55 protein-coding genes, 1 tRNA gene and 1 riboswitch (2 of these 57 only partly in view) are annotated in these 56230 nt (G+C 71.1%); of the genes, 32 read left to right on the top strand and 24 right to left on the bottom strand.

Translation table 11 applies throughout. From position 1 onward, the window contains the following. Nucleotides 1-540: the 5' portion of a carboxyl transferase domain-containing protein gene (locus D0T12_RS33360; protein ID WP_117404878.1), read on the bottom strand. 1074 nt of this gene lie to the left of the window's left edge; the window shows 540 of its 1614 coding nt (coding positions 1-540); the start codon lies at nt 538-540; the stop codon falls past the left edge of the window. Nucleotides 541-616: 76 nt separating this feature from the next. On the opposite strand from D0T12_RS33360, the gene D0T12_RS33355 reads away from it, so the two are divergent. Next, entirely contained in the window at nt 617-1249 is a 633-nt protein-coding gene (locus D0T12_RS33355) for an SACE_7040 family transcriptional regulator (RefSeq protein ID WP_233526441.1), read from the top strand. On the opposite strand, the gene D0T12_RS33350 is transcribed toward D0T12_RS33355, so the two are convergent. Further along, the gene (locus D0T12_RS33350; RefSeq protein ID WP_117404875.1) at nt 1224-2588 is read right to left on the bottom strand and encodes a DUF2079 domain-containing protein; all 1365 of its coding nucleotides are present in this window, start codon (nt 2586-2588) and stop codon (nt 1224-1226) included. The two genes, D0T12_RS33355 and D0T12_RS33350, sit on opposite strands and share 26 nt — an antisense overlap. 94 nt (nt 2589-2682) lie before the next feature. Between D0T12_RS33350 and D0T12_RS33345 the strand changes: the two genes are divergently transcribed. From D0T12_RS33345 to D0T12_RS33330, 4 genes are all read left to right on the top strand, one after another. Continuing rightward, nucleotides 2683-3360 (top strand): response regulator, encoded by a 678-nt coding sequence (locus D0T12_RS33345; protein ID WP_117404874.1) that lies wholly within the window; start codon nt 2683-2685, stop codon nt 3358-3360. After that, a complete protein-coding gene (locus D0T12_RS33340; RefSeq protein ID WP_199487854.1) occupies nt 3353-4807 on the top strand; it encodes a sensor histidine kinase in 1455 nt (484 codons plus the stop codon). The genes D0T12_RS33345 and D0T12_RS33340 overlap by 8 nt, the downstream gene beginning before the upstream one ends. A 292-nt stretch (nt 4808-5099) precedes the next feature. After that, nucleotides 5100-6326: an AMP-binding protein gene (locus tag D0T12_RS33335; RefSeq protein ID WP_117404873.1), complete on the top strand. Its 1227-nt coding sequence runs from the start codon at nt 5100-5102 to the stop codon at nt 6324-6326. Nucleotides 6327-6419: 93 nt separating this feature from the next. After that, the gene (locus tag D0T12_RS33330; RefSeq protein ID WP_117404872.1) at nt 6420-7592 is read left to right on the top strand and encodes a hypothetical protein; all 1173 of its coding nucleotides are present in this window, start codon (nt 6420-6422) and stop codon (nt 7590-7592) included. 106 nt (nt 7593-7698) lie between these two features. Here D0T12_RS33330 and D0T12_RS33325 read toward each other — a convergent pair whose 3' ends face one another. The 4 genes from D0T12_RS33325 to D0T12_RS33310 are packed head-to-tail and all read right to left on the bottom strand — an operon-like array spanning nt 7699 to nt 11135. Then, a complete protein-coding gene (locus D0T12_RS33325; RefSeq protein ID WP_325050862.1) occupies nt 7699-8394 on the bottom strand; it encodes an adenosylcobinamide amidohydrolase in 696 nt (231 codons plus the stop codon). Beyond that, entirely contained in the window at nt 8391-9161 is a 771-nt protein-coding gene (locus tag D0T12_RS33320) for an ABC transporter ATP-binding protein (protein WP_117404871.1), read from the bottom strand. The genes D0T12_RS33325 and D0T12_RS33320 overlap by 4 nt, the downstream gene beginning before the upstream one ends. After that, nucleotides 9158-10198, bottom strand: a complete 1041-nt coding sequence (locus tag D0T12_RS33315) for a FecCD family ABC transporter permease (RefSeq protein WP_199487853.1) — start codon at nt 10196-10198, stop codon at nt 9158-9160. Before D0T12_RS33315 ends, D0T12_RS33320 begins: the two co-directional genes overlap by 4 nt. Before the next feature lie 25 nt (nt 10199-10223). After that, nucleotides 10224-11135: an ABC transporter substrate-binding protein gene (locus D0T12_RS33310; RefSeq protein ID WP_117404869.1), complete on the bottom strand. Its 912-nt coding sequence runs from the start codon at nt 11133-11135 to the stop codon at nt 10224-10226. Between the two features lie 261 nt (nt 11136-11396). On the opposite strand from D0T12_RS33310, the gene D0T12_RS33305 reads away from it, so the two are divergent. Then, nucleotides 11397-12047, top strand: a complete 651-nt coding sequence (locus D0T12_RS33305) for a TetR/AcrR family transcriptional regulator (RefSeq protein WP_233526440.1) — start codon at nt 11397-11399, stop codon at nt 12045-12047. Next, nucleotides 12044-12421 carry a VOC family protein gene (locus D0T12_RS33300; RefSeq protein ID WP_117404865.1) on the top strand — a complete coding sequence of 126 codons (378 nt, stop codon included), beginning with the start codon at nt 12044-12046 and terminating at the stop codon, nt 12419-12421. Before D0T12_RS33305 ends, D0T12_RS33300 begins: the two co-directional genes overlap by 4 nt. 539 nt (nt 12422-12960) lie before the next feature. Here the strand turns inward: D0T12_RS33300 and D0T12_RS33295 are convergent. Next, on the bottom strand, nt 12961-13581 hold the full coding sequence (locus D0T12_RS33295) for a hypothetical protein (protein WP_117404863.1): 621 nt from the start codon (nt 13579-13581) through the stop codon (nt 12961-12963). Between the two features lie 45 nt (nt 13582-13626). Continuing rightward, on the bottom strand, nt 13627-13923 hold the full coding sequence (locus D0T12_RS33290) for a hypothetical protein (RefSeq protein ID WP_117404862.1): 297 nt from the start codon (nt 13921-13923) through the stop codon (nt 13627-13629). Between the two features lie 251 nt (nt 13924-14174). On the opposite strand from D0T12_RS33290, the gene D0T12_RS33285 reads away from it, so the two are divergent. Next, on the top strand, nt 14175-15092 hold the full coding sequence (locus D0T12_RS33285; protein WP_147339739.1) for a hypothetical protein: 918 nt from the start codon (nt 14175-14177) through the stop codon (nt 15090-15092). 372 nt (nt 15093-15464) lie between these two features. Then, on the top strand, nt 15465-16613 hold the full coding sequence (locus D0T12_RS33280) for a hypothetical protein (protein WP_117404860.1): 1149 nt from the start codon (nt 15465-15467) through the stop codon (nt 16611-16613). Nucleotides 16614-17183: 570 nt separating this feature from the next. On the opposite strand, the gene D0T12_RS33275 is transcribed toward D0T12_RS33280, so the two are convergent. The 3 genes from D0T12_RS33275 to D0T12_RS33265 all read right to left on the bottom strand — a co-directional run bounded on the left by D0T12_RS33275 (nt 17184) and on the right by D0T12_RS33265 (nt 19858). Then, complete coding sequence (locus D0T12_RS33275) at nt 17184-17375, bottom strand: hypothetical protein (protein ID WP_117404859.1); 192 nt, start codon at nt 17373-17375, stop codon at nt 17184-17186. Nucleotides 17376-17659: 284 nt separating this feature from the next. Further along, complete coding sequence (locus tag D0T12_RS33270; RefSeq protein WP_117404858.1) at nt 17660-18016, bottom strand: MmcQ/YjbR family DNA-binding protein; 357 nt, start codon at nt 18014-18016, stop codon at nt 17660-17662. A 375-nt stretch (nt 18017-18391) separates the two neighbouring features. Continuing rightward, on the bottom strand, nt 18392-19858 hold the full coding sequence (locus D0T12_RS33265) for a carboxylesterase/lipase family protein (protein ID WP_117404857.1): 1467 nt from the start codon (nt 19856-19858) through the stop codon (nt 18392-18394). Nucleotides 19859-20050: 192 nt separating this feature from the next. Between D0T12_RS33265 and D0T12_RS33260 the strand changes: the two genes are divergently transcribed. Beyond that, entirely contained in the window at nt 20051-20572 is a 522-nt protein-coding gene (locus D0T12_RS33260; RefSeq protein WP_117404856.1) for an HU family DNA-binding protein, read from the top strand. A gap of 24 nt (nt 20573-20596) precedes the next feature. Here the strand turns inward: D0T12_RS33260 and D0T12_RS33255 are convergent, their stop codons facing one another. Beyond that, a complete protein-coding gene (locus tag D0T12_RS33255) occupies nt 20597-21196 on the bottom strand; it encodes a CBS domain-containing protein (protein WP_117404854.1) in 600 nt (199 codons plus the stop codon). Between the two features lie 83 nt (nt 21197-21279). Next, entirely contained in the window at nt 21280-22122 is an 843-nt protein-coding gene (locus tag D0T12_RS33250; RefSeq protein ID WP_117404852.1) for a DUF72 domain-containing protein, read from the bottom strand. 82 nt (nt 22123-22204) lie between these two features. Between D0T12_RS33250 and D0T12_RS33245 the strand changes: the two genes are divergently transcribed. After that, nucleotides 22205-23302: a S1 family peptidase gene (locus D0T12_RS33245; RefSeq protein WP_117404850.1), complete on the top strand. Its 1098-nt coding sequence runs from the start codon at nt 22205-22207 to the stop codon at nt 23300-23302. A gap of 623 nt (nt 23303-23925) precedes the next feature. On the opposite strand, the gene D0T12_RS33240 is transcribed toward D0T12_RS33245, so the two are convergent. After that, on the bottom strand, nt 23926-24354 hold the full coding sequence (locus D0T12_RS33240; RefSeq protein ID WP_147339738.1) for a hypothetical protein: 429 nt from the start codon (nt 24352-24354) through the stop codon (nt 23926-23928). A 479-nt stretch (nt 24355-24833) separates the two neighbouring features. Here D0T12_RS33240 and D0T12_RS33235 point away from each other — a divergent pair, with 479 nt between their 5' ends. Together D0T12_RS33235 and D0T12_RS33230 are read left to right on the top strand one after the other, a co-directional pair. Further along, nucleotides 24834-25403, top strand: coding sequence for a TetR/AcrR family transcriptional regulator (locus D0T12_RS33235; protein WP_117404846.1), 570 nt, complete (start codon nt 24834-24836; stop codon nt 25401-25403). Next, entirely contained in the window at nt 25400-25819 is a 420-nt protein-coding gene (locus tag D0T12_RS33230; RefSeq protein WP_117404844.1) for a DUF6463 family protein, read from the top strand. The genes D0T12_RS33235 and D0T12_RS33230 overlap by 4 nt, the downstream gene beginning before the upstream one ends. Nucleotides 25820-25851: 32 nt before the next feature. On the opposite strand, the gene D0T12_RS33225 is transcribed toward D0T12_RS33230, so the two are convergent. Then, entirely contained in the window at nt 25852-26163 is a 312-nt protein-coding gene (locus D0T12_RS33225) for a hypothetical protein (RefSeq protein ID WP_117404842.1), read from the bottom strand. A 69-nt stretch (nt 26164-26232) separates the two neighbouring features. Here D0T12_RS33225 and D0T12_RS33220 point away from each other — a divergent pair, with 69 nt between their 5' ends. Both D0T12_RS33220 and D0T12_RS33215 read left to right on the top strand, forming a co-directional pair. Beyond that, entirely contained in the window at nt 26233-26874 is a 642-nt protein-coding gene (locus tag D0T12_RS33220) for a TetR/AcrR family transcriptional regulator (protein WP_117404840.1), read from the top strand. A gap of 11 nt (nt 26875-26885) precedes the next feature. Next, the gene (locus D0T12_RS33215; protein ID WP_117404838.1) at nt 26886-28043 is read left to right on the top strand and encodes a macrolide family glycosyltransferase; all 1158 of its coding nucleotides are present in this window, start codon (nt 26886-26888) and stop codon (nt 28041-28043) included. A 224-nt stretch (nt 28044-28267) separates the two neighbouring features. Here D0T12_RS33215 and D0T12_RS33210 read toward each other — a convergent pair whose 3' ends face one another. Continuing rightward, a complete protein-coding gene (locus D0T12_RS33210) occupies nt 28268-28657 on the bottom strand; it encodes a winged helix-turn-helix transcriptional regulator (protein ID WP_117404836.1) in 390 nt (129 codons plus the stop codon). 184 nt (nt 28658-28841) lie between these two features. Between D0T12_RS33210 and D0T12_RS33205 the strand changes: the two genes are divergently transcribed. Both D0T12_RS33205 and D0T12_RS36100 read left to right on the top strand, forming a co-directional pair. Beyond that, the gene (locus tag D0T12_RS33205) at nt 28842-29381 is read left to right on the top strand and encodes an SDR family NAD(P)-dependent oxidoreductase (protein WP_199487852.1); all 540 of its coding nucleotides are present in this window, start codon (nt 28842-28844) and stop codon (nt 29379-29381) included. After that, complete coding sequence (locus D0T12_RS36100; RefSeq protein WP_199487851.1) at nt 29378-29578, top strand: hypothetical protein; 201 nt, start codon at nt 29378-29380, stop codon at nt 29576-29578. The genes D0T12_RS33205 and D0T12_RS36100 overlap by 4 nt, the downstream gene beginning before the upstream one ends. Before the next feature lie 223 nt (nt 29579-29801). On the opposite strand, the gene D0T12_RS33200 is transcribed toward D0T12_RS36100, so the two are convergent. Then, entirely contained in the window at nt 29802-30350 is a 549-nt protein-coding gene (locus D0T12_RS33200; protein ID WP_117404834.1) for a GNAT family N-acetyltransferase, read from the bottom strand. A gap of 3 nt (nt 30351-30353) precedes the next feature. Beyond that, the gene (locus D0T12_RS33195; protein WP_147339737.1) at nt 30354-31649 is read right to left on the bottom strand and encodes a helix-turn-helix domain-containing protein; all 1296 of its coding nucleotides are present in this window, start codon (nt 31647-31649) and stop codon (nt 30354-30356) included. Between the two features lie 198 nt (nt 31650-31847). Between D0T12_RS33195 and D0T12_RS33190 the strand changes: the two genes are divergently transcribed. The 6 genes from D0T12_RS33190 (at nt 31848) to D0T12_RS33165 (ending at nt 34077) form a co-directional block, all read left to right on the top strand. Continuing rightward, entirely contained in the window at nt 31848-32378 is a 531-nt protein-coding gene (locus D0T12_RS33190) for a hypothetical protein (RefSeq protein WP_117404829.1), read from the top strand. Next, the gene (locus tag D0T12_RS33185; protein WP_147339736.1) at nt 32375-32590 is read left to right on the top strand and encodes a hypothetical protein; all 216 of its coding nucleotides are present in this window, start codon (nt 32375-32377) and stop codon (nt 32588-32590) included. The genes D0T12_RS33190 and D0T12_RS33185 overlap by 4 nt, the downstream gene beginning before the upstream one ends. After that, on the top strand, nt 32587-32820 hold the full coding sequence (locus D0T12_RS33180) for a hypothetical protein (protein ID WP_117404826.1): 234 nt from the start codon (nt 32587-32589) through the stop codon (nt 32818-32820). Before D0T12_RS33185 ends, D0T12_RS33180 begins: the two co-directional genes overlap by 4 nt. After that, nucleotides 32813-33118, top strand: coding sequence for a hypothetical protein (locus D0T12_RS33175; RefSeq protein WP_117404824.1), 306 nt, complete (start codon nt 32813-32815; stop codon nt 33116-33118). Before D0T12_RS33180 ends, D0T12_RS33175 begins: the two co-directional genes overlap by 8 nt. Continuing rightward, the gene (locus D0T12_RS33170) at nt 33115-33327 is read left to right on the top strand and encodes a hypothetical protein (protein ID WP_117404822.1); all 213 of its coding nucleotides are present in this window, start codon (nt 33115-33117) and stop codon (nt 33325-33327) included. The genes D0T12_RS33175 and D0T12_RS33170 overlap by 4 nt, the downstream gene beginning before the upstream one ends. A 78-nt stretch (nt 33328-33405) precedes the next feature. Beyond that, complete coding sequence (locus D0T12_RS33165) at nt 33406-34077, top strand: site-specific integrase (RefSeq protein ID WP_117404820.1); 672 nt, start codon at nt 33406-33408, stop codon at nt 34075-34077. A gap of 197 nt (nt 34078-34274) precedes the next feature. Here D0T12_RS33165 and D0T12_RS33160 read toward each other — a convergent pair. Then, a tRNA-Pro gene (locus tag D0T12_RS33160) sits at nt 34275-34348 on the bottom strand. 275 nt (nt 34349-34623) lie between these two features. Between D0T12_RS33160 and D0T12_RS33155 the strand changes: the two genes are divergently transcribed. The 9 genes from D0T12_RS33155 to D0T12_RS33115 all read left to right on the top strand — a co-directional run bounded on the left by D0T12_RS33155 (nt 34624) and on the right by D0T12_RS33115 (nt 50831). Then, entirely contained in the window at nt 34624-36510 is a 1887-nt protein-coding gene (locus tag D0T12_RS33155) for a PP2C family protein-serine/threonine phosphatase (protein WP_117404819.1), read from the top strand. Between the two features lie 437 nt (nt 36511-36947). Beyond that, nucleotides 36948-37080: riboswitch (cyclic di-AMP (ydaO/yuaA leader) on the top strand. A gap of 12 nt (nt 37081-37092) precedes the next feature. After that, nucleotides 37093-37854, top strand: a complete 762-nt coding sequence (locus tag D0T12_RS33150) for a CHAP domain-containing protein (RefSeq protein ID WP_233526439.1) — start codon at nt 37093-37095, stop codon at nt 37852-37854. Between the two features lie 195 nt (nt 37855-38049). Then, a complete protein-coding gene (locus tag D0T12_RS33145) occupies nt 38050-40956 on the top strand; it encodes a bifunctional glycosyltransferase/CDP-glycerol:glycerophosphate glycerophosphotransferase (protein WP_117404816.1) in 2907 nt (968 codons plus the stop codon). Beyond that, on the top strand, nt 40940-42193 hold the full coding sequence (locus D0T12_RS33140) for a glycosyltransferase (protein WP_117404814.1): 1254 nt from the start codon (nt 40940-40942) through the stop codon (nt 42191-42193). Before D0T12_RS33145 ends, D0T12_RS33140 begins: the two co-directional genes overlap by 17 nt. 68 nt (nt 42194-42261) lie before the next feature. Continuing rightward, entirely contained in the window at nt 42262-43110 is an 849-nt protein-coding gene (locus D0T12_RS33135) for a helix-turn-helix transcriptional regulator (RefSeq protein ID WP_117404812.1), read from the top strand. Nucleotides 43111-43202: 92 nt separating this feature from the next. After that, nucleotides 43203-43985 carry a glucose 1-dehydrogenase gene (locus tag D0T12_RS33130; protein ID WP_117404810.1) on the top strand — a complete coding sequence of 261 codons (783 nt, stop codon included), beginning with the start codon at nt 43203-43205 and terminating at the stop codon, nt 43983-43985. A gap of 29 nt (nt 43986-44014) precedes the next feature. After that, nucleotides 44015-45025, top strand: a complete 1011-nt coding sequence (locus tag D0T12_RS33125) for an aldo/keto reductase (protein ID WP_117404808.1) — start codon at nt 44015-44017, stop codon at nt 45023-45025. A 254-nt stretch (nt 45026-45279) separates the two neighbouring features. Beyond that, entirely contained in the window at nt 45280-49248 is a 3969-nt protein-coding gene (gene hrpA / locus D0T12_RS33120; protein WP_117404806.1) for an ATP-dependent RNA helicase HrpA, read from the top strand. A gap of 92 nt (nt 49249-49340) precedes the next feature. Next, nucleotides 49341-50831 (top strand): coiled-coil domain-containing protein, encoded by a 1491-nt coding sequence (locus D0T12_RS33115; RefSeq protein ID WP_117404804.1) that lies wholly within the window; start codon nt 49341-49343, stop codon nt 50829-50831. Nucleotides 50832-50848: 17 nt separating this feature from the next. Here the strand turns inward: D0T12_RS33115 and D0T12_RS33110 are convergent, their stop codons facing one another. From D0T12_RS33110 to D0T12_RS33090, 5 genes are all read right to left on the bottom strand, one after another. Continuing rightward, the gene (locus D0T12_RS33110) at nt 50849-51541 is read right to left on the bottom strand and encodes a hypothetical protein (RefSeq protein ID WP_117404802.1); all 693 of its coding nucleotides are present in this window, start codon (nt 51539-51541) and stop codon (nt 50849-50851) included. Nucleotides 51542-51724: 183 nt separating this feature from the next. Continuing rightward, the gene (locus D0T12_RS33105) at nt 51725-52240 is read right to left on the bottom strand and encodes a hypothetical protein (RefSeq protein WP_117404801.1); all 516 of its coding nucleotides are present in this window, start codon (nt 52238-52240) and stop codon (nt 51725-51727) included. Between the two features lie 76 nt (nt 52241-52316). After that, nucleotides 52317-53684, bottom strand: a complete 1368-nt coding sequence (locus D0T12_RS33100; RefSeq protein WP_233526438.1) for an AAA family ATPase — start codon at nt 53682-53684, stop codon at nt 52317-52319. Further along, a complete protein-coding gene (locus D0T12_RS33095; RefSeq protein WP_117404800.1) occupies nt 53681-55153 on the bottom strand; it encodes a hypothetical protein in 1473 nt (490 codons plus the stop codon). Before D0T12_RS33095 ends, D0T12_RS33100 begins: the two co-directional genes overlap by 4 nt. Nucleotides 55154-55160: 7 nt before the next feature. Next, nucleotides 55161-56230, bottom strand: partial view of a hypothetical protein gene (locus tag D0T12_RS33090; RefSeq protein WP_117404799.1) — the 3' portion only. The gene runs 25 nt beyond the window's last position; the window shows 1070 of its 1095 coding nt (coding positions 26-1095); its start codon lies beyond the right edge, outside the window — the gene reads right to left on this strand; the stop codon is at nt 55161-55163.

Genomic DNA, 56230 nt, shown 5'->3' with positions numbered 1-56230 from the left:
GACGCCGCGCGCCGACATCGTCGCCTGGTTGTAGAAGATCCGGCCGAAGTGCTCGCGGTCGGGGAACACGTCGTCCTGCCGGGGGAGGAACGCGCCGCCGGAGTCGACGAGGTAGACGCACGGCAGCCGGTTGTGCAGCGCCACCTCCTGCGCCCGCAGATGCTTCTTCACCGTGAGCGGGTAGTAGGTGCCGCCCTTGACCGTCGCGTCGTTGGCGACGACGACGCACTCGCGGCCGGAGATCCGCCCGACCCCCGTGATGATCCCGGCGCCGGGCGCCTCGTCGTCGTACAGGCCGTTCGCGGCCAGCGGCGACAGTTCCAGGAACGCCGAGCCCGGATCGAGGAGCGTGTCGACCCGGTCGCGGGGGAGGAGCTTGCCGCGGGCGAGATGCCGTTCGCGGGCCCGCTCGGGGCCGCCGCGCCCGGCGCGGTCGACGCGTTCACGCAGCTCGGCGACGAGGGCCTCGTTGTGGGCGGTGTTCGCCTTGAACGCCTCGGCCGCCGTGTCGGCGCGGGAGCCGATCGCGGGTCCGCTCATGGCCGTCCTCCGGTTAACGATCGTTAACAATGCCGATGTTAATGCCCGTTAACAACTCTAGTCTAGACTGGCGGGCATGACGTCCCGCCCCGCCGAGCCGATGGTCGGCCCGCAGAACCCGCGCCGGGCGGAGATCCTCGGCGCCGCGGCCGAGCTGTTCGCGCGGCGCGGCTACCACGGGGCGTCCATCGGCGATCTCGGACGGGCCGTCGGCCTCACCGGACCGGCCCTCTACCGGCATTTCAGCGGCAAGGAGGCCGTGCTCGCCGAGATGCTCCTCGACATCAGCGAACGGCTGCTCGCCGAGGGCGTCCGCCGGGCCGCGGACCCCGACCCGGGACGGGCCCTCGACGCGCTGCTGCGCTGGCACATCGCCTTCGCCCTCGACAACCCGGCGCTGATCACCGTCCACGAGCGGGAACTGGACAACGTGCCGGAACCGCAACGGCACCGCATCCGCCGGCTCCAGCGCGCCTACGTGGAGGAATGGGTCGCCGTCCTGCGCCGCCTGCGCCCGGCCCTCCCGGACGACCGGACCCGCGCCGCCGTCCACGCCGCCTTCGGCCTCCTCAACTCGACCCCGCGCAGCGCCACCGGCCTCGACCGCACCACGATGAGCGCGCTCCTGCACTCCATGGCCCGCTCCGCCCTCGAAAGCGTGGTGTCTCCAGGAGTGGAGGACGTCAGTTCCGCAGACGGAAAAGGCTGATCCCGCCCCCGCGTGCCACGGGCCGGTAGCCCCACGCCGCGAGCTCTTGAGCGGTCACGCCCTCGCCCGACCCCGCCACGGCCGGATCGAGGTCCGCGGACACCGCCCACTCCGGGCGCAGCGCCAGCGCGGCCGGGGCGAGCTTGAAGACGCGGCAGCGGCCGGTGAGCTGCGGGGCGAGGTGGTTGGACGCGGCGACGTCCGCTCCGTCCGGAATGGTCGTCAGTATCGTCCTCGCGGCGTCGACCCGGGACGGCACGCGGCCGTACGACGGGTCCAGGAGCCGCCCGAGGGGCTGGGCCCCGATCACGGTGGGAACCAGCGCGGCGGTGACGATCGCGATGGGCGCGACCCTCGTGATGCCGTGGGTGAGCCGGTCCGGGAGGCCGCTCGTCCGCACGCGCCGGAGCCCGTCGAAGGCGGCGACGAACACGATGGGCATCAGCACCGCGCTGTAGTGGAACTCGGTGCCCCAGAGGAACGGATTGGACGCCCAGAACCGTGCGAGGAGTGTCGGTAGGAGGAGCAGCGTAAGCGGCGACCGCAGGCCGAGAAAGAGCGTCGGCGCCAGGAGGGCGAGGACGGTCGGTCCCTTCGTGGCCATCGGCGTGACGAGCCTGAGAAGCGGATTATCGGAGTCCGGCTCGGTCACCCCGAAGTACTTGTAGGAGTCGTCCGGGTTGAAAGCCGGAATGACGACGAGGGTCGCCGCCGCCGCGACCGTGACCGCGAGGAGGACCAGCAACGCGCCGATCCCGCGTTCCCCCCTGCGGAACAGGAGGGCGCCGACGGCGGCGACGATGAGCGCCTGGTCCTCCTTGACCAGCAGCAGCGGGACCGCCCAGGCCGCCGCGGCGCGGTCACGGCCCCGGGCGAGGAGCACGACGCAGCGGGCAACCAGCGGAACGGCGAACGCGATCTCGTGGAAGTCGAAGACCGCCGCCTGCTGCACTCCCCACGCCAGGCCGTAGCCGAGCCCGACACACGTCCCCGCGCGCACACCGTGCCGGTCGGCCCACAGCCGGGTCACCGGGACCGCCGAAAGGGCGAGCAGCGCGGACTGGACGACCAGCAGCGTGACCGGACTGGGAAACAGCCGGTACAGCGGCGCGATCACGGCGATCACCGGGTGGAAATGGTCGCCGAGCAGGTTGAACCCCGGTCCCTTCAGTTCGGCCACGGGCGCGCGGAAATGCGCGTAGCCGCGGACGCCCTGCTCGAATATCCCCAAATCGTATCCGGTGCTCTCCATGCGGCGATGCCGGTGGACCGAGAGCGTGGAATAGGCGGTGAGAAGGGTGCCAGCGACGACCCAGGAAACGCTGCGCGGTGTGATCATCCCGCCGAGAATGGCCGCCCGCGGCTGAGCCGCCGCTGAATCAAGCTGAAGAGCCTTTCAGCTTGATTCGGCGGCCCGCGTGCATACTGAGCCGATGCGCCTGCTGTTGATCGAGGACGAGGAACGGCTCGCCACCGCGCTGAGCCACGGACTCCGCGGGGAGGGGTACGCGGTCGACGTCGCCCACGACGGGCGCGAGGGGCTCGACCTCGCCCGCACCCACCCGTACTCGGCGCTGATCCTGGACATCATGCTGCCGGGCCTCAACGGATACGCCGTCTGCGCGAACCTGCGCGGGGCGGGCAGCACGGTACCGATGCTCATGCTCACCGCGAAGAACGGCGAGTACGACGAGGCGGAGGCGCTGGACACCGGCGCCGACGACTATCTGAGCAAGCCCTTCTCCTTCGTCGTGCTCCTCGCGCGGCTGCGTGCCCTGCTGCGCCGCGGCGGCGCCGTGCGCTCCCCGGTGCTGAGGGTCGGCGACCTGTGGCTCGACCCGGCCGCCCGGCGATGCCGCCGCGGGGACGTGGAGGTCCGGCTCACCGCCAAGGAGTTCGCGGTCCTGGAGTGCCTCGCCCGCCGTCCGGACGAGGCGATCGCCAAGATCGACATCATCGACGAGGTGTGGGACCAGGCGTTCGACGGCGACGTCAACATCGTCGAGGTGTACGTCAGGGCGCTGCGCCGCAAGCTCGACGTCCCGTTCGGACGTTCGACGATCCAGACCGTGCGGGGAGCCGGCTACCGGCTGGCGGCCCGCGATGCGTGAGCGCTGGGCGCGGCTGTGGTCGGTTCGGGTCAGGGCCGCCTGCGGCGCGATGGTCGCGACCGCCTTCGTCTGCGCCCTCGGCACGATCGTGGCCCGAACCGTCGTCGAGGACCAGTGGAGCGAGGACGCCCGTGACCACGCGACCGACGTCGCGTTCCAGGTGACCTTCGCGCTGGAAACCGGACGCTCCCCGGTCGGCCTCCACGACCACTACGTCGTGGTCTCGGCCGACGGACGGTACGCCAGGACGGTCGGCTTCCCCACGCCACCCCGCGGCGACGGTCGGAGCCGGACCGGCGACCTCGAACTCGAACGACCGGGACCGGGGTTCGTTCCCGCGGTCGGCTGGGGACTTCGGAAGATCCGGACGCGCTCCGCCGTGGACGGTGAGGGAACCGTCCAGACGTATGTGGTGGGGACCACGGATCCGCTGCCTCCGGCCCGGTTCCGCGAGGCCACCGGGCTGGACACGCGCTCCGCCCAGCGCCTGACCGTGTACACGCTCGTCGCCTCGGAGCGGGCGCGGACGGCCGTCACGACGCTCGACCGCCTGGTCCGCTGGGGAATGCCGGGCGCGGCGGTGTTCGTCGGGCTGACCGCGTGGCTGGTCACCGGCTGGGCCCTGCGGCCCGTCGAGGCCATCCGCGCCAAGATGGCCGGCATCACCGCGGGCGACCTGGACCAGCGCGTCCCCGTCCCGCCGACGGCGGACGTGGTCGCGGGACTCGCGCGGACCACCAACGAGACGCTCGACCGGCTCGAACAGGCCCACCTGCGCCAGCGGAGCTTCGTCGCGGACGCCTCCCACGAGCTGCGCTCACCGCTCGCCGCGCTGCGCGGCACCCTGGAGATTCCCCTCGCGCGGCCACAGCGCGCCGACTGGCCCGCGGTGGTGGCGGCCGCGCTCGCCGACACCGTCCGCCTCCAGCGCCTCACCGACGACCTGCTCCTGCTGTCCGCGGAGGAACACCGTCCGCGCGAAGGCGCCGCCGTTGATCTGGCCGACCTCGTGGAGGAGCAGATCGCCGAACGCGCCTACTCCGGTACCGCGTCCGATACCGCGTCCGGTGCCGCGCCGGCGTTCGGCTGTGATGTCGAACGTCCCGCGCTGGTCCTCGGCGAGGAGGCGCGGCTCGCCCGCGTCGTCCGCAACCTTCTCGACAACGCCGCCAGGCATGCTCGATCGACCGTCCACGCGTCCGTCCGGCTGGACGCGGGCACCGTCGTCCTGACCGTCACCGACGACGGAGCGGGCGTCCCGCCCGCCGACCGGGAACGGATCTTCGACAGGTTCGTCCGCCTGGACGACGCCCGCGACCGCGCCGACGGCGGCACGGGGCTCGGTCTGGCCATCGTCCGTGAGCTGGTCACCGCCCTCGGCGGCAGCGTCCGCGTCACCGGCGGCTCGACGTTCACCGTGCGGCTGCCGGCCGATCAGTCGCCGTAGGCGCCCCGCCGCGATCCGGAACGGTGTTCGATCGGCGGCCTCTACGAAGTCGTTTCGTTTGACGTCCGTTGCCGGTCCAGGGCCGGAAAGGGGCATCGGCGCACCGGTCTGAACTCGTCGCTCTCTCGAAATATGTCCCGTCCGGTGCAGCGCAATCGCCGACTCGGACCGGCCGATACACCTGGACGCGCGTTTGTGGACCGTCCACAATCTTGACTTGGTCGCCACGATTTAGGTCAGATAGACGTGAAGGTCATCAACTGAGCCTCTGAACCTGGTTAAGGAGTGCCGAATGGACGTCGAAGGCGTCGGCTTCTACGAGATCGCGCAGAAAGACCCGGACCGGCCCGCGGTACTGGCCCCCGGCGTGCCGGTGTCCTACGGGGAACTGCACGCCGAGGTGAATCGCCTGTCGAACGCGTTCGACCCGTTGGGGCTTCAGCCCGGTGACGTGCTTGCGGCCGTTCTGGGAAACCGGCTCGAATTCCTCACCGTCCTGCTCGCCGCCATGCAGTCGGGCCTCTACCTCGTGCCCGTGAGCGGCGACCTGGCGGCGCCCGAGATCGGTCACGTCCTGTCCGATTCCGGGGCTCGGGCGGTCGTGACCGAAAGCGCGTACGCCGGCGTCGTGACGGAGGCGGCGGACGAGGCGGGCGTCCCCGCCGAGGGACGGGTGAGCGCCGGGCCCGCGACCGGGTTCCGCTCGCTGGCCGGGCTGTGCGTGTCGGGCGGAGCCGAGCCGCCGGGCAAGCGGCGCACCGGCTCGATCATGCCCTACACGTCCGGGACGGCGGGACGGCCCAGAGGCGTCCGGCGGCCGCTGCTCGACGTTCCGCCGGAGGCCATGATCGACCTCTGGCGGCGGTCGCCGGCCCGAGCGCTGGACCTCGTGCCCGGCGACGACGTCCACCTCGCCGTCGCGCCGCTGTCCGACTACGCCGCCTGCGTCCACACGATGCTGGCGCTGCACCTCGGCCACGCCGTCGTGATCGCCTCCCGGTTCCGGCCGGAGCACACCCTCGAACTGATCCAGCGGCACGGCGTCACCTGCGCGTTCATGGACCCGGCGATGCTGCACCGGATGCTCGCGTTGCCGGACGACGTCAGGGCCCGCTACGACGTGTCGTCGCTGCGGCAGGTGTTCCACGCCGCGCCGCTCCTGCCCGTGGACGCCAAGCGACGGATGATCGACTGGTGGGGGCCCGTCCTGTACGAGTACTACGGCGCCGTGGAGAGCGGTCCCCTCGTCGTCGCCACCCCGCGCGAGTGGCTCGCCCGGCCCGGCACGGTCGGCCGCCCCGTCGACGGCGTCAAGATCAGGATTTTGGACGCGGACGGCGGCGAGTTGCCGGCCGGGGAGACGGGCCTGATCCACGCCGGCGGCCACCCCGGATTCGAGTATCACGGCGACCCGGCCGCGACCGCGTCCGCGATGCCCGACGGCCTCTGGACGCGCGGCGACCACGGCCGCCTCGACGAGGACGGCTGGCTCTACCTGAGCGACCGCCGCACCGGCTGAACGCACCTCCCGGAACGGTCCCGACACCGTTGTCGCCACACCCTTGTCACCTGAACGTCGAACGCCTCCGAGCCTCGGTGCGTACAACGGCACATGAAGGACCAGAAGGTCGCCCCGCTCGACGACGCCGTCCCGACCCAAGCCGCCCCGACGAAGACCGACCTTCCCGGTTCCGACCCGAGCCCCGGACTCCGCGCGGGTTTCGCGGCCCGCGTGCAGGCCGCACGCCGCGCGGAGAACGCTCAGGAGACGGGACCCGGCTCCCCCGACGGTGACGCCGCTACGACCGCCGTGACAGGCGCCGCGCCACCGTCCACGGACGACCGGACCGGGATCACACGCCTCGGTGACCCGGTCGCGGTCCGGCCGTGCGCCGGCTGCGGACGGCCCGTGCCGCAGCCGGCGCACGGCGCTCCCACCGGGCGGCAGTGCCTGGACGGCGCGGAGTGCGAGCGGGCCGCCAGGGAGGCCCGCGAGCGCGGTCTGGATTCCACGGGCCTGACCGGCCAGGTCGCCTGGGCCTGGGAGATGGTCGACCGGCTTGAGGGCGCGGCCCATCGGCTCGCGGGCGCGCTCAATTCGGAGTTGAGCGTCGCGGGAGTCGAACGGCGGGTCGCCGCGGCCCGCGCCGACGCCGCCGGGGACATCGCGATCGCGCGGCGGGAGCGCGACGCGTCACGGCGGCGGGAGGAGGCCGCATGGCGGGAGGCGGCCTCCTCCCGGACCCGCGCCGAGGCCGCCGAACGTGAACGCGACCGTGTCGCCGCCCGGGAGGGCGAGCTGCTCGCGTCGCTGGAGAACGCCCGCGCGGAACTGGTCACCCTGCACCGGCGGCTGTCGGAGGCCGAGACCCTCGTCGAGGGGCAGCGCGTCGAGGCGGACGCCGCGCAACGCTCCGCCGAGGACCTGCGCTCCGCCGTCCGCGACGCCGAGGCCAAGCGCGGCCAGGCCGTCGCCGACCGCGACCAGAACCAGGCGCGGGCCCGCGAGTACGACCGGCACAACCGGCAGCTGTCCCGCACGGTAGAAGAGCTGCGCGCCGCGCTGAAGACGGTCACCGCCGAGCGTGACGCGGCCCGCGCGGAGGCCGACCGTGCGCGCCGCCGCGTCGACGCGCTCTCCACCGTCGCGGAAGGACGCCGCGACGGTGGCGAGCGCCCCGCCGTCGACCGCGAGCCGCCGACCGGACTGCACACCCTGCCGGCGAACGGCCTGCCCCCCGACACCCGGCCCCTGAACGGACATCGCCTTCCGCACGCCGGGTGATCCGCATACCGGCGCGACGATCCCCAGGAGGAGGTGAGGCCCTTCCCACATTGCTCTGGCCCTGAACCGGCCGCCGTATCGCACCGGGGTGGTACGGCGGCCGGTGTCATCCCCGCGCGTCCAGATACGCGGCGTAGTCGAGTGCCCCGGCGTGGACGGCGGCGTGCACGGCGCGGGCGATCCTCGCGCCCCAGACGGAACGCGGTCCCGCGAACGGCTCGGCCGTCCCGCCGCCGGTCGTCGCGGCGACGCAGACGGCGTCGGACGCGGTGCCCGTGCAGGGGAAGCCCGCTTCGAGAAGCGCCTGCGTCTTGGCTTCGGTCGCGGTGACGACCGCGTTCACCAGCGCCGCGTCGGTCAGCGGCACGGGAACGGCGACGACGATGTTGACGGTTCCCGGGGTCCACGCGGGCGGTGTCGTGCCGTCCAGGTGCATCGGCGCCAGTTCCGGATCGGGCGTCCCGGCGGGCGCGGCCGCCCAGGTCGGGACGCGCAGCCCGACCGTCGCCGACACGTTCACGCCCTCGTCGTCCCGGCGCAAGGTGCGGGACACCGACGCGGCCGTGAGCATCCCGACGCCGGGACCGTCGAGCCCGTACGCCCTCGCCAACTCCTCCAGATGGACGACCGGGTCCATGCGCGAGTAGCCCCCCGCGACCTGCGCGTTCAGCACCCACCGGGCCGGGCCGATCCCGCCGCCCAGCATCGCGGACGAGATCATGCGATGCCCGTCACCGGCCCGCCACACCGTCGCCGCGAGCCGCTTCCCGTCCTCGTCCCGCCACACCGTCTCCACGTTCACGGACGCTCCAGCGACAGGATCGGCCGGTCCCCGGGGCCGGGGGAGACGCGCACCCGCGCGTCGAAGTGCTCCTCGACGATGGAACGGGTGAGGACCTCACCGGGAGGTCCGGCCGCGGCGACCCGCCCGCCCGACAGGAGGACCAGGGCGTCGGCGTACTGGCCCGCCAGCGTGAGGTCGTGGATCGTCGTCACCACGGTCAGCCCGTCGGAGATCCGCAGGTGGTCGACCAGTTCCATGACCTGCTGCTGGTGGCCGATGTCCAGGGCGGTGGTCGGCTCGTCCAGCAGCAGTACCGGCGTCTGCTGCGCCAGCGCCCGCGCCAGCACCGCCCGCTGCCGCTCACCGCCCGACAGCTGTTCCAGCGGGCGCGCCGCGAACGCCGCCATGTCCAGCCGGTCGAGGACGCCCGCCGCGATGACCCGGTCGCGTGCGCTCTCCCGCCCGAGGTGCGGGACGTACGGGGCCCGTCCGAGCAACGTGTAGTCGAAGACCGTCATCCCCACCGGGACGTTCGGGCTCTGCGGCGCGTAGGCGATCAGCCGGGCCCGCCGTCTCGGATTCAGCGCCCGGAGGTCGGTGTCCGCCACGGTGACGGCGCCACGGGACGGCACCAGCCCCAGCACGGCACGCAGCAGCGTCGACTTTCCCGCGCCGTTCGGCCCGATGACCGCCGTCCACGACCCGGCCGGGACGTCCAGCGACACGCCCTTCAACACCGGGCGTCCGCCGAGGGCCACGTCCAGGTCCCGGACCTCGACCGTCATGTCGCCACCTGCCTGCGGCTCGCGCGCAGGACCAGAACGAAGAACGGACCGCCGACGAACGCGGTCACCACTCCCAACGGAAGCTCGCCGGGTTCGATCACCGTCCGCGCCACCAGGTCGGCGAGCCCCAGGAACGCGGCGCCGCCCAGCAACGACAGCGGCAGGACGATCCGGTACGAACCGCCCGCGAGCCGCCGCACGGCATGCGGCACCACGATCCCGACGAACCCGATCAGCCCGCTCACCGCCACGGCGGACGCCGTCGCCAGCGACGCCGCGACGAGCACCACCAGCCGCACCCGCGCCGCCGACAGCCCGAGCGACGCCGCCTCCTCGTCCCCGACGCTCAGCACGTCCAGCAGCCGCCCGTGCGCCAGCAGCACCGCCGTCGACACCAGCGCGTACGGGGCGACCAGCCCGAGTTGGTACCAGTCCGCAGTCCCGACCCCGCCGAGGATCCACGAGAAGATCCGCTGGAGTTCCTCCGCCTTCAGCTGCTGGACGAACGTCTGCACCGCCGCCAGGAACGACGACACCGCGACGCCCGCCAGAACCAGCGTCGCCGCGTTCCCGCGCCCCGCCGAGCGGCCCAGCGCGTACGACAGGAACACCCCGAAGACCGCGCCGACGAACGCCGCGAGCGGCACCCCGAACCCCGGGTCGCCGGGCACCAGCACGATCACCACGGTCGCGCCGACCCCGGCGCCGCCCGCCGCGCCGAGCAGATACGGGTCGGCGAGCGGGTTGCGGAACACGCCCTGGTATCCGGCGCCCGCCATCGCCAACAACCCGCCGACGAGCGCCGCCATCAGCGCCCTCGGCAGCCGCAGCTCGAACAGCACGTTCTCGTCGATCACGCCGAGCCCCGAGTCGACGTCCACGAACGGCACCCTGTCGACGAGCGCCTTCAGCACCCCGCCGACGGGCAGCCCCGCCGACCCCACCAGGATCCCGACCAGCAGCGTCGCCGCGAGCAGCGCCACCGCCGTTCCGAGATGCGTGACCCGCAACCTGGCCCGCCCGGCGTCCCCTCTCACGTGCGGAGACCTCTCGGGACGGTGGTCATCGGACGTTCTGCACCGCGACGCCGATCGCCTTCACGAACTCGGGCAGACGCGGTCCCCAGCGGGAGGCGATGTCGTCGTCCAGTTCGACGACGCCCTTGTTCTTGAGCGCGCCCAGCTCGCCCCAGCCGGGACGTTTCGCGAGCGCGGCGGCGTTCTGGCCGCAGCATTTGGTGTCCGCGAGGAAGATCAGGTCGGGATCCTGCTTGACGAGGTACTCGCGGGACAGTTGCGGGTATCCGCCGCTCGCCTTGTCGGCCGCGTCCGCGACGTTGCGGAGGCCGAACAACCCGTACACCTGACCGACGAACGTCTTGGAGGTCACCGAATGCAGCTGGTTGTCGAGCTCGTGGTAGTAGCTGAGGCCCTTCGCCTTGGACGACGCGGCGACCGTCTTCTGGATCTCGGCCCGCATTCCGTCGACGACCTTCGTCGCCTCCGCGACGTGCCCGGTCGCCCGCCCGAGGTCGTTGATCTCGTCATAGGCCTCGTCGAGCCCGGCCGCCGCGGGCTCCAGCAACACCGGGACCCCGACCTTCTCCAGCGCCTTGACGATGCCGTTCAGGTCATCGGACAGAACGACGAGGTCCGGCTTGTAGGCGATGACCGCCTCGGCGTTCGGCTTGAATCCCGACAGCTTCGTGCGGGGCGCGTTCGCCGGGAAGTTCGAATAGTCGTCCACGGCCACCACCTGCGGCCCGGCGCCGATCGCGAACAGCGTCTCGGTGTGGGTGGGGGAGAGGGACACGATGCGCTTCGGGTTCGCCGGGACGGTCACCGCGCCATTGGCGGCCTGAACGGTGACGGTCTTCGCGCCGGACGTACCGTCCTTGGTATCGCCGTCGCCACATGCGCCGGTGAACGCGACGACGATCGCCATCACCGCGACAAGGGAACGTACGGGTCTCACTGGAGCCTCCAGGCTGGAGGGAAGCCGCGGGCCGCCTATGACGGATCGCCCTTCCACGAGGTCGACGAACGTCGGCGCGCGAGGAGGCGACCTGGCTCGGCCTCAAGGGGACACCACAGTTGCGGGACAGCGCCGGGTTCACACCGGACTTCGCTCCTGGCGCGCAGCACCGTAACGGTATCAGCCGCCCATATCGGGATCTTCCCCGGTCATGGGCCTGGGACTTGACGGAGTGAGTACTCACTCCGTACAGTTCTCGGCATGGAGAGCGCCGCCCGCCGCCGTGCCCCCGGGATGAGTCCCGAGCGGCGCCGCGAAATGATCGTCCGTACCGCGTTGCCGCTGGTCGCCGAGCACGGCACGGCGGTCACCACCGGCCAGATCGCCCGCGCCGCCGGAATCGGCGAGGCGACGATCTTCCGCGTGTTCGCCGACAAGAACGAGTTGCTGGACGCGTGCGTCGCCGAGGCGCTGCGCCCCGACCACGTCCTGGCCGAGATCGCGGGGATCCCGCTCGACGGCCCGCTGCGCGACCGCCTCGCTGAGGTCGGCGCCGCCGTCGAGGCCTACCTCGACCGCATGGGCATGATCCTCGGCGCCCTCCGCGCCACCGGCCGCCGAGAGCCCCCCACACCGCCCACCCCCGGCGAAGACGACGCGCCGCCCGATGGCGAAGGCCGCCCGTCCCTGCCCGACCGCGACACCGCCATGAACCGCACCCGCGACGCCATCGCCGAGCTGTTCGAACCCGATCGCGACCGGCTGCGCCTGCCACCCGCGCAACTGGCGAGCCTGTTCATGGGCCTGCTATTCGCCCGGTCCCGTCCCCACACCGGCCCTGACGCGCCGTCCATCGAGGAGTATCTGGACGTCTTCCTGCACGGCGCCCTCAAGGAGCGAAGCACCGAATGACGATCACCCTCGACCACACGGTCGTCACCGCCACCGACAACGACGAGGCCGCCCGCTTCTTCGCCTCCGCCATGGGTCTGCGCTACACCGGCCCGCACCCGCACGCGCCACATTTCGTCCCGATCCGGGTGAACGACTCCCTCACCCTCGACTTCATGACCGTCGCGCACCCGCAGGGACACCACCTGGCCTTCAACGTGGACACCGAAACATTCGACGACATCATCGGCCGCCTGAAGGCCCACGAAATCCCCTACGGAAGCGACCCCGCGCACGCCACCAACGGCCTCGTCGACAACAACCACCCGAACGGCGGCCGCGGCCTCTACTTCTCGGACCCCAGCGGCAACCTCTACGAACTCATCTCCCTGTGACGCCCGCCCCCTTCACAAGCGCGCGACCCGCCCCCTGGCCTCGGTAAGAAGGCCATGCAAGGCCGCGGACCCGTCCAACGGGAGTGAACCCGCGCCCGCCGTCAACGGCCTCATCGACCACGGCCACCCGAACGGCGGCCGCAGCGTCTACTTCTGGGACGCCAGTGGCAACCTGTACAAGTTCATCTCCGTGAGGACCGTTCTCTCCAGGAGCGGGCCGGCCCGCCCCCGCCTCGGTGGAACCCTTACAAGGGCCACGAGCCGTCCAACCAGAGTGAACCCGCGCCCGCCGTCAACGGCCTCGTCGACCGCGGCCACCCGAACGGCGGCCGCAGCGTCTACTTCTGGGGCGCCAACGGCAACCTGTACAAGTTCATCTCCGTGAGGACCGCAGGGCCAGGAGCCGTCCAACCAGGGTGAACCCGCGCCCGCTGACAACGGTCCGGTCGACCACGACCATCCGAACGGTGGTCGCGGCTCTACTTCTGGGACGCCGGCGGCAACCTGTACGAGTTCATTTCCCGTGAGGAACGTCCTCTTCAGGAGCGGGCGGCCCGCTCCCTGGCCTCGGTGAAGAAGTCGCGCAGGGCGGCGGGGCCGTCCAACTGCCGGAGCGGGCGCGCCGCCCCGAAGGTGACGTTCCAGAACGGCCCCTGACGCGGCTCCCACGGCCCGGCGTAGGCGTAGGGCTCGTCGACGTGCGCGTCCCCCAAGGCGACGCCGTAGTTGACTTCGTCGAGACTGATCCCCACGTCGAAGTGTTCGGGCCACAGCACCGGCGTGGTTTCCGGCGCGAACCCTGTGAGCGCCTCGTGTCCGCGTCCGAAGACGTCCGCGATGTACCGGGCCGACTCCGCGTCCACGTCGAGGACCTCGTCCAATCCGACGCCGCTGCCGTCCTCGTAAAGCCCTTCCGGGCCGCCCGCGTCGAGACCGGCGGCCGCGGCGAGCTCCCTGCAGGTGGCGCCGTTCAGTGGAACCTGCCGGTCACCGGCCACCAGCTCCGAACCGTTCACCCGCAGGTCAGGGTCCTTGACGGTGACGAACCCGCCCGGAACGACCGCCAGCCGAATCGTCCCGCTCTGCCGGTATTGCGGTCCGGCGAGCACCAGTTCGGCGACCCCGTGCAACGAACGCCGAGTCGTTTCCAGAGCGGTCATGATCTCCCGTCCTCCACCGGACACCGTGCGACGAACCCCACCCGATCATTGATCGTCGCCGGGCGCGTGCTTCTCCGCCAGCCTCCGGTCGTTCTCCGCCCACCGGCGGTGCCGGGCGGCCGACTGCAGATGCGCGTCCGCCTCGTCCGGGTGGGCGACGGCCATTCGTTCCAGCAACACCGCGGCCCGGTCATGGGCTCGCGCCGAGGAGACCATCGCCTGACGCGCGTACTCCTCGGTCTCGCGCCGGCGCTCCCCGAGATCGTCCGGCGGCCCGGCGGCGGGGATCGGCTCCCGGCTCCGCCGCGCCTTCAGCGGCAGCGCACGGTCTTCGCTGCCCATACCAGCCAACCCGACGCCCGAGACCGTCGACCAACCAGCCCTCCAGACACATTCGACTATCTACCCAGTAACCCGTTCGTTCAGCCCCTTCGGACGTGGGTTCGCGATCATCAGAGCGCGCCGCAGTGATCAGCCGCCATCGCGACCGTCCACGCGGGCGTCCGGACTCGCCGCCCCCGTGTCGATCAGAGAGTTATCCACATTTTCTCGGTGCCCCTTCGGAGAAACGACGGAAGGGCATGATCGAACACATGAACGAGTTCAGTGGCGCCCGGAAACGAACACCCGCCGAGTCGGCCGTCCCCGTCAGAGACGGCGTGTTCTTCATCCCGGTCAGGGGAGCGCCCCTCCACGCGCGGGCCGCAGCACTCAGCGGCCTCCTCTCTCAAAACACGGTCGTCGCCCGTCGCACCGCCGCCTGGATGTGGGGCCTCGACGTCCTGCCCCCGGGAGTGTCCGAGGCCGACTGGGGCGTCGAACTCATCACTCACCCCACTTGCGAAACCCCGCCCTCACCGGTTACCGCGGAACACGTGGAACTGCGCGCCGGCCACGTCACGGAGAAGGCGGGTGTCCGCCTGACCTCAGTCTCTCGCACGGCGTTGGACTGCGCCCGCTGGCTTCCCCGCCACGAGGCGGTCGCGGCGCTCGACCAGTTCCTCCGGCGAGGGGTGAACATCGGCGAACTCACGGCGATGGCCCGGACGCTGCCCGGCTACCGCGGCAACAAACGGCTGCGCGAGATCGTCCGCCTCGGCGATCGTGGCGCGGCGTCCCCCGGCGAAAGTTGGACGCGCATGGCCGTGGTGCGCTGCGGTTTTCCGCGTCCGCGCACGCAGGTGCCGGTACCGGGTCCGACGGGCCGCCACCTCTACATCGACCTCGGCTATCCGGACTACCGCGTCGGCCTCGAATACGACGGCGAGCGTCACCACACCGGCCCCGAATCCCGCGCACACGACACGAGCCGCCGAGCCTGGCTGACCAACCAACTGGGTTGGGAGATTCTTCCCGTGACGAAGGAACTCCTCTGCCGTCCGGCGCCCTACCTGGAGGCCCTTCTGACCGCGTTACTCCACCGGGGATGGAACCCCGACAACGCCACCATGGACCACATAGCCACCCGCCTGGCCCAACTCAACCGCCGCCCACACCGACTCACGATCTAACACGGCGGCAACCCCACATGCCGGCATCGGCGACCGTGCCGGCCCCATAATCGCCCCAACCGCGCTGCGCCGCGGAGGCGGAGCCGTCCGCCCACGGCGGCGTCGGCGGAGCCCTGGCGAAGCCACCCGCACAGTGGGGGAAGAGACGGCAGGGACCACCGACCACACCCGCACCGCGCGGCGAGCGGCCAAGGAACGGCAGCGGCGGTCTGCGGGCTCTGGGGGTAAGAGGGTCCCGGCCGCATCGACCCCCGAGGTTCGTCAAAGCGTCAATCATCCAGTCGGCCTGCGGCGGCGAATAGGAGTCACTTCCCGACTTGATGAAGGGTCTCTTTCGTGCAGCAATCCTCTTGGTTCCTCAGAACCGTCCGAGTGGGTGTCACACTGGCCGCCGCAGCGGGTCTGCTCCCACTCGCCTCGCCCGCGGCACTCGCGGCGGCAGTGGCAGGGCCCGCGACGACGGCCGCGGCGACGCCTCCCGCCTACGCCACCGATCTGCCCAACCTGAGCACACCGCAGGTCGCCTATGCACAGTCCAGCCAGAGGACCACCATCACTCCTCCGGCCAAGGGGGTCGCCGCACGCGGCACCGACGGCGCGTTGCTGTACGCCGCCCGCTCGGGCGCCGGATTCGCTCCCTTCCAATCGCTCGGCGGGGTCATCGTCGGCGACCCGTCCGCCGTCGGCACCTCGAACGGCTCCGTCGATCTCTTCGTCCGCGGCACCGACAACCAGGTCTTCGTCAACACCGTCACACCCTCCGGCGCGGTCACCGGATACTCGCTGGTGCCCGGCCTGACCGTCACCGGGGACATCGAGTCGATCGTCCCGGTGGACGAGCCGGCCGGGAGCGTGCGGATCTTCGCCCGGGGTCCGGAGGGCGCGGTGTGGACCAACGTGAGGCGCAACGGCTCCTGGGCCGGCTGGAGCAGCCTGGGCGGATTCATCACCAGCGACATCACCGCGAGCCGCTTGTTCAGCCCCATCGGCGGCAGCATACGCATCTTCGTCCGGGGCAGCGACAACCGCGTCTACCTCAACCAGGTGAGCCCGAGCGGAGCCTCCGGCTTCCGAGCCGTCGACGACATGCGCGTCACCAGCAACATCGCGATCCGGGACAGCGACGCGGTCAACGCCTTCGAGATCTTCGCCCGGGGCGAGGACAACCGGGTCTACGTACGCGGCCTGGCCGTCACCGGATCGACCTGGAAACCACTGGACGGAGTAACGGCCACCAGCGACATCGCCGTCACCTCCCAAGCGGTCTACGTCCGCGGTGGCGACAACGCCATCTACACCAACCCCCAGAACTCCGGCAACGGGTCCTTCACCGGCTTCCGGCGCGTCGAGGGACCGGTGACCGGTAACCCGGCGGCCTTCACTCAGGCCGGTCCGTTCGCCCAGTACCTGCTGGCCCGCCAACCCAACAGCCAACTGGCTTTCAACACCCGCGCCGACAACGGAGCGCCCCCCGCCCCGTTCACCGGCTACACCCCGATCTCCGGCCCGACCATCGACTGAGAGACACCGTGCCCCGCCGTCGTGGTGACGGCGGGGCATACCACCCAAACCAGCCACGGCGCTCCACCCCCGGCAACCGTCACCTGCTTTCCCGCGAGGAGACTTCTGCGGGCGTCGAGCTTGGTCCAACGTCGCCCTGGCGAATACCAGGCCCGGCATCCGGAGGACCTTCCGATGCCCCTTCGGAAGGTCGCGCCGCTCGTCGGGCTTGTTACAGCTTGATCCCCAACATGCAGCGGATACCAATGGTGACGATCTCGGCGTGCGGAGGAAGCGCCCCAGTTAGCCGGGTCACCGAAGACGAATTCGGTGCCGTGCTTGGGCGGGCGTCCGCCGAACGGGTCATAGCAGCGGTCCGGAGTAGGACGGCGCAGTACGCGGTCGGGACGCGTTCCGGCCGAGCACCTCGACCCGAAGGTCGGCCGGCAGGAAAGCGCCGCGGTGAAGGTACGGAGGGCGAGCGGTGAAGGTAGGAAGGGCGTGCGGAGAGCGGCGCGATAGGACGACGCAGCCGTATACGTGGACATGGGAACGCCAGCCGCTGAGCCTCGTGGTCGGCGTCCAGCACGATCAGGAGGTCGAGTCCTTGCTCGTCGTGTGTCCAGCGGCTGGCAACCGTTCGACGACCTGGCGCAGTTGGACGGCGGCGACGGCCGGCACAGCGGCGCCCGGTTCCAGCCGGACCGCGTCCAGCAGTGCCGTTCGGGCAGTCGAGCCGTTCTTCAGCGCGGCCACGATCGAGTACGGCCAGCCCGGGGTCATGTGGTGACGCTGGTGGTGACGCCCCTGACCGTGAGCAAGGACTTGGCGGAGCCGTACGAGGACGTCCAACGGCTGGCCGGCCACAATGACTTACGGTCCTGCACCCGCTGGCGTGTAGGGGCCGGGCTTGTTGGAGGGGATGGTGGACAAGGGCATCGTCGGTTGTTGCGACGCCATTGTTCTGGCCACCGAGGTGTTCGCGCCCGTGGTCGGTGTTCCCACCTCCGGGGCGGTTGGAGTCGTCGGCTCGTCACCGCTTCCAACGGCTGGGGTCGTGGTGGCGGCTACCGCTGGTCCAGGAGGGCCGTCAGGCGCTTCGGGGCGATGAGGCGGTAGCTGTCCTCGATGAGTTCGGCCATCTCGTCCCAGTCGTGGTCGACGTCGAGACGTGCGCCCACCCATCCCTTGCTGCCGACGTACTTCGGGACGAAGAAACGCTCCGGGGCCTCGGCGACAAGAGCCTCCTGCACCCCCGGCCCCGCCTTGAACGTCATCGAAAGCCCGTCCTCACTCGTCATCACGAACAACTTGTCGCGGACTCGAAAGGAAGGCGCGGTATGCCCCCCGAAAGGTTTTTCGGTGACCTCCGGCAACGAAAGGCAGATCTCCTTTATCTGTGATGTGACGTCCTTCTCGCTCATGAGCTTTCCCTCGTTCGCTGGGCCGCTGAGAACGCGGTCGGTGGCCGGGACGGCATGCCGATCCCGAGACTAACCGGCGTGACCGACACTCCCGACGCCACGACCGGCGACGGCGTCGACGCGGTTCGCGCCGTCCCACGCGCCTACGGGAGGCGGTATCGGTCGGGGTTCGCGAGTGGCCATAGCGAGGCGGCCGATGTAGTCGGCGATGTGCTCGTGAACGGCGACTTCTTCGGCGGGGACGGTGGTGCTGCTCTCGGCCCGCCGGACGCGGAAAGGTCCACGCTCGGGGGAGGCGGCCGCGCGGGGCCGAGCATCCCCCCGGGATCCGCACTCGCCGCCGCGCTCGGGAACTGGTTGGATCGCGGCTGCGGGTTAGGGGAGGAGGGGGAGGGGTGCGAAGTCGTGTTGGGACCAGAGTGCGCGGGACGTCTCCTCCGGGTAGGGGGCGACGGCGGGTGGGTCGTTGAGCACGTGGGTGAGGCGGCGGGACGATTCATAAGCGGGCCAGCCCGGGTCGCCGGAGGTCGCGAAGGCCGTCCAAGCGGGGCGGATCGTCGCCGACAGTTCCGCGGCCGCGTCCGGGGCGCCGCCGAAGAAGAGGTTGGCGATGCCGCTGGTGAGGTTCCCCCACACCAGCGGGACGTCCAGCACATGGCAGGAGCCGAACCCGGGCGCCTCCCAGGTCAGCTCGTACAGGTGGGCGCGGCCGCCCGCGGCGGCGTGGGCCTCGGCGAGGCGCACGCTCGGCATGCGGAACAGCCAGTCACCCTGGACGAGCTCGTACAGCGTCTCGGGGGAGGCGTCCGGGAAGGCGGCCCGGTAGGCCGAGGGGTCCGGGGCGAAGGCGCGCAGCGCCGTGGACGCCTCGTCGTCGGTGATCTGACCGACGCGACCGGCCATGGCGGTGAAGAAGCGGAACTCGTCGCGGTTGTGCCCGGCGATCAGCGGGATGTCGCGGGCGGCTCCGGTGGCGAGCGCCTCCCACGGGGTCGCGGGTAGCACGTCGCCGTCCACGACCGGGGAGAACGGAGTCGAAGTATTGGCGACCAGACCCCAGCGGGTTCGTCCGGCCATGGAGGTGGCGACCGCGTCCACGACCTTGGTGAGGCGGTCGGGGGTGACCGTGGCGAGGTCCCGCCGGACGGGGCGGACGCCCGCCTCGCCGGAGATCGCGGCGGCGATGTCGTCGGCCAGTGCGCGGGAGAAGTAGGTGCCGGGGACGCTCTGCGCGATGGCCCGGTGGAACAGCCCGGACGCGCTCGGCATCGCGAGCAGCGCGGCGATCGATCCGGCTCCCGCCGACTGGCCGAACACGGTGACGGCGTCCGGGTCGCCGCCGAACGCCGCGATGTTGTCGCGGACCCAGGCCAGCGCCGCGACCTGGTCGAGAAGGCCACGGTTGGCGGGGGCGTCCTCGATCTGCCCGAACCCCTCCATGCCCACGCGGTAGTTGAACGTCACCACGACGACGCCGCCCTCCCGGGACAGGAGGGCGCCGTCGTAGGCGGGGTCGGCGGAGTGCCCGATGATGTAGGCGCCGCCGTAGATCCACACCATGACCGGGAGGGACGCGGACGGGTCCGGTGTCCAGACGTTGCAGGTCAGCCAGTCGTCACCGGTCGGGAGCTGTGCGGCGGGCCCGAACGCGGCCGACTGCGGCGGGGGAGGGCCGAACGCCGTGCACGGGCGGACGCCGTCCCACGGCTCCGGCGGTTCGGGTGCGGCGAACCGGAGCGCGCCCACGGGCGGACGGGCGAACGGAATCCCACGGAAGACGGACAAACCGTTCTCCCGGACGCCGCTCACCGCGCCGACGGTGGTGACCGCCTCGACGTTCATGCCGCACCTGCCCGTTGGCGATCGCCCATGCCGAGATCCTTCCGGTGGAGAGGGGTGGCGTGAAGGGCCCTACCGTCCAATGGAAACCGCCGGGCGAAAGACACGCTGAAACCGGGACGGATTTCCGGGTCGGGATCTTCGCGCAGGTCTACGCTGTCCCGATACATATCAGATCAGTGGAGGTCATGTCGCATGAACCGCAGCGAACTGGTCAGGGCCGTGGCGGAGCGCGCGGGGAGCGACGAGGCGGACGCCCGGCGGCACGTGGACGCCGTGGTCGAGACCGTGATGGAACGGGTGTGCGCCGGAGAACGCGTCACGATCACCGGGTTCGGGACGTTCGACCGGCTGTCCCGCGTGGCCCGCAGCGCCCGTAACCCGCGCACCGGCCTGCCGATCGAGGTCCCCGCCGCCGAGGTGCCACGGTTCCGGTCCGGGCAGACGTTCCGGAATCGCGTCGCCGGGAGCGTCCCCGCGAGTGCCGCCGAACCGGCCGTGGCGGCGGTCGCCGCGCCGGAAACGGCGGTGAGCGTCGTCGTGGACCCCGCGCCCGCGAAGAAGCCGAAGCGCGCCAAGAGCGGCGCGAAGAAGACCAAGAAGGCCGCGGAACCGAAGAAGGCGCCGAAGAAGGCCAGGGTGGAGCCCGTCTCCGCGAAGAAGGGGTCGGGCAAGGGCAAAGGCAAGGGTAAGGGCCGTGCCAAGGCCGCCAAGTAGCGCCGCGCCCGGCCGGGACGCGACCTAAACGTCCCGGACGGAGACGTGGGTGACGCCGGGAACGGCCCGGGCGAGGACGTCGGCGACCCGCCGCGCGGACCGGTCGGCGCTGCCGCGCAACTCGACGGCGCCGTCCCGCACCGACACGTCCCAGTGCGCGCCCTCCGGCCCGTACTCGGCGATCGCGGCCAGCACGTCGTCGCGGATGCGGGCGTCGTCGCGGGCCAGGACGGCGATGAGGTCCCGGCGGCTGACGATGCCGACGATGTCGCGACCGTCCAGCACCGGCACGCTCCTGATCCGCCTCTTCATCATCGTCTCGGCGAGGACGGCGACGTCGGTGTTGGGCCGGGCGATCTCCACGTCGCGGGTCATGACCTCCGCCACCAGGCGCGGCGACGGGTTCCGCGTGGTCGCGACGGGCCGGACGAACGCCCTCGGGTCGCGTTCGAGCACGCCCTGAAGCAGATCCATCTCGCTGACGATGCCCACCATGATCCCCGACTCGTCCGCGACGGGCAGCGCGGTGACGTCGTGCTCGTGAAGGACCCTGATGGCCTGCCGGACGGTGGCCGACGGCGGGATCGTCACGACGGGCGAGGTCATGGCCTCCCGGACCAGCATGGCGTTCTCTCCTTCCGGTGAGGACGCCCTTTCACCTACCCGGGCCGTGCCGCTCTGACCCTCGCGTGAACGGTCTTCGGGCGTCAGAACAGCGTCGGCGGGCCCACCGGCTCCCGCTCGGGGAGGGGTTCGAGCTCCGGAAGCCGTTCCCTGACCTCGTCGTGGAAGCGGCGGGCGAGCGTCAGCGCCTCGGCGTTGTCCGGCGTGTGGACGAAGAAGGTCGGTGAACGTCCCTCGCGGAGCCAGTCGACGACTCTTCCGACCCAGAAACGCCAGCCTTCGACCGTCCGTTCCGTGTCGTCCCGTCCGATGTACCGGACGATGGGACGGTCGGTGAGCGCCACCGAACGGCGCGGCACACGCGGCTTCTTCGTCCACGCGTCCCGTTCGGCGTCGCTGTTCGGCCGCCCCTGGAAGAAGACGGTCGTGTCGAACGGAACCCACTCGGCTCCCGCCGATCCGAGAACCCGTTCGAGGTCGCGGGCGCTCCCCGCGTCCTCGAAGAACGCCCGGTGACGCACCTCCACCGCGTACCGGTGCTCCGCCGGGAGACGCCGCAGGAAACCGGCGAGCGCCCCGAGATCCGCCGGGCCGAACGATCCCGGAAGCTGCACCCACAGCGCGTGAGCCCGCGGCCCGAGCGGCTCCGTCGCGGTGAGGAACGCCCGGAGCTCCTCGTCGTAGTCCGCGAGCCGCCGCTCATGCGTGATCGACTTCGGCAGCTTCACGACGAACCGGAAGTCCGGCCCCGTCTGCTCCGCCCACGACTCCACCGTGCTCCTCGACGGCGTCGCGTAGAAGGTCGTGTTGCCCTCCACCGCGTTGCACCAGCTCGCGTAGGCGCGCAGGCGCTCCCCGGACTGCGGCAGGAAACGCCCCTGCCATGGCGGATGGGCCCACATCGCGCACCCCACATGAAGCCGCATGAAACCGACGCTACCGAACCCGCTTGAACTCCGTCCGGCCCCGCGCCGTATCTCCACGCACAGACCGGACCTTGGAGGACCCATGACGCGCCGTAACGCCAAGACCCGTACGCGCACCGTGGTCACGTGGACCGCGGTGTTCGCCGGATCCGCCGGCTTGGTGGCGGGTTCGATGTACGCGGTTCGGATGCCGGACCGGTCCGGCCAGCAGGCCACGCTCGCCGGACAACGAGCCTCGAACAGACCGCCCGACGCCCTCGCCGCCGCGCTGGTCGACCGGCTCGGCGCCCGTACGGCGGGCGCCTACCTGGACTCGTCCGGCAGGCCCGTCGTCACCGTCACCAACGCCACGGACGCCGCCATGGTCCGCGCGGCGGGCGCCGTCCCGAAGACGTTGACGCGAAGCCCCGCGACACTGAAGCGGATCACCGATTCCCTCCGCGCGTCGACCATGGGCATCCCGGGCACCGGCTGGGCCGTCGACCCCGCCACGGCCGGGGTGACCGTCTGGACGGACGAGTCCGTCACCGGCGCCCGGATGGCCGCCGTCCGCCGCGCGGCCCGGCAGCTGGGCCCGGCGATCCGCATGGTCCGCCTCCCCGGCAGCCTCCGCACTCTCGCGCTCGGCGGCGACGCGATCTTCGGTCAGGGTGCCCGATGCTCGCTCGGCTTCAACGTCAAACGCGGCGGACAGGACTTCTTCCTCACCGCCGGACATTGCGGCAACGTCGTCCAGACGTGGACCGCCGACCAGCAGGGCGCCCAGCCCCTCGGCACCACCGTGCAGAGCAGCTTCCCCGGCGACGACTTCGCACTCGTCCGTGCGGAAGAAGCCGGGGAGGGCGCCGTCAACCTGTACAACGGCCAGTCCCAGGAGATCACCGAGGCCGGGGACGCCGTCGTGGGCCAGCGCGTCACGCGCAGCGGCAGCACCACCGGCGTCAGCACCGGCACCGTCACCGCCATCAACGCGACGGTGAACTACCCGGAGGGCACCGTCACCGGGGCGATCCAGACGACCGTCTGCGCGGAACCGGGCGACAGCGGCGGCTCACTGTTCAGTGGAAGCACCGCCCTGGGCCTCACCTCGGGCGGCTCAGGCGACTGCCGGACCGGCGGCGTCACCTTCTTTCAACCGGTGACCGAACCCCTCCAACTCTTCGACGCCGAAGTCAGTTGACGAAAAGCGGTTCCTGTCAGCGACGACGAAGGTAATTCTTCTTTCTCTCTCCCGACGCCGATGATCCCCACCCGTTTGTTATCGCTCTCCCAGACTTTCCGCCACGACATTGTCGAAGCCCGGCGGAGGCGCCGACCGGTTGTCTGAACCGGTGCCGCATGCAAGAGCGCCTCGCGCTCGACGAGGTCAGGGGCCCCATCCGGCGAGGCGATCGATGTTCTCTTCTGTGTGCGGGCCCGCCAGAAGCGGACGGATGGTGGCGGCCCAGCAGAGTGCGCCGTCGCACAGCGGGGCGCGAACACCTGCGTCCTCCGGTCGACCGCTGGCACGACCCCACCCCGGGTGATCACCGGCAACCGGCGCGATCACCGCCACCGACGTCCACCATTGCCCCATCGACCCCGTCCCGCGCGTCCTCGCCTTCCATGCGCGGCGTGGTGAGACCTTCCCTGACCGGCTTCTGCGTGAAGTCGATGTGCGTCAAGCAGAGCCCGACCGCTCTCACGGCTCATTGCATCGCACACGCCGCAGGTCGAGCGCCGGAACCTGATGAGGCCTGTCGAATACACCGGTACCAGCGCTGGCCTACTGAGACAGAGGGCGGCCGGTCCTGGTGTGCCATCTCACTCGGGGGTGAAGGTGTACTGGCTGTTCTCTTCGTCCCAGGTCAGCGCATGGCCGTCGACGTGGGCGTCCCACTCGGCATCCGGCAGGGCGGATCTGAGCCGTCCAAGCGTGGAGCGCATGTAGTACTCCAACTGCTCGAACATGACCGAGGCTCCGCACTGGCCATGAGAGACCTTGCTGGAGCCGTCCAGAATCACGCCCCGTTCCGTGCCGGCGTCCCCGTAGAAGCCGAAGCCCTCACAGAACTCCTTCGCGTCCGTGATGGACGAAGGAACGGTCCCGTCGTCCTTCCAGTCCGGCAGGCGTTGATTCAGCCGGTCAAGTAGTTCCCGGTTCTCCTCATCCACGATCTCGGCTACCCGCTCCCGCTCCCGCTCGTCGAGCTCGCGCCCACGACGCGCGGTGTAGTAGAGCGAAACCCCCATGTCCATGCCTCCTTGCCGTGCCTCAGACGCCACCAGGCCCGCCATGCCGAAGAACCGCCGGAAGACATCGGCGAAAGCCGGGCACCTATGGCGAACGCTCCAACTATCGCAGGAAGCCCAAGTCTGGCCGGGCGGTTTGAATCCGTCTCGTAGTGCTTCGGTATGACGTTGTTCCAACGAGAGGTCCCCGCACGACCACGGGGAAGCGAGAGAGTGCGCCGCAAGCCGGTAACCAGTCCGGCGTGGCGGGCGCAAGCAGGAGCGGGTCGATGTAATCGGCTTCAGAGCAACCTTCTCGAAGTGCTCGCTGCACAGCGCGATGAAGTCGTGGACGTCGTAGAACCCTTCGGCTTCACCGTTTCCGTCCAGCCAGATGGGCGGCCCTCCCAGAACATGGGCCCCTGGCGGGCACCGGCCAGACCATACGGTATGGTACGGTTACATACCAAACGGTATGGTACGGACTCGGGACGGCGGCGATGGCGAGCAAACAAGACTGGCTGGACGCGGGACTGGCGATCCTGGCCGAGCACGGCGCTCCGGGCCTGACGATCGAACGGCTCACCGACCGGCTGGGGCTCAGCAAAGGGTCGTTCTACCACCACTTCAAGGGCATGGCCGGGTATCGCACGTCACTGCTCGACCGGATCGCCGACCAGACAACCCTCCGATTCATCGACCTGGTCGAGCGCGAGCCCGGGTTGCCGGCGCGCGACCGGCTGCGCTTGCTGACCGACCTGGTGTCCGCCGAGGCGCAGAGCCCTGCCCTGGAGATCGCCGTCCGCGCCTGGGCCCAGCAGGATCCCGAGGTCCGCGCCGCCCAGGAGCGCATCGACCGCACCCGCACCGAGTACCTGCGCGAGCTGTGGGTGGAGATGACCGGCGACCCCGACAAGGCCGCCCGCATGTCCCGGCTGCTCTACCTGATCGCGGTAGGCGCCGACCACGTCGTCCCACCGCTCACACCACCGGAACTGCGCGATCTCTTCAACGCCGCCATCGGACTGGCCGATCGACCGGACGACCGCTCGGAAAGGAAACGGAAGTGAAGTCGCTGACCCCCTGGGTACCCCGCGCCATCTTCTTCATCGCCCTCATCCACACCCTCTACGCCTTCGCGACGATGACCGACGCCTGGGGCGACGTGCTGGACGCCGGCCTCGTCGACGGCATCGACGGCGTCCCCGAACGGGAGTCCGCCCTGTGGTTCTTCTACGCGGGCGTCGGCTTCTTCGCCCTGGGCTCCTTCGCCCGGCACGCCATCCGGACCACCGGCACGCTCCCGGCCTCGGTCTCGATCTACCTCGTCTTCATAGGCGCCACGATGGCGGTCATCGACCCGCTGTCAGGCGGCGTACTGGTCCTGGCCTGCGGCATCGCGGCCTACCTGACCACCTGCTCCGGCACAACCCCGACCTCCTCGACCCCTGACGCCGAACGAAGCACGCACATCAGTCACGGATGATCAAGGGCGCAAGCGGCGGCGGACGGCCGTCCTTAATCGAAGCAGAATCCAGCAAGCCCAGCCGGTGCGTTCCAGGCGGCCAAGAGACGCAGCTCGACGAGCGACTGCCGCTTGAGCCCGACCCGCCCCTTCGCGATGGCGATGGGCGCGGACCATGGCGGATATGGCCTGTGAGAGAGTCCCGACACCGAGCACCGCGACGGCGGGTTCGCGTCGGTGATCAGGGTGAACGCTTCCCGCATCGCATGATCTAGCTCGGTCTCGGGCACGCCGGCGCAGGTCGAGACGGTCGTATGCCCATGCAGCCAAGTCCTCACAACCTGACGATCGACCGCGCTTGCCATCTAATCAAACATCCGCTTGACTAAAGCAATCATCTAACTGACAGAGTTGCCCCGACGTATGATCGTCAAATGCCCGAGAAGAAGACACGCAGGTCCCCGAAGCCGCAGGAGCGGCAGCGCGACGCCGAGCGCACACGCAGGCTCATCCTGGACGCGGCACTCGCCGAGTTCGGCGCGCACGGATACGCAGGTGCCCGGATCGCCGCGATCGCGGCCAGGGCGAAAGTCAACGTGCAACTGATCTCGTACTACTTCGACGGCAAGGAGGGCCTCTACCAGGCCATCTCGCGGCACTGGCAAGAGCGGCGAGGCGAGTTGGCGCCGCCCGGCACGCCCCTTCCGGAACAACTCCGCCTGTACGCGTTGGAGGCGCTGAACAACCCCGACGGCGTCCGGCTGCTGGCCTGGAACGGCCTGCAGTACACCGGCTCCTCGGAGGGGCCGGGGGACGGCGCAGAAGGGCCGCGGAGGAGTATCGACGAGGTCCGCGCCCTGCAGGCGACCGGCCGACTACCGGCCGAGCTGGATCCCGCCTGCCTGGTCATCGCGATGATGGCCGCCGCGATGGCACCCACCACACTCCCGCACATCATCCACGGCATCACCGGAGCCGACCCCCGATCCGCCGAGTTCGTCGGCCACTACGCCGACCAGATGGCCCTGCTCGCCCGGTACCTCGGGCTCGACCCCGACCAGCCACCGCCATCGTGAAGGAGCCTGCCATGGCCCACATCGCCATTCTCAGCCTGCCCGAGGCCGGTCACATCAACCCCACCCTGCCGATCGCCCGGGAACTCGTCGCCCGAGGCCACCGGGTCAGCTGTCCCGCCGCCCCCTCGGTCGCCGACCGCATTCGCGAAACCGGCGCGGAGGTCCTGCGTTACGAGCCTCGCCCGAGCGAACCGATCGTGATCGACGGCATGGAAGCCGCGGCGCGCGCAACACTGGCCCTTCTCCAGGACCTGGAGCACGTCCTGCCGCAGATCGAGGCGCGCTACGCGGGCGACCGACCCGACCTGATCGTCAACGACTGGCTCGCGTGGGCCGGCCCGATGCTGGCCGCCAAGTGGGGCGTCCCGCGGATCCAGTCCTGGAGCGCGCACGCCGCCAGCGAGGGATACGACTTCGGCCGGTTCGTCGTGGCCATGTTCGAGGCGAGTCCGATCAAAACGCAGTTCGACGACCTCCTCGCCACAGTTCTCGACAAACACGGCATACCACCGCTCGAACTGCACGACTTCTACCGTCCCGCCGAGTTCAACCTCGTCTACCAGCCCCGGTCCTTCCACGTGCACAACGACACCTTCGACGACCGCTACGCCTTCGTCGGACCCACCCGACCGTCCGACCCGCGGGGCTGGACGCCGCCGGGACGACCCCTGGTGTACGTCTCACTGGGCACGATCATCAGCGACCCGGCCTTCTTCCGCGCCTGCATCCAGGCCTTCACGGGCCGGCACTACCGGGTCGTACTGTCGGTCGGTCCCGACATCGACCCGACCGCCTTCGAACCGCTGCCCGCCAACATCGAGGCGCACCACCAGGTCCCGCAGCCCGCGGTGCTCGCGCACACCGACGTGTTCGTCACCCACGCGGGAATGAACTCCGCGATGGAGGCGCTGGCCGCCGCCGTGCCGATGGTGGCGGTGCCCACCACACCGGAGCAGCGGACCACCGCCGACCGCATCACCCAACTCGGGCTGGGCCGGAGTCTCGCCCCGGCCGAGGCGACCCCGGACCGCCTCCGCGACGCCGTCCGCGAACTGCTGGACGACGCCGCCACCAAGCAGCGGCTGCGCGCCATGCGGCGCGACGTGCGCGACGCGGGCGGAGCCCCCCGAGCCGCCGACGCGATCGAGGCCCGGCTGCCCCCACGCTGACCCGACGTGCTGTAGGCGGCAACACGACCAAGGCAGGCGAAGGTACAGCGAGAGGTGAACTCCCCCACCGCAGAAATATGCCGCTTACGGCTGATGGGACGGCGAAGGAGTCACTTGTCGTTATCGTCATTGGGCGGGACGGCCGACAAGCGAATCCTTTGGCGGCTGAATGCGGTTGGCGGCGTCTCAGAGGCGATCCCGCACGTGTTAACCACAGGTACCGGTCAGTCGCCTTGATGAGTCGCGTCGTAGTGGCGGCGGTTGGCGGTGATCTGTTGACGGTTCGTGGTCGCCCACTCGGCGAGGTAGGAGAGCGAGTCGAGCAGCGTGCTGCCAAGCTCGGTGAGCGTGTACTCCACACGTGGAGGGACGCTGGGGTGAACAGTGCGCGTCAGGAGGCCATCGCGTTCGAGTTGCCGCAGCGTTCGGGTGAGCATGCGTTGAGAAATGCCGGTGACGGCGCGGTGGAGTTCGCCGAAGCGCAGGGTACGGTCACGCAGTCGGCCGATAACCAGAATGGTCCATTTATCGCCGATGAGCGCCAGAATCTGAAGATGTTGCCGGCAAATCTCCTGCTCTGACTCGTCTGCGGTGTCAATAGGGGGCACTGGCATGGCGTGTGGTGCTCCAGGACTCGTCGGCGCTACGCAGACCGATTACCTCGGTGTACGTAGCGGACATCAATGTGCCGTCTTGATCATCATCGTGATGACAGGTCATCCTGCTACGAACAAAGAGTAACTGGCTGCGAGCAGGGCGAACAGCCTCGCTGGTGGCGGTGGCAGGAGAGGACGTGGCGTGAGCAGGACACTCGTTGTCGTCGGTGCCGGGCCAGGGCTGGGGATGGGCGTGGCCCGGGCGTTCGGGCGCCAAGGCTTCCGGGTCGGGTTGATCGCCCGCACCCAGAGCAGGCTGAATGCCCTGGTCACAGACCTGGCCGACCTGAATATCGAGGCCGCGGCGTTCACCGCGGACATTCGTGATCGTGATTCCCTCACCGCAGCGCTCGACGTGGCCAGAGATGCCCTGGGCCCGGTCGATGTTCTGCAGTACAGCCCCAGCCCCTCCGGACCGATCACCAACGCGGTGCAGACCACGGTCGAGTCGATGACCGCACAGTTCGAGCTGCACATGCTGGGCGCGGTGACCGCGGTGGGTCGGGTGCTGCCGGACATGCGTGCCCGAGGCTCGGGCACGCTGCTGTTGACGACAGGTGTCTCCTCGACGATCCCCGCACCTTTTCTGGCCAACGTGGGGCCGCCATGTCCGGCCTGGGCAACTGGGCACACGCGCTGCACACCGAACTCCGCCCCGAAGGCATCCACGCGGCCACGGTGACAATCGCCTCCGGCATTGTCCCTGGCGGCGGCGAAGCAGACCCCGATGCCATCGGTGCCCGCTACTACCGCCTGTACCAGCAGCCCGACCGTGTCGAGGAAGTCATCGGAGACCTGAACGCTTTCCGCGCACTCGTCGCCGAGCATGCGCCACGTCACAAAGACCAACCAAGCACTCCAACAACCACCGACAACTAGGCGCGCCCCTGCCAGAGGCTTCGCTACTCCCGAACTAATCTTCAACGAGCAGCGCGAGAAGACTGCGGAGACGGGACCGGCCCGGCGGTCCAGTCACCGGGTCGGGCCTCCGTCGGGCGCCCTGATTTACGCCGTGGGGAAGGCTTCAGGAGCGTTGCTGTGGACGAGACTGCTGTCTGCTTCGCGGGTACGGCGCCGACGCGCTGGTGCACGCGCGGCCGATCTAGGCGGCGGAGTCTCCGGCGTCCGACCGAAGCGGCAACACCAGAGCGTCGGAGTAGGGCGGCTCCGCTCGGAACTCCCCGACCTTCTTCCATCCCCACCGCCGGTACATCTCGTAGGCGTCCGCCTCGACCACAGCCGCCAAAGTGGCGAACCGCTCCGGCCGTCCCGCGACCAGCCTATTCAGCAGAAGTCGGCCAAGCCCGCGACCGCGTTCCGTCTTGCTCACCACTAGCTCGACCACCGCGTACTTGTCGGTGTCGAGGACCTCGCGGGGTGGAGTCGAGGCGTTCGCCCACCAGGCGCCGGGCATCATCGAGAACCCGAACGCGAACCCCACCAGGGCGCGGTCGCGCCGCGCGGTCACCAGGCGGAACCCTGATGCGAGTGTCTGTTCGCGGGTCCTTTCTCGGAACCGGGGCAGGGAGAACTTCGGCGCCGAGTTGTAGGGCGGCTCGGCGTACACCTGCTGGTACAGGGGCGTGAGCTTGTCCAGCCCGTCGAGGGCGGCCTGGCGGTCGTGGACGGTCAACGTGGTCTCGTCCGGCAAGGCTCATCCTTCCTCTTCGGCAGTTGGCGCGAACGTGGCACGGTAGTCCCGGACGCCGGGCCGGGCCAGGTCGGCGGCGGGAACCGCGTCCAGGACCAGACGGGCGCCGTGCTGGATCGTGGCGGTCCGCTGCGCCGCCGCGAGGCCTTCGACCGTGCGTCCGGCGAGTTCGACCCCGGCGGCGACGTCGCCGACGCGGACCATGCCGGTTGCCCGTAGCAGTTCGATCTGCGCGCGTTGACGGCGCATCGACGTCGGGTAGCGGGACAGTGCCTGCGACCGGGCGCGTTCGGCGAGATCGGTGTCGCCGGTGTGGGTGTAGGTGTAGGCCGCTGTGTGGTGCAGAGCCGTCTCCGGCCACGCGCCGGTGGCCAGCCGGTCATCGGGGGCCGCGGCCGGGAGGCGCTCCCACCGTCCTTCGAGGTCGCGCACGGCGGCGGCGGCCTCCTCGGCACGGCCGTCCATCATCGACAGGGCCTGCGCCCGCGCTGCCATGGCTTCCAGCACGGCGGCGCCTGTATGGTCTCCCGCGATGTCGACCGCGTGCTGGGCGAGGCGCAGAACCAGCAGAGGGGGTCGGGCGGAGTACAGCGCGTTCATCGCCTCGTAGCCGCGTACCCACACCCGCAGGTCCCGGTTCTTGGACGCGTCGGCGGCGTGCCGCGCGGTCTTCCACCAGTCGCGGGCATGGCGGCGCTCGCCGAGTGTGGAAACTGTCATGGCCATGAGCGCGGCCAGCTTCCCCGCCGGGCCGCACAGGTCTTCCCGGGCCGTTCCCGCGGCGGCGGCGAGGGAGTTCAGCAGCGCGACGAGGTCGGCGGCGAGATCGGGAAGGAGTTTGTCCGGGGGGGTGGTGAGGAACGCGTGGCCGTGCTCGAACGCGATCTCTTCCCAGTCCTGGACGAGGTGCCCTTGCAGGCCGGCGGGTAGAGCGCGGGCCAGGGCCTGCCGGATCGGTTCGAGTGGTTCGGCGCGGGAGGCGGTTTCGACGCCGAGGAGGCTCAGGCACGCGAGGAGGCGCCGACGCTCCTCATCGTGATTCGGCCCGCTGGCTGCGGCGAACAGGTCATCCTCCTCGTGCCCGAGCACGGTGGCGTAGGCCCTGGTCCAGTCGCGGGGAAGGTGTTCGCCGTTCTCATACTTGCGGATCTGCCGGGCCAGTGAGTCGACCTGCTGGCGGGTGGGGGGCACTCCGCAGGACGTGAACAGGGCTCGGGCCATCTGCGGTTTCGACCAACCGCGGGACTCGCGTTCCGTCTGAATTCGCGCCGCCCATTCGGGGCGTTCCACGTTATTCATCCTGCGTGCACCATTCGCCGGACGGACAGCCGGACTCTTCGAGAGTCCGCCTTACAGTCCGTCAGTCTCCCCCTAGCTGTGTGGTGGCCGCCACAGATTCACTGATGGTGACCGAATCAGCACCCCGCAAAGCAGAACGGCCCCGGACGGCGCGCGAACGCCGGGGGCCCGGGGCCTAACCGGAAATGAGGTCCGGCTGTGAGAAAGGTAGCGAATCCGACGCAGCCCGAGGAGGGCGAGGTCGAGGCGACCCTGGAGCGGCTGTGCGACGCGCACCCCGACTGGACGTTCCAGCACCTGCCGATGATCGAGCTGTCGTGGGAGGCGTTCCGTAAGAGCAGGCGTTTCCGCGTCGCTGGGGGCGTGGGGTGGCTGCGCGCCGAGTCGGTGGAGCGGCTCACCAGGCAGATCGGCGCGGTCGAGCGGGCGGAGGCCGCGCTCGACGCCGAGGACGCCCACTCCGCTGTTGCGGGCACGCCGACGCGCACCAGGGACCCGCGCGTGCTGGAGGAGCTTGACCGGCTCCGCGCCGAGCACCCCGACTGGCGGATCGAGTACGCGGTGGAGCGGGACGTCCCGTGGATCGCGTTCCGCGATCGCAGTACCGACTGGGCGGGCGGGCACCCGGCGGCCGAGGCCAAGGACCCGGTCAAGCTGGCATCCCTCATCGAGCAGGCTGTCCAGGTGGTGGCCGAGCCCGCCACGCACCGCGGGGGGTGCACCCGGTGAGCGTGCCGAGGTATGCGCGGGATCGCCGCACCGTCGAGCACTACCGGCGCCGGGTCGCGGCGGAGCTGGCGCGGCGGTTCGACGTGCTGGCCTGGTTCGGCCTCCAGACCGGCCAATGGTGGGCGATGGTCGACGGCCGGTGTTTCGTCCAGGCCGTCGACCCGGAGCGGCTCGGCGAGCAGATCATGTCCGCGCGAAGGCCTCGGTCATGAATCCGCAGGAGAGTCTGGAGCTGCTGCGCGCGCAGTTCCCGAACTGGGCCTTTCGGTGGCACGAGGTCGAGCCGTCCTGGCACACGCGGCGCAAGGGCGACTACGCGGCACGGCCCGTCGTGATTACCGACCTCCGCGGGACCGACCCGCACGAGCCGGCCCTGGCGCTCCTGCGCATCCCGGCCGTCGAACCAGTCGAAGAGCCGGACCGGAGGTCGAGGAATGAATGACCACCAGCAGGCGCGCACGCGCCTCGCCGCGCTGAAAGAGCGCCTGGCCGTGCACGACTCCGAGCTGAAGCTCGAAGACACCGAGCTGAACCTCGAAGACACCCTGCTGGTCACCGCGCCCGTGAACGACGCGGGGCGCCGTTTCTGCGTCCTGGTCATGTGCGGCCCGAGGGCGGACGATCACGGCAAGCTGTGGTTCTGGCTGCACGGCCCCCCAGAGCCGCATCCGCTCACGGAGGCCGAGCGCGTGATCGACGCGGCGGCCGAGATCTCCGATGCACTGAGGTCGGCGCTATGACGGGCGCCAGCGACGGCTACGAGATCGACGGCGACAGTGGAACGTACGTCATCACCGACCCTCACGTTGACCGGATCGTCGGCGCGTACTACGCGGAGTCGGCCCCGGGGTGGTGGCGCGGCGTCGTCCACGGCAGGGTCCGGCGCCTGTTCGTCCCATGCGCGGGGCCGCTCGACGTCGCCGCGAGGATGCTGCGACGCCAGTCCTAGACCGGGGCGGCGCCGCCGAGGCTCGCCGTCCAGGCCGCGCCGCCCCATCCACGCCACACCCTGGTCACGGGTCGCCCGGTGTGGCGTGCAACGGGCGGCGGCCCGGTTGATCGCCACGGGCCGCCGCCCCCCGACCCCGAGACAAAGAAGCGGCGCCAGAAGACGCACACCTTCGACCGGAAGACCGACGCGAAGAACGCGCTCAAGGCGATCCAGTTCAAGGTCACCGAGGGCACGTACGTCGCGCCATCCAAGACCACGGTGACCGAGATTCTGGACTCGTACCTGAAGGGCGCGACCCGCGGGAAGCGCCGCAACACCAAACGGAACTACGAGCACGCGCTCCGGTGCGTGCGTGAGCAACTCGGGGCCCGCGTCGCGCAGACCGTGAGCAAGGACGACGTTGAGGACCTGGTCGACTTCACGCTCACGTCCGGGCGCAAGCGCGGCGGGAAGCCCGGCACCTGGCTGTCCGGTCGGTCGGTGAACCTCACGCTCGGCCGCCTGCGCGCGGCGTTCGAGTTGGCCGTGCGTGAGGGCAAGCTCGTCCGGAACGTCGTCGCCCTGGTCGACAACGTCAGCTATCAGCAGCGCGAGCGGGAGACATGGACACAGGCCGAGGTACGCGCCTTCCTCGGCACCATCGAGGGCACCCGGCTCGAAGTCGCGTGGCGCCTGTCGCTGTACGGCCTGCGGCGCGGGGAGGTGCTCGGCCTACGGTGGCAGGACGTCAACCTGAAGGAACGCTGAAGGGCGCCCAGACCCGCGTGATGTGCGAGAGCGAGGTCATCAGCGAGCCCCCGAAGTCCCGTAACGGAGAGAGGGAACTGCTGCTCGATGACGTCCTGGCTGAAGCGTGTGAGAGATTGTGAGACGACAGGCCCTAAACGATCTTCAAGGCCTCGCCTCACGTGAGTGAAACCAGGCCCTGACCTGCGTCTGTCCTGTCGGGACGGCGGGATTTGAACCCACGACCCCTTGACCCCCAGTCAAGTGCGCTACCAAACTGCGCCACGTCCCGGTGCCCGTCGGAGCGGGCCTGATTACTGTAGCGCAGTCGGTGGAGTCGTGTGTAACGAGTTGGCGGGGGTCGGGGCTTCGGGGCGGTGGTGTGATGTGGGTCACAGGGCGGGCCATGGGTGTCTTTGGGGACGGTCACCGGAAGCGGTCGAGTCGGGTGTTAACGGAAAGGTCGGGCAAAGAGCTGGGCTGTTTACGAACTTTGGGGCGAATAGTCCATCGCTCCCGTATGTAGCTTTTCTCCCGAGGCAGCAGCGCCGGAACGGGGGACAAGGGTTGGCGGATGCCGAGGGCGCCTGGGCGCAACCCGGGGCGCACGTCGCGGACCTGGAGGACCTGCGGGACGCCGCGCACGACCGTGCGGTCCTCGCGGAGGCGCGGGTCGTGTTGGCCCGGCGGCTCGGGGTCGCGCCGGGGGAGGCGCTACAGCATCTGATCTGGCTCGCGCGTGATCTGGACATGGAACTGGTCGAGGCGGCGTCACTGCTGGTGAAGGGCGGAAGCGCCGGGTCGGTGGGGGCCGTTGCCGCAGGGCGGCGGGCGCCGCGGGCCGAGGGGACGACGGAGCGTCAGACCGTCCTGTCGGAGGCCGAGGACGTGCTGCGCCGGGTCACGGCGGAGGACACGGCGGGCGACGAGGAGATCCTCGCCGGGCTGCCCGACGATCCGGTGGCGCGGGCGGTGCTCGACGGGGCGCTCGACTCGTCCGCCCATCTGGTGCCGGTGAGGCATGACGGTGAGGTGGCCGACTTCCTGTTCGCCGATCTCAACGAGGTCGCGCGGGACATTTTCGGGCGCGGGCGGGAGGAGTTGACCGGGCGGCGGCTGCTGCGGACGGATCCGGGCGCCGTGCTGAGCGGGCTCTTCGACGCGTACGTGGAGGTGCTGGAGACCGGTCGGGGGTCGGAGCGGCCCTCGTTCCAGTACACGACCGCGCAGCGTGGCCTTTCTCGGTCGTCGCGGATGAGTGTGCGGTGTGTTCCTGTGCCTACCGGGGTGTGTGTGACGTGGCGTTACCACTATCGGGAGGACAGGATCGCGCGGCGGCTGGAGCGGGTGGAGCGGCTCGCGCTGATCGGGTTCGGTGAGTGGGACCTCGCCACTGGGGAGGCGGACTGGACGCCGCAGATGCTCGCCAACTACGGGCTCGGGCCCGACGAGGTGCCGCCGATGCCGCACGACCTGCCGAAGGTGGTGGCGGACGACGACCTTCCGCTGGTAGAGGAGGCCGTCCAGACGATGTTCTCGCGCCGGGAGCCGGTGGAGGCCGAGCACCGGGTGATCGGGCACGACGGCGCGGCGCGGCATCTGTGGGTGTTCGCCGAGCCGGTGCTGGGCGAGTCCGGGCTGCCGGTGTCGATCAACATCGTGTCGCAGGACATCACGCGGCGGCGCGGCGTGGAGCGGGCGCTGGCGGAGACGCGGCGGCAGATGCTGAAGCAGCAGGAGCAGGCGGCGCAGGAGCGGCGCGTGGCCGTGACGCTGCGGCAGGCGATCCTGCCGGACGAGGCGGAGCAGTTGCCGGGGCTGCGCACGGCGCTGCGCAGCCTGGCGGCGGAGAGCACCGCGCGCATCGGCGGCGACTGGTTCGCGACCCGCGCGTTGCCGGACGGTCACGCGATGTTCGCGATCGGGGACGCGGCGGGGCACGGTCTGCCCGCGGCGGCGTCGATGGCGCGCACCCGCAACGGGCTGCTGGGCCTGACGACCACGGGGGAGCGGCCGGGCAAGCTCGTGGGCTGGCTGAACGACCTGGTGAGCAGCATGGACCCGCCGGCGACGGGCACGGCCGTCGTGGGCCGGTTCGACCCGCCTGGGCGCGTCCTGGAGTGGACGTGCGCGGGTCATCTTCCGCCGATCCTGATCAGGGAGGGGCGGGCGGAGCCGCTGGAGGTCGTCCGCGATCCGATGCTCGGCGCGCTGCCGGGCTGGGAGTACATGACGATCACGACCGTGCTCGACCGCGGCGACATGCTCTTCCTGTACACCGATGGCCTGGTGGAGCGCAGGGACGCGGACCTGGACGAGCGGATCGACCGCCTCACCAGCATCCTGCGGGACTGCTCCATGGAGCCCGAGCGGATGCTGAGCGACGTCCTGGCGCGGATGGAGCACGACCGGGCGGCGGACGACACCACGCTCTTCGCCCTGTACGTGGAGTGACCAACGCCACATCAGCCCTGTGAGGGTCACGGTGTGTGGCCTGGCCTTGCGGGCGGGGTGGCTTCCGACTGGGTGTGTTGAGGTTCTTTACCATTTGGGCGACGACGGGTAATCCCTGCTGGCAAAGGGGTTGCGGGCCGGTTCGCTAAAGATCGGGAATCGACCCGGGGCTTACGGTGTTGGTGCTTCCTTGAGAGGGCTTTGAGCGGGCAAGACGGAGTTTTGTGCCGGATTTGCTTTCTTCGTCCAAGTTGGTACCTTCTACGTGAATCACCGCAGCGCGTCCCATGCGTTGCCGCCGGTCGTGTCGAACACGGCCGAGGATCGCGGAGCGGAATCCGCCGCGATGCGCGCCCGACGATGCGCGCGATCACATCGAGATCAGTCAGTGAGATCCATCCAGACGGCACCGCCACGCGGTGCGAGGCCGAGTCCGTCACGGTCCATCTGAGACCGGAACGGAGCCGGGGACCCAGGTTCCAGGGGTGAATCGGCGCGAGAGTTCGCGCCGTAGGGCTGCTTCCATGCCCGAATCCGTCAGCTAACCCGGTAGGCGTCATGGGAGACAAGGAGATTCCCTGCATGACCGGTCGTTTCGATCGACTTTCCCTGAAGAACTTCACGTCCGAGGACAAGGCCGTCGGCGCCGCCGTCGGCGCGGTCCTCGCCGGCGCCGTCGGGCTGGCGATGATCAACCCGCTGGCCGGTGGCGACGCCGTGGCCGAGAGCCCGGCCCAGGCGGCCGCCGCCGGTAAGGCCGGCGTCGCGGGCGCGGCCGGGAAGGCCGCCGGGGCCGAGGCCATGACGCTGTCCGAGGCCCGCGAGCAGGGCTTCAAGGTGCCCCCGCACGCGGTCAAGCCCGCCGAGGTGATCGAGCTCGCGGAGAAGCAGATCGGCATCACCGAGGGCAAGGGCGGCATGACCAAGTTCCACAAGTGGTACGTGTCGACCCCGCACGCCAAGGCGACCGCCGAACGCGACGGAGGCTTCCCCGTCCGCGCCTACAACGGCGCGCAGTGGTGCAACATGTTCGTCTCGTGGCTCGGCGCCCAGACCGGTGTGAAGAACATGGGCTGGGACGCCTACACCGTCAAGCACGCCACGTGGTTCAAGGACACCGACCGCTGGGGCAAGAAGCCCAAGCCCGGCGCGGTGGTGTTCTTCGACTGGAAGAACGGCTCCGGCGGTGACATCGGCGACATCGACCACGTCGGCATCGTCGTCAAGGACAACGGCGACGGCACCGTCCGTACCATCGAGGGCAACACGGACAACGCGGTCAAGAAGAAGGTCCGCGACAAGTCCCAGATCGTTGGTTACGGCTACCCGGACTACGCGTCCTGACCTAGCCTGACCCGAAGGCGCCCGGCGAACTCGCCGGGCGCCTTCGGGCGTTCCAGGCTGATGTAACCCATGTCTCCGCCGAAGGCGGGTAATGCCAAGCATTGACAGCCTTTGATTGCTCGTGGACCTCGACACGGCGTTCCTGGATAGAACTCCGTGCACGTGTCCGAGGACCGGAGCCGTGGGGGGAGGGCCATGGGGGTGCGCCCGGACGTCAGCGTCGTCGTGATCGCCTACAACGACGCGCGGCGGCTGCCACGGGCCGTCGCCTCGTCGCTGGCGCAGTCCCTCGGCGGCGTCGAGACGGTGATCGTGGACGACGCCAGCACCGACGGAACGGCCGAGGTCGCCGACCGGCTCGCCGCCGCGCATCCGGGACGGGTCAGAGCCGTCCACCTGCCGGAGAACTCGGGCGGCTGCGGACGGCCCCGCAACGCCGGGATCGACGCGTCCACCGGCCGGTACGTGATGTTCCTCGACAGCGACGACCTCCTGGACCGGCACGCCTGCCTCAACCTCCTCGCCGCCGTCGAGGACGCCGGCGCCGACCTGGCGTCCGGGCTGTGCGAGCGGATCTTCCTGGACGTGCCCGAGGGCGGCCGGGGCCGCGTCCGCCCCTGGTTCCCGTGGCTCTACCGGCGCAGGGCCGTGTACGGGCCGCTGGACCAGAACCCCAACCTGCTCTACGACACGCTGTCGACCAACAAGCTCTACCGGCGCGACTTCCTGGACGAGCACGCCCTGCGGTTCGTCGAGGACCTGCACTACGAGGATCTGCTGTTCACCGCCGAGGCGTACCTGGTCGCCCGGCGGACGGCGCTGATCCCGCACCGGGTGTACCACTGGCTGGTCCGGGAGCGGGCACCGGCGCCGTCCATCTCCGACCGGCGCGCCGATCCGGCCAGCTTCGCCGACCGGCTGGAGATCCACCGGCGTATCGACATGCTGTTCGCCTTGGACGGCGCCCACGAGCTGGGACGCGCCAAGGACGTCAAGTTCGTCAACCACGACCTGGCGATCCACTTGCGCGAGCTGCGCGGCGTCGCCGCCGGTCAACGGGAGCGCCTGCTCGACCTGGCGACCGGATACCTGGCCGAACTCGATCCGGAGGCGTTCGAGCAGGCCAACCCGCTGGCCGCGATCGCCGCCTACCTGCTCCGCGAGGGGGACCACGCGGGCGCCGTCGCCGCCGCCGAGTACGAACGGCAGGGCGTCTCGCCCGAACTGCGCGCGAGGCTCGTGGAGCGGAACGGACGGGTCTTCTGGGGTACGGGCCGCCCCCGCGGGGCGCTCGGCCGCCGCGTCCTGGACGTCACCGGCTTCGGCTTCCACCTGCGGAGCCTCAGGGAGCTGCGTCCGGTGAACACGGTGACGCGGCTGGAGACGCGCGGCGGCCGCGTCCGCATGGCCGGTCACGTGCTGAACCCGCTCGGCCGGATCGGCCCGGACGCCGATCTGACCGGGACGCTGGAGTTCCGTGACCGGCGCCGCCGCGTCCCGGCGGGACGGGTCCGCGTCAAGGTCCGGCACGAGGGCGACCGGCTGGGCTGGCACACCGAGTTCGATCCGAGGCGACGCATCCGGCCCGTCGGGTTGATCGATCCGATCTGGGACGTGCGGCTCCGGGTCCGGGTGAACGGCGAGGAGATGGTCACCCGGCTCGGCGCGGGCGACGGATCGCCGCCGTTGGGCGGTGTCGCGCTGCCCGTCCGGCCCCGCCTGACGCGGCTGGCCGCCGACCGGCTCCGCTCCTATGTCACCAGCGGGGGGCATCTGGCGTTCGCGTTGGAGACGAGCACGCCGTGGGCGCGTCTCGCGGGCGCCGCCGCGCGCCGGGCCGCGCGGTCCCCGGCGGGACGGCCCGTCCTGCGGTGGGCGCGTCGGGTGTGGCGGACGGAGACGGCCGTGCGGCGCGCCATGACGTCCCGCCAGACCAAGACGGCCGTGTTCAACCACGTGCTGACGCGGCTGCCCGTCCGGCCGGAGCAGGTGGTCTTCGAAAGCCACCTGGGGGAGAGGTACTCCGGCAACCCCAAGTACGTCTACCGGGAGCTGCGCCGGTCCGGCAGGGCCGTGCGGGCCGTGTGGGCGTACACGTCGTCCTCCAAGGGGTTCCCGAGGGACGCCAAGCTGGTGCGGCGCGGCTCGTGGCCCTACTACCTCGCACTCGCGCGGGCCCGGTTCTGGGTCGACGACCAGGGCTTCCCCGAGGGGCTCCGCAAACGGTCCGAGACCATCTACGTGCAGACCTGGCACGGGTCGGCGTTCAAGCTGATGGGGCACGACCAGCCGCGGATCAAGCGCGCCTCCGTCGCCGAGAGGGCGCGGCTGCGGCGGAAGGTGGAACGCTTCGACTGCTTCCTCGTCCGGTCCGCGCACGACGTCGAGACGCTGTGCGACGGCCTCGGCGTCCGCGCCGAGCTGCTCCCGGCCGGTTATCCCCGCAACGACCCGCTGATCAACGGTGTGGACGGCGATCCGGAGCTGGCCGCCGAGATCGACGGACTCCGCCGGACGCTCGGCCTGGACGACGGCCGCCGCGTCGTCCTTTACGCGCCGACGTTCACGACCGGGCCGAAGGGACGCCCGGTGAGGACGCTGGCGCCGCCCATCGACCCCGGCGTGTTCGCGCGGGAGTTGGGGGAGGAGCTCGTGCTCCTCGTCCGGCCGCACTACCTGTGCCGCGCCGATCTTCCGCCGGGCGCCCGCGCGGTCATGCGGGACGTCGGGGACGTGCCCGACGTCACCCCGCTGCTCCTGCTCGCCGACGCGTTGATCACCGACCACTCCTCGATCATGTTCGACTTCGCCCTGCTCGACCGGCCGATCATCCTGCACCTCCCGGACGGAAGGGACCGCACCACCGGCTACTTCGACCTGGAACGGCACGCTCCCGGCCCCGTCACCCGCACCGAGGACGAGCTGGTCGCCGCCCTCGCCGCCCTGGACGACGCGGACGCCGCCCACGCCGCCCGCCGCCGCGCGTTCGCCGCCCGCTTCGGCGAGCACGACCGCGGCGCCGCCGCCCGCACGGTGGTGGACCGCTTCTTCCCCGCCGCGTCGCCGAGCCACAGGGAGGAACGCGATGGCCGCGCCGCGTGACGTCTTCATCGTGTGCAACAACGTCGACGACATGGGCGGCCTGCAACGCTGGGCGCACCATCTGGCGCGGCTGCTGGCGCGGCGCGGTGACCGCGTCACGCTGGTCGGGATCACGCCGGGGACGGCGGCGCACCACCACGGCCGGGACGGCTCCTACGCCGTCGAGGTCCTGCACCGGGCCTGGCGGTCGCCGTCGATGGCCTGGCGTCCGCGGACGTTCCGGCAGCGCCTGAACGTGGCCGCCCGCGTCCGCGACCGGCGGCGGTCGGCGGCCCAGCGGCGCGGCGCCGCCCGGCTGTCGCGGCTGTTCGCCGCCACCCGGCCGGGCGCGGTGGTGATCGCGGCGCAGGTGTGGGCGATGGAGTGGGTGCGGCTGGCCGACACCACCGGGTTGCGGATCATCGGCATGAGCCACGAGTCGTTCGCGGCCACCCGCGCCTCGTCGCGCTACCGGCGGGTCAGGGAGCACTACGCGGACGCCGACCGGATGCTCGTCCTCACCGCCGAGGACGCCGACGCCTGGGCCGGGGACGGCATGACCAACGTCGACTACATCCCGAACGCGCTGCACGTCACGCCGGACGTCCATCCCACGCTCGACCTGCCGGTCGTGGCCTGCGTCGGCCGCCTGTCCTACGAGAAGGGCGTCGACCTGATGCTGGAGGCGTGGGAGCGGGTCGCCGCGCGCCGTCCGGAGTGGCGGCTGCACGTCTACGGCGGCGGACCGGAGGAGGAGCGGCTCCGAGCGCAGGCGGACGCGGCGGGCCTGTCCGGTTCGGTGGAGTTCAGGGGCGTGGTGACCGAGGTCGAGGAGGCGCTCGTCGAGGCGTCGATCTTCGCGTTGCCGTCACGGGCCGAGGGTTTCCCGATGTCGGTGCTGGAGGCCATGGCGTACGGGCTGCCGACGGTCGCGTCCGACTGCGCGCCGGGGGTCCGGGCGCTGATCGGCGAGCGGGGCGGCGTCCTGGTCGAGCCCGGCGACGTCCGCGCGTTCGCCCGCGAACTCGAACGCCTCATCGACGACCCGGACCTGCGCCGCGCCCTCGGCGCCGAGGCGCGCGCCGCGGTGCTGAGGTTCCACCCGGACGTGGTTTTGGCCCGCTGGGACCGCCTGTTCGACCTCCTGCACCGCGCCAGGCCGTCCGAGCGGGCCGCGCCCGGCGCACGGAACCGGCCGACGACACCCCGGCACACACCGCCGGAGACCGAACCCGCCGTGCGGAGCGACTCCCTCTGACGATCGTTCGATGCTCGGGCAGGCCGCTGGGCCGCCGCGCCCGGCGGACCGGCGGATATCGTGGCGGTATGGCAAGCCCCACGTCCGGTCGCCGACACGAGGAACTCCGCGACTTCCTGCGGACACGCCGCGCCCGCCTCACCCCCGCCGACGTCGGCATGCCCGACGGCGGCCGGCGCCGTACCCCGGGACTGCGACGGGAAGAGGTCGCCGTGCTCGCCGGGGTGGGCGTGTCCTGGTACACGTGGCTGGAGCAGGGACGCGACATCAAGGTGTCCGGGGACGTCCTGGACGCGATCGCCCGCGCCCTGCGGCTGGACGAGGCCGAACGCGTCCACCTGTACCTGCTCGCGGGCCTGAACCCGCCTCCCGCCGAGGCGGAACCGGTCGCGCAGGTCACCCCCGAGCTGCAGCGGGTCCTGGACGCCTGGTCCCCCCGCCCCGCCTACATCAGGGACCGGTACTGGAACCTGATCGCCTACAACGACACCGCCCGCGAGGTGTTCGGCTACGTCGACACCGACCACAACTGCCTGGTCATCTTCTTCACCAGCGTCCGCTACCGCGACCTGCACCCGCAGTGGTCCGCCGTCGCACGCGACATCGTCGGACGGTTCCGCGCCGAGGCGGCCCGCTACCCCGACGACCCGGAGTTCGCGCGGATCGCCGATGATCTGATGGCCGTCAGCCCCGAGTTCGCGGAGCTGTGGCAGCGGCACGAGGTCAGCGCCGGGACGCAGGCGGTGAAGGCGATCCGGCATCCCGAAATGGGCGATCTGATCTTCGATTCGACGGTGCTGCCGATCCAGGACCGTCCCGGGCAGGGCCTCGTCCTGTACAACCCGCGCCCGGGGACCGGGACGCTGGAGCGCCTCGAACTGCTGGCGGCCCGGCCGGGCCTCGCGGCCGCGGGCTGACCCGCCGGAAGGATCGTCGGCAGGGTGGTGGTGCCAGACCCAGGATGAGCCGACACTGCCGCCCCTCACCCGCGGTAGGCACGATCGTCTTCATGACACATGACACGCGATTCACGGGTAAGACGGCTTTGATCACCGGCGGAACGAGCGGAATGGGGCTGGCCGTCGCACGGCGACTCCTGGCCGAGGGTGCGTCCGTCGTCATCACGGGGCGCGACCAGGCCCGCCTGGACTCCGCCGTCAAGGAACTGGGCGGCGACCGGGTTCTCGCCGTGCGCGCCGACGTAACGAGCCTGTCCGACCTGGACGCCCTGACGGAGACCGTGAGGGAGCGGCACGGCCACTTGGACGTGCTCTTCGCCAACGCGGGGATCGCCGTTTTCGGGCCCGCCGCGCAGACGACCGAGGACGAGTTCGACCGCGCCGTGAACGTCAACTTCAAGGGCGTTTACTTCAGCATCCAGAAGGCGCTGCCACTGCTGACCACGGACGCCGCGATCGTCATCAACGCGTCGTGGACGCTGCACCGCGGTCTGCCCGTCGGCTCGGTGTACTCGGCGACGAAGGCGGCCGTGCAGAGCCTGACCCGAACCCTGGCCGCGGAACTGGGCCCGGAGGGAATCCGTGTCAACTCGGTCAGCCCCGGTTATATCGACACGCCCATGTACCGAGACGCCGTTCCTGCGGACGAGGCCGACGCCATCCGAGCACAGATCGCCTCCGGCCGGATCGGTACCGCGGAGGAGGTGGCGGACGTGGTCGCCTTCCTCGCCTCGGCGGACGCCGCCTATGTCAACGGCCAGGACCTCATCGTGGACGGCGGCCTCGTCGCCGCCGTCGCCGGTCCGTCCCGGCTCGACATGGCGGTTGCGTGACACACCGGACCAGAGAAAAGGGGGCGAAAATGAGAACACGTGAATTCGCGGGTACGCCGGTCGGCGCGGTCGGTCTCGGCTGCATGGGGATGAGCTGGGCCTACTCCGAGTCCGAGCGGGACGACGACACGTCGGTCGCGCTGATCCGGGAGGCGCTGGACCTCGGCGTCACGTTCCTGGACACCGCGCAGCCCTACGGCGACGGCCACAACGAGACGCTCGTCGGCCGCGCGCTGGCCGGGCGGCGGGACGAGGCGGTCGTCGCCACCAAGACGGGTCTCGTGGTCGCGGACCTCGCGACCAGGGAGCTCGTCAGGCGGGGCACGCCCGAGCACGTCAAGGCGTCCGCCGAGGACAGCCTGCGCCGCCTGCGCACCGACGTGATCGACCTGTACTACCTGCACCGCGTCGATCCGGAGGTGCCGCTCGCCGACACGTGGGGCGCGATGGCCGAGCTGGTCGCCGAGGGAAAGGTCCGCGGGCTGGGCCTGTCGGAGGTCAGCGTGGCCCAGGCCGCCCAGGCGCACGCGATCCACCCGGTCGCCGCCGTCCAGTCCGAGCTGTCGCTGTGGACGCGTGACGCGATGGGCGCGCCCGGCGGCGTCGCGGGCCGGCTTCCCGGCGACGACCCGGCCGCGGCGCAGGGAGCGGGCGACGTGGTCGCGTGGTGCGCCGCCAACGGCGCGGCGTTCGTGCCGTTCTCGCCGCTCGGACGGGGCTTCCTCACCGGGACCGTCACCGCCGCCGACTTCGAGGACACCGACTTCCGCGGTGGCAGTCCCCGGTTCCAGGAGGACGCGCTGAGCGCGAACCTGCGCATCGTGGACGTCGTCCGCGGCGTCGCCGAACGGCACGGCGCGACCCCGGCGCAGGTCGCCATCGCCTGGACGCTCGCGCAGGGCGACCACGTCCTCCCGATCCCCGGCACCAAGAAGTCCCGCTATCTGCGCGACAACGCGGGCGCCGCCGACCTGGACCTCACCCCGGACGACCTCGCCGAACTGGACGGCGTCCCGACGGCCGTCGGCGGACGCTACTGAGGCGGCGGAAGGACCCCGCCGGGCGGTGATCGCCGCCGTCCGGCCGACGATGCCGCCCCCGATCGAGGCCCCGCATGCCGCCCCCGAGGCCGCGCACGGTCCCCGTGACGCGGAATGCCGTCGGGGGCGGCGGCGTTTGTCGAAGGGTCCGCCGGAAAATGGATCGCGTCCGGCGGGGCGCTCCGGCTACGGTGCGGAGGTTTGCGGGGCGGGCGGGGGCCTGGACCCTATCCTTGTCGAAATCGTCGAAGGTTATGGGAACGAGTGTGAGATCGCCGCTCGCCGACGTACGGGCGCGGCTGCCGCAGTTGATGCTGCGCGACCGGCACCGGTTGCGCCGCCGGATCGACGGCGCCCAGAAGATGCGGGACGCCGCGCGACGCGCCAGGGTCGTCGAGGAGATCACCGCCGACGTCGACGCGGCCGAACGGCGCGTGGAGCGGCGGCGCCTCGCCGTGCCCGCGATCACCTATCCGGAGCAGCTTCCGGTCGCGCAGAAGAAGGACGACATCCTCGCCGCGATCCGCGACAACCAGGTCGTGATCGTCGCGGGGGAGACGGGTTCCGGCAAGACCACGCAGATCCCGAAGATCTGTCTTGAGCTGGGTCGCGGCGTCCTCGGCTCGATCGGGCACACGCAGCCGCGCCGGCTCGCCGCCCGCACCGTCGCCGACCGCATCGCCGAGGAACTCGGCACCGAACTCGGCGACACCGTCGGCTACAAGGTCCGCTTCACCGACCGGTCCAGCGACGACACGCTCGTCAAGCTGATGACGGACGGCATCCTGCTCGCCGAGATCCAGACCGACCGGCTGCTCCGCCAGTACGACACGCTCATCATCGACGAGGCGCACGAGCGCAGCCTGAACATCGACTTCCTCCTCGGCTACATCAGAGAGATCCTGCCGCGCCGCCCCGATCTCAAAGTGATCATCACATCGGCGACCATCGACCCGGAGCGGTTCTCCGAGCACTTCAAGGGGTTCGGCGGAGCGTCCGCAGACGGGCCGGACGAGGGCGCGCCGATCGTGGAGGTGTCGGGCCGGACGTATCCGGTGGAGGTCCGGTACCGGCCGGTGATCGATCCGGAGGATCCGTCCGCCGACCCCGACCGCGACCCGATCCAGGCGATCCTGGACGCCGTGGACGAGCTGGGCCGCGAGGCCCCCGGCGACGTCCTGGTGTTCCTCAGCGGTGAACGGGAGATCCGTGACACCGCCGACGCGCTGACCAAGCACTTCACCCGGCGACGGGAGAGCGCCGAGGTCCTGCCGCTGTACGCGCGGCTCTCGTCCGCCGAACAGCACCGCGTGTTCCAGCCGCACCGCGGCCGCCGGATCGTGCTGGCCACGAACGTCGCCGAGACGTCCCTGACCGTCCCCGGCATCAAGTACGTCGTCGACCCGGGCACCGCCCGCGTCTCCCGCTACAGCCACCGGCTCAAGGTGCAGCGGCTCCCGATCGAGCCGGTCTCGCAGGCGTCGGCGAACCAGCGCAAGGGACGCTGCGGCCGCGTGTCCGAGGGCGTGTGCATCCGGCTGTACTCGGAGGAGGACTTCGAGTCCCGGCCCGAGTTCACCGACCCGGAGATCCTGCGCACGAACCTCGCGTCCGTCATCCTCCAGATGACGTCGCTGGGCCTCGGTGACATCGCCGCGTTCCCGTTCGTCGAGCCGCCGGACCGCCGCAACGTCAAGGCGGGCGTCGACCTGCTCCACGAGCTCGGCGCCATCGACCCGTCCCAGAAGGACCCGCGCGAACGCCTCACCCCGCTCGGCCGCCGCCTCGCGCAGCTGCCCGTCGACCCGCGGCTCGGCCGGATGATCCTGGAGGCCGACCGGAACGGCTGCGTCCGCGAAGTGCTGATCATCACGGCGGCGCTGTCCATCCAGGACCCGCGCGAACGCCCCGCAGAGCACCAGCAGGCCGCCGACGAGAAGCATCGAAGGTTCGCCGACCCCACGTCCGACTTCCTGGCGTACCTGAACCTGTGGAACTACCTGCGCGAGCGGCAGAAGGAGCTGTCGGGCAGCGCGTTCCGGCGCATGTGCAAGAACGAGTTCCTGCACTTCCTGCGCGTCCGCGAATGGCAGGATCTGCACGGCCAGCTGAAACAGGTCGCCAAGACCCTCGGCGTCACGCTCAACACCGCCGACGCCGCGCCCGACCGCGTTCACATGTCGCTGCTCGCGGGCCTGCTGTCGCACATCGGCCTCGCCGACGCAGACAAGAAGGACAGGCAGCGCCGCGGCCAGGAGTACCTCGGGGCGCGCGGCGCGAGGTTCGCCGTGTTCCCCGGGTCGGCGCTGTTCAAGAAACCGCCGCGCTGGGTGATGTCGGCGGAACTGGTCGAGACGTCCCGGCTGTGGGGACGCGTCAACGCCAAGATCGAACCCGACTGGATCGAGCCGCTCGCCGGGCACCTCGTCAAGCGCAACTACAGCGAACCGCACTGGTCGAAGAAGCAGGCCGCGGTCATGGCGCACGAGAAGGTCACCCTGTACGGGGTGCCGATCGTCGCGGACCGTCGCGTCAACTACGGCGGCATCGACCCGGCGCTGGCACGCGAACTGTTCATCCGGCACGCCCTCGTCGAGGGCAACTGGGAGACCCACCACCGCTTCTTCCACGAGAACCGCGCGCTGCTGGACGAGGTCGAGGAACTGGAGCACCGCGCCCGCCGCCGCGACATCCTCGTCGACGACGAGACCCTCTTCGACTTCTACGACGAGCGCGTCCCCGAGGACGTCGTCTCCGGACGGCACTTCGACGCCTGGTGGAAGAAGGCCCGGCACGCCGATCCCGACCTGCTCGGGTTCGAGAAGTCGATGCTCATCAACGAGACGGCGGGCGGCGTCAGCGAGTCCGACTACCCGGACCTGTGGAAGCAGGGCCCACTGCGGCTGCGCCTCACCTACCAGTTCGAACCGGGGACCGACGCCGATGGCGTGACCGTGCACGTCCCGGTGCAGATCCTCAACCAGGTCCGGCGGGACGGGTTCGAATGGCAGGTCCCGGGGCTGCGCGCCGAACTGGTCACCGAACTGATCAGGTCGTTGCCGAAACAGTTGCGCGTCAACTTCGTCCCCGCGCCCGACTACGCCCGCAAGGTCCTCGACCGCGTCGCGCCCCGCACCGAGCCGCTGCTGGACGCCCTGGAACGCGAGCTGACCGCCATGTCGGGCGTCCCGGTGGCGCGGGAGGCGTGGGACCTGTCCCGGCTGCCCGCCCACCTGCGCATCACGTTCCGCGTCGTCGACGAGAAGGGCCGTGCCCTCGGCGAGGGGACCGACCTCGACGAGTTGAAGCGCCGCCTCGCGGGCAAGGTGCGCGGGACGCTGTCGGAGGCGGCGTCCACCATCGAATGCTCCGGCCTCACCGACTGGACGATCGGCGCGCTGCCCCGCACCTACGAGAGCACCCGGTCCGGTTACGACGTCAAGGCGTATCCGGCGCTCACCGACGACGGCGACAGCGTCTCCGTCCGCATGTACGAGACGGAGGCCGAGCAGGCGCGCGCCATGTGGCTCGGCACCCGGCGCCTGATACTGCTGAACGCCCCGTCACCGGTGAAGCTCATCCAGAGCCGCCTCACCAACCAGGGCAAACTCGCGCTCAGTCACAACCCGCACGGCTCCGTCCCCGCCCTGTTCGACGACTGTGTCACCGCCGCCGCCGATCGGCTCATCGCCGAGTCCGGCGGCCCCGCCTGGGACGGGGACGCCTTCCGCGCCCTGTACGACCGCGTCCGGGCCGACCTGCACGACGCGACCGCCGAGGTCGTCGCCCTGGTCGAACGGGTCCTCGCCGAGGCGCATGAGGTGGATCGGCGGTTGCGCGGCACCACGAGCCTCACGCTCGTCCCCGCCCTGACCGATATCCGTGGACGGCTCTCGGCCCTCGTCCACCCGGGTTTCGTCACCGCGACCGGGTGGGCGCGGCTGACCGACGTTCCCCGCTACCTCCGCGCCCTGCAGATCCGGCTCGACAAGCTCCCAGAGAACCCGGGACGCGACCGGATGCTCACCCACCAGGTCGACGTCCTGGCCGAGGAGTACCAGCAGACGCTGCGGCGCCTGCATCCGTCGCGCCGCGACGACGAGCCCGCGCGGCGTATCCGCTGGATGCTGGAGGAACTACGGGTGAGCCTGTTCGCCCAGCAACTCGGGACGCGCTTCCCCGTCTCAGACAAACGCATCCGCAAGGCGATGGCCGAACTGTAGACCGGACGCGCGGCCCCGGGCGGTCCCCGCGGTCGCCACATGTACCTCACAACACGCTGCGGTAACACTGATCAGTGCGTATCGTTCATTCCATGCCTAACAGCGAAGAGCGCGACAATAGCGGCCCCGTGGGGGCGGCCGCGGCTCCCCAGAGCGCGGTCTCCGAAGGCGCGGGGGACGGGGGAACCGAGTCCACCGGCACGGAGTCCACCGGGACCGCGATCGCCCGGATGGGCGACCCGGTCACCGTGTGGCCGTGCGCGAACTGCGGACGTCCCGTCCCGCAGCCGGTGGGCGCCGTCCGCACCGTCCGCTACTGCCAGGACAACGACGGCGCCTGCGCCCGCGAGGCGCACGACCGCCGCGACCGTGGACGCGACGCGCCGGGCCTCACCGGCCAGGTCGCCTCCGCCTGGGAGATGGTCGAGCGGCTGGAGAAGGCCGCCGACCTGCTCGCGGACTCGCTGACGTCCGAGCTCAGCGTCGCCGGGGTCGAGCGGCGCGTCGCCGAGGTGCGGGCCGAGGCCGCCCGCGAGCTCGCCATCGCGCAGAGCGAACGCGACGCGTCCCAACGCAAGGCGCAGGAGGCGTGGCAGGAGGCGACCGCCGCCCGGCAGCGCGCCGAGACCGCGGAGCGGGACGCCTCCCGCGCCCGCGAGGAGGCCAAGGTCGCCACCGCGAAACGCGACGCCGCGCAGCAGGCCTGGGAGGAGGCCCACCAGGTCGCGCAGCAGTCGATGACCGCGAAGCTGGCCGCCGAGAGCGAACGCGACCGGGTCGCGGCCCGCGAGACCGAGCTGCTCGCCGCGCTGGAGAGCACCCGCGCCGAACTCGTCGCGGTGCACGCCAAACTCGCCGAGGCGGAGGGCGCCGTCGAGTCGCAGCGCGTCGAGGCCGCCGTCGCCAAGCAGGGCGCCGAGGACCTGCGCAACGCGATGCGCGACACCGAGGCGCAGCGGCAGCGCGCCCTGCAGGCCACCAGCAAGGCCGAGGCCGAGCGCGCCGCCGCGCTACGGGCGCAGTCCGAGGCGGAGGCGGAGGTCGTCCGCGCGGTCGCCCGCGCCGAGGAGGCCGTCAAGGAACGCGACGCCGCGCAGGCCCAGGCCCTGGCCGCCGTCGCCGAACGCGACGAGCTCGCCACCAAGCTCAACGAGCAGGCGGTGCAGTTGCGGCAGCTGTCCCAGTCGGTCGCCGAGCAGCAGGCCGCGCTGACCGCCCTCGCCGAGGAACGCGACGCGGCCCGCGCCGAGGCCGACCGCGCCCGGCGCCAGATCGACCAGTTCACCCACAACACGCTGTCGTCCAACATCCCGCCGGGCGGCCGGATGCCCGGCGGCGGCACGCCCGCGCCGCCCACGGCGCTCGCGCCGCCGAGCGCGCTGCCGCCGGGCCCGCCCCCGATCGGTGGATCGCTCCCGGCCGCGTCGCAGGCGCGGAGCGGCCCCCCGGCCCCGTTCGGCGCACCCGTCCCCGAACTCACGTCGGCCGCCTCGTCGGAGGCCGTCGACCCGCTCAAGCCGCCGACCCACGTTCGTCCGATCAACGGCGTGGAACGCGAGGACCCCCTGTTCACCGGGCCCTGAGCGGACGGGCGGCGCGGTCAGCCGCCGAACCGCTCGGGATCGTCGATCTCGATCCAGATCTGTTCGGCGCGGCCGAGCAGCCGCCCGTCCGCCCCGTACAGCGCCGTCGCCGCGTGCAGCTTGCGTCCCTCGCGGCTGCGCGCGAGGCCCATCACGACGCACCGCTCACCCGCGTTCGGCACGTCCATCACCTGCCCGGTCATCGTGCCGAGAACGGCGGGACGGCCCGCCACGTCGAACGACCAGCCGCCGGGACAGTCCAACGCGGCCCACACCAGTTCCCGCTCGGGCACCCGTTCCGGCACCCAGGGCGTCGCGACCGTGCCGTCGGCGACGGGCCCCGGTTCGAGGCGCATCCCGTCGCCGGGCTCCCGCAGCGGTCCGCACACGAAACAACGCGGAAAGGGATGGTTTCCGATCGTCCGGAACTTCTCCGCCGCGTCCTGGGCCTCCTCGAACGAGACCGGGGCGATCGGCGGTACCACGATGGCTCCCGCGAGCGCCTCGGCGATCAGCGACTCCCCGTCCCAGAGCCGCACGTGATGCCCGCGCTCGTCCTCCGCCGTGACGGTCAACCCGGTGTCCAGCGGCGGCGGCCGCCGCAGCGTCACCGTCACCGTGTCGATCGGCACGCGCCCCGCGAGACGTCCCGCGACGTATCCACCGTTCCCCGTGCCGTCCGGCCCCTGAAACCGTCTCTCAATGATCATTCTTGCTTCCCCCGTCCGCCACACCAAAACGGGACGATCCTAATGAGCCCACCCGACAGTGTTGACCCAGGGGGGACCCCCTGGAACCCCCCGTTGCGAGCAGGCCGCCTGCCGCCATGGTGCGGGTTTACCGTGACCCGGCTGGGGTTCGGTCCAGGGATCGGTTATGACTCCTCCAGGGGCTCAGAGCACTCTGGAGGGTCGGGGGCGGCCGGGGCGGGTCGTGAAGAAGACGGACAGGGAGCCCTGGAGGCGCGCTCGGACGGTCTCCTCGTCGACGGGACCGTCCTCGGCGACGGGGGTGAGTTCGAGGGCCCGGTCGATGAGCAGGTCGATGTTGCGGTCGGCGACCAGCACGGAGCAGGTGTCGCACGCGTACCACGGGTACAGCATGTTCAGGACGGCGACGGCGGTGTCGTCGTCCGACAGGTGCGTGGTGTCGAGCTCGACCTCGAACATGTCGGTGTCCTCGGGGTCGAGCGTGGGGTAGTAGAGCCAGCTCGGGCCGGGGGCCGCGCAGAAGTCGCAGGTCTGGTCCCGCGGGGCGGGTTCGCCGACGGCCAGTTCCAGCTCGTGGTCCCACGGCTCCACCCGCCGGTTGTGGCGGTAGCCGACCCCGTCGAGCGAGCCCTCACGATTGTGGGTGACGTCGTGCACCTCGCCGCCGCAACGGGCGCACATGAAGCCGATGTCCTCCATGTCCCTCCCCCTGATCCTGAGGCACCGGATCTCACAGTATCCGCCCGGGACCCCGCCTCGTACCGGGACGCGATCTTCAACCCGGCGAAGATCCTTCTCCGGGGACGCGGTGCCGGGCCAGGTGCGCGAGGACCGACTGGTTGGCCTCCCAGCCGTCCGGGAACTTCACCGGCACGCCGAGGTGCACCGGTTCGGCGGACGGGTGCGCGTCCAGCAGTTCGGGGATGCCCGCCCGCGCGACCACGACGCACGCGTGCCGGTGCCGTGAGGTCAGGACGCACAGCCGCCCGGACTCCAGGTGGAACGCGGTCGCGTCGCGGCGCCCCGACAGCGGGTGCAGGACGACCGTCACGTCGTACTCGCGGCCCTGGAGCCGGTTCGCGGTGTCGACGGTGATGCCGTTGCCGTGCGGGCCGAGGGCGGCGCGGATCGCGGTGACCTGGTCGCGGTGGGCGGCGCCGATGGCGACGCGCGAGGCGTCCACCGGGTTCGTGCCGTGCTCGGAGTGCGCGACGGGGCCGCGCTGCAGCAGCCGGACGGCGAGCGCCGCCGTCGCCCGGACGGCCTCGGCGTCGGTGCGCAGCGTGTGCCGGGCGGGCAGTTCGTAGAGGGCCCAGCCGGTGGCCGCGGCCTCGTCGACGGCCCGATCGTATGTGGTGCCCATGCCGCCCGCCTGGAACTCCAGGCGCCGGTCGTCGTGGCCGGTCCCGGCGCGGAATCCGGTGAACGGGTAGAACGCGTCAGACACGACCGGCGCCGCCGACGCGGGCAGCCGCCAGGACACGGGCAGCCGGTGCACGGGCAGGTCGGGGTTGTGGGCCAGCAGGACGGACACCGCGCTGCGCATCGGGTCCCAGGTGAGGCCCGCCCAGCGTTCGACCTCGACCGTGGAGAACGGGTCGAGCTGCCCGGGGTCGCCGACGAACAGCGCCCGCTCGAACCGGCCCGCGATGCGCAGCAGCATGTCGGAGCGCATCTGGTATGCCTCGTCCACGATCGCCCACGGCCAGGACCCGTCCGCGAGCGTCGCCCATTTCGCCGCCGTGGCGATCACGATGGTGTGCTCGGCGAGGTCGTCGGCCTTCTGCGCGACCCGCACCGCGGGATGCGCCAGGACCCGCTCGGACGCGACGTACCCCGACGCCGACAGCCGTCCGAGCGTGATGGCGGGGTGCCGTCCGGCGATCCGGTCGATGAGGTCGTCCACCTGCTCGTTGGTCTGCGCCACGATCATCAGCCGCTCACCGGCCGCGGCGAGGTGCGCGGCGGCGCGGACCACCAGCGTCGACTTGCCCGCGCCCGGCGGGGAGTCGACGACCACGCCGCGGTGCCCGCCGCCGAGGTCGGCGAGGACGTTCTCCACGGCGCGCGTGGCCTCCCGCGCCGGGTCCTGCCCGTCCGCCGACCCGACCGGGGCCGGACGGCGGTTCACGTGTTCGGTCACGACCAGTCCTCGTCGGCGTCGTCTTCGGTCGGCGCGTACTCCTCGGGCGGCCCGCCGTGCGTCCACGGCGTGTTCTCGCGGTCGGGGAACTTCGCGGCGCCGAACGACCCGTCCGTCAGGGAGGTGAAGCACACGCGGTCGCCGACCCTGGGGACGGCGCCCGGCTCGGGGGTGAGTTTGCGGCCCATCCCTCCGGTCAGTTCGAGCAGCACGCCGCCGTCTCCCAACTCCACGATTCTCCCCTTGAGCGCGGGACGCGCCGCGCTGCACACGGTCGTCCCGACGTCGAGCCGCACCGGGTCCGCCGTCGAGACGCGCAGATGCGGGCGGAGTTTCGGGCGTTTGCCCGTCTCGTCCAGGCGGGTCGGGTCGCAGTCGGTGACGACGCCGCCGAACGCCTGGCCCGCCAACCGGTGCTCGGCCATGACGAGCGGGTCGTCGAAGGCGCGTTGCGCGTCGTAGGCGTCCTGGGCGCGTTCGAGGTCGTGCAGCCGCCGCGCGGCCCGGACGGGCGGGTCGCGGCGCGGCTGCGGATACGCCTCACCGAATGTCTGGTGGTAGTAGGTGAACGCGTCCCGGTCGCGTTCCCAGCGTCCCCGCACGCTGGCGCCCTCCGGCAGCGCGCGCAGCAGGCCCACGGCACGCCACATGAGGTCCCAGGTCGGGGCGAGCTGCGAGGTGAGGGCGGCGCGGAGCCGTTCCTCGGCGGCGGAGCCGGGGCCGGACCGGTCGTAGGCGGCGATCGCCGGGGCGAGGACCTCGTTGTCGAACGTGGGGTCGGTCGCCGGGCCCGCCGGGGGGCTGACCACCGGGTCCTCGGCGCGGGCCGCGGCGGCCGGACCGTCCAGTCCGTCCGGGGGGTCGATCCAGCCGAGGAGCGCGGCGAGGTTGCCGTCCTCCAGGGAGCTCTGGCCCGTCGCCCAGTGCAGCCGGAGCAGTTGGGTCATCGCGCCCATCAGCGACGACCCGGGATGGTCGTGGCGGTCGGCGAACCAGGTCAGCCATCGTCCGAACACCGGCACCGCCGCGTCGACCGCGTACGGGCCCTCGGTGCTGCGGAACCGCGTCGAACGCCCCAGCAGCCGCAGGAACGCGACACCCCCGAGGTTCGGGACGAGGAGTTGCGGCGCGTCCCCGTACCGGATGCGTTCCTCACCGTCCTTACCTGGCGGAAGCTCCTCCACCGCGCCGCGGCCCGCCTCGATGTGGTTCAGGACGATCTTGGCGAGGGCGGACGCGAACGCGAACCGCAGGTCGCGGTTGCGGGGCTGCGGCACGATCAGCGTCGTCGGGTCGTCCGGCTCGCCGCCGACCATCACCGCCAGCGGCGCGGCCGCCTCCCCGGCGAGCTTCAGCGGGACGAGCACCAGCGGCCGGTCCGACACATGGCAGTGCCGCACCGTCGCGAGGGGCTGCGCGACACCGGCGGCCGCCGCCTCCAGCCGAGCCAGTGAGGACAGTGCGCTCATCGGCGGATCACACGCCCCCGCGCAGCGCCTCGGCGCGCAGGCGCGACGCGGCGCGCAGCTGCTCGGCGGTCTCGGCCAGGTCATCGGACGGGGCCAGCGACCCGTCCGCCAGCGCCAGCGCGGTCCCGATCGTGTCGATGCCGCCGAGATCGTCGCGGACGGACCGGCCGAGCGCGCCCGTCTCCCCGCACGCCCGCGCCTCGTCCCGGCAGAACAACGCCATCTCGCACCCCGAGATGCACTCCGGCGCGTACCGGGCCTTCACCGTGCGGACCGACGCGGCGAGCGTCGCGCCGGGCTCGAACGTCAGGTCGTCGGGCAGTTCCGCGAGTAGCTCGTCGACGCGGGTGAGGCGCGCGAGCTGCCGTCCGAGGACGGCGAGCTGCGGCCGGACGTCTATCGGCGTCGCGGTCGGCCGGTTGGAGAAGTTCTCCGGGCAGACGAGGATCACCTCGTGCGAGACCCGTTCCGGATCATGCCCCAGCTCCGCCACGAGGCGGCGCAGCGCCAGCACGTACACGGCCGCCTGCCGGGCCGCGGCGGCGACCTGCTCCGGCTCCGCCTGACCGTCCACCACGGCGAACGACTTGATCTCGATGACGTGCAGCCGTCCCGCGAGCTGGAACGCGATGACGTCGGGCTCCAGGTAGGCGGGGCTTCCGGCGATCTCCAGCCGGAGCAGCGGATGGTCGAACAGCGTGCCCGCGCCGGTCTCCAGCGCGCGGGCGATGAGCCGCCTGGTCCGCGAATGGCGCAGCTCGCGCCCCTCGTCCCCCGCGACGACCTCCAGGTCGTCGTAGGCGACCTCGGGCACGTCGAGGCCGAGATGGTCGCGCAGGAGCGCCAGCAGCTCCGCGCCTCCGTCCGCCTTCACCTGCGCCTCGAACGCGTTCCCCCGCGTGATCGCGAACTGGGACTGGCCGAACGGCGCGGGAAAGCCCAGTTCCCGCGCCACCGCGTCCTTGTCGACACCGGCGGCGTCGAGCACGCCGCGGCGGGCGCAGCCGGGATTGGACGTCAGCGCGGCGATCGTGCGGGCGTCGTGGTTGCGCGGGGGAGCGCCGCCGCGCAGCCGCT

It is taken from the genome of Actinomadura spongiicola (genome assembly GCF_003432485.1).
Lineage (GTDB): Bacteria > Actinomycetota > Actinomycetes > Streptosporangiales > Streptosporangiaceae > Spirillospora > Spirillospora spongiicola.
The sequence above is the reverse complement of the archived record's forward strand: the minus strand, read 5'-3'. Positions and strand labels throughout refer to the sequence as shown.

What these genes read in the sequence shown, in the direction of transcription:
- D0T12_RS33355 (WP_233526441.1), top strand. Translation starts at nt 617, where the DNA reads ATGACGTCCCGCCCCGCCGAGCCGATGGTCGGCCCGCAGAACCCGCGC.
- D0T12_RS33350 (WP_117404875.1), bottom strand. Translation starts at nt 2,588, where the DNA reads ATGATCACACCGCGCAGCGTTTCCTGGGTCGTCGCTGGCACCCTTCTC.
- D0T12_RS33345 (WP_117404874.1), top strand. Translation starts at nt 2,683, where the DNA reads ATGCGCCTGCTGTTGATCGAGGACGAGGAACGGCTCGCCACCGCGCTG.
- D0T12_RS33340 (WP_199487854.1), top strand. Translation starts at nt 3,353, where the DNA reads ATGCGTGAGCGCTGGGCGCGGCTGTGGTCGGTTCGGGTCAGGGCCGCC.
- D0T12_RS33335 (WP_117404873.1), top strand. Translation starts at nt 5,100, where the DNA reads ATGGACGTCGAAGGCGTCGGCTTCTACGAGATCGCGCAGAAAGACCCG.
- D0T12_RS33330 (WP_117404872.1), top strand. Translation starts at nt 6,420, where the DNA reads ATGAAGGACCAGAAGGTCGCCCCGCTCGACGACGCCGTCCCGACCCAA.
- D0T12_RS33320 (WP_117404871.1), bottom strand. Translation starts at nt 9,161, where the DNA reads ATGACGGTCGAGGTCCGGGACCTGGACGTGGCCCTCGGCGGACGCCCG.
- D0T12_RS33305 (WP_233526440.1), top strand. Translation starts at nt 11,397, where the DNA reads ATGGAGAGCGCCGCCCGCCGCCGTGCCCCCGGGATGAGTCCCGAGCGG.
- D0T12_RS33300 (WP_117404865.1), top strand. Translation starts at nt 12,044, where the DNA reads ATGACGATCACCCTCGACCACACGGTCGTCACCGCCACCGACAACGAC.
- D0T12_RS33295 (WP_117404863.1), bottom strand. Translation starts at nt 13,581, where the DNA reads ATGACCGCTCTGGAAACGACTCGGCGTTCGTTGCACGGGGTCGCCGAA.
- D0T12_RS33290 (WP_117404862.1), bottom strand. Translation starts at nt 13,923, where the DNA reads ATGGGCAGCGAAGACCGTGCGCTGCCGCTGAAGGCGCGGCGGAGCCGG.
- D0T12_RS33285 (WP_147339739.1), top strand. Translation starts at nt 14,175, where the DNA reads ATGAACGAGTTCAGTGGCGCCCGGAAACGAACACCCGCCGAGTCGGCC.
- D0T12_RS33275 (WP_117404859.1), bottom strand. Translation starts at nt 17,375, where the DNA reads ATGACCCCGGGCTGGCCGTACTCGATCGTGGCCGCGCTGAAGAACGGC.
- D0T12_RS33270 (WP_117404858.1), bottom strand. Translation starts at nt 18,016, where the DNA reads ATGAGCGAGAAGGACGTCACATCACAGATAAAGGAGATCTGCCTTTCG.
- D0T12_RS33265 (WP_117404857.1), bottom strand. Translation starts at nt 19,858, where the DNA reads ATGAACGTCGAGGCGGTCACCACCGTCGGCGCGGTGAGCGGCGTCCGG.
- D0T12_RS33260 (WP_117404856.1), top strand. Translation starts at nt 20,051, where the DNA reads ATGAACCGCAGCGAACTGGTCAGGGCCGTGGCGGAGCGCGCGGGGAGC.
- D0T12_RS33255 (WP_117404854.1), bottom strand. Translation starts at nt 21,196, where the DNA reads ATGCTGGTCCGGGAGGCCATGACCTCGCCCGTCGTGACGATCCCGCCG.
- D0T12_RS33250 (WP_117404852.1), bottom strand. Translation starts at nt 22,122, where the DNA reads ATGCGGCTTCATGTGGGGTGCGCGATGTGGGCCCATCCGCCATGGCAG.
- D0T12_RS33245 (WP_117404850.1), top strand. Translation starts at nt 22,205, where the DNA reads ATGACGCGCCGTAACGCCAAGACCCGTACGCGCACCGTGGTCACGTGG.
- D0T12_RS33240 (WP_147339738.1), bottom strand. Translation starts at nt 24,354, where the DNA reads ATGGGGGTTTCGCTCTACTACACCGCGCGTCGTGGGCGCGAGCTCGAC.
- D0T12_RS33235 (WP_117404846.1), top strand. Translation starts at nt 24,834, where the DNA reads ATGGCGAGCAAACAAGACTGGCTGGACGCGGGACTGGCGATCCTGGCC.
- D0T12_RS33225 (WP_117404842.1), bottom strand. Translation starts at nt 26,163, where the DNA reads ATGGCAAGCGCGGTCGATCGTCAGGTTGTGAGGACTTGGCTGCATGGG.
- D0T12_RS33220 (WP_117404840.1), top strand. Translation starts at nt 26,233, where the DNA reads ATGCCCGAGAAGAAGACACGCAGGTCCCCGAAGCCGCAGGAGCGGCAG.
- D0T12_RS33215 (WP_117404838.1), top strand. Translation starts at nt 26,886, where the DNA reads ATGGCCCACATCGCCATTCTCAGCCTGCCCGAGGCCGGTCACATCAAC.
- D0T12_RS33210 (WP_117404836.1), bottom strand. Translation starts at nt 28,657, where the DNA reads ATGCCAGTGCCCCCTATTGACACCGCAGACGAGTCAGAGCAGGAGATT.
- D0T12_RS33195 (WP_147339737.1), bottom strand. Translation starts at nt 31,649, where the DNA reads ATGAATAACGTGGAACGCCCCGAATGGGCGGCGCGAATTCAGACGGAA.
- D0T12_RS33180 (WP_117404826.1), top strand. Translation starts at nt 32,587, where the DNA reads ATGAATCCGCAGGAGAGTCTGGAGCTGCTGCGCGCGCAGTTCCCGAAC.
- D0T12_RS33175 (WP_117404824.1), top strand. Translation starts at nt 32,813, where the DNA reads ATGAATGACCACCAGCAGGCGCGCACGCGCCTCGCCGCGCTGAAAGAG.
- D0T12_RS33170 (WP_117404822.1), top strand. Translation starts at nt 33,115, where the DNA reads ATGACGGGCGCCAGCGACGGCTACGAGATCGACGGCGACAGTGGAACG.
- D0T12_RS33150 (WP_233526439.1), top strand. Translation starts at nt 37,093, where the DNA reads ATGACCGGTCGTTTCGATCGACTTTCCCTGAAGAACTTCACGTCCGAG.
- D0T12_RS33145 (WP_117404816.1), top strand. Translation starts at nt 38,050, where the DNA reads ATGGGGGTGCGCCCGGACGTCAGCGTCGTCGTGATCGCCTACAACGAC.
- D0T12_RS33140 (WP_117404814.1), top strand. Translation starts at nt 40,940, where the DNA reads ATGGCCGCGCCGCGTGACGTCTTCATCGTGTGCAACAACGTCGACGAC.
- D0T12_RS33135 (WP_117404812.1), top strand. Translation starts at nt 42,262, where the DNA reads ATGGCAAGCCCCACGTCCGGTCGCCGACACGAGGAACTCCGCGACTTC.
- D0T12_RS33130 (WP_117404810.1), top strand. Translation starts at nt 43,203, where the DNA reads ATGACACATGACACGCGATTCACGGGTAAGACGGCTTTGATCACCGGC.
- D0T12_RS33125 (WP_117404808.1), top strand. Translation starts at nt 44,015, where the DNA reads ATGAGAACACGTGAATTCGCGGGTACGCCGGTCGGCGCGGTCGGTCTC.
- hrpA (WP_117404806.1), top strand. Translation starts at nt 45,280, where the DNA reads ATGGGAACGAGTGTGAGATCGCCGCTCGCCGACGTACGGGCGCGGCTG.
- D0T12_RS33115 (WP_117404804.1), top strand. Translation starts at nt 49,341, where the DNA reads ATGCCTAACAGCGAAGAGCGCGACAATAGCGGCCCCGTGGGGGCGGCC.
- D0T12_RS33110 (WP_117404802.1), bottom strand. Translation starts at nt 51,541, where the DNA reads ATGATCATTGAGAGACGGTTTCAGGGGCCGGACGGCACGGGGAACGGT.
- D0T12_RS33105 (WP_117404801.1), bottom strand. Translation starts at nt 52,240, where the DNA reads ATGGAGGACATCGGCTTCATGTGCGCCCGTTGCGGCGGCGAGGTGCAC.
- D0T12_RS33095 (WP_117404800.1), bottom strand. Translation starts at nt 55,153, where the DNA reads ATGAGCGCACTGTCCTCACTGGCTCGGCTGGAGGCGGCGGCCGCCGGT.